Origin of the sequence: Deinococcus soli (ex Cha et al. 2016) (genome assembly GCF_001007995.1) — a bacterium.
Taxonomy (GTDB): domain Bacteria; phylum Deinococcota; class Deinococci; order Deinococcales; family Deinococcaceae; genus Deinococcus; species Deinococcus soli.
Window position 1 is genome coordinate 3126232 of record NZ_CP011389.1, and the last position, 57671, is coordinate 3183902.

The 57671-nt window shown below is 69.5% G+C and carries 51 protein-coding genes (2 of these 51 only partly in view); 24 read left to right on the forward strand and 27 right to left on the reverse strand.

Annotated features, from left to right (window positions below):
- The 9 genes from nrdE to SY84_RS15165 form a co-directional block, all read right to left on the reverse strand.
- On the reverse strand, positions 1-771 hold the start of the coding sequence (nrdE, locus tag SY84_RS15125) for a class 1b ribonucleoside-diphosphate reductase subunit alpha (protein WP_046844696.1). Its footprint begins 1317 nt before the window's first position; only the first 771 of its 2088 coding nucleotides appear in the window; its start codon is at positions 769-771; its stop codon lies beyond the left edge, outside the window.
- Positions 750-1184 (reverse strand): ribonucleotide reductase stimulatory protein, encoded by a 435-nt coding sequence (locus SY84_RS15130; RefSeq protein ID WP_245621355.1) that lies wholly within the window; start codon positions 1182-1184, stop codon positions 750-752. The genes nrdE and SY84_RS15130 overlap by 22 nt, the downstream gene beginning before the upstream one ends.
- A gap of 5 nt (positions 1185-1189) precedes the next feature.
- Complete coding sequence (locus tag SY84_RS15135; protein WP_046844698.1) at positions 1190-1618, reverse strand: acyl-CoA thioesterase; 429 nt, start codon at positions 1616-1618, stop codon at positions 1190-1192.
- 458 nt (positions 1619-2076) lie between these two features.
- Positions 2077-3444 carry a protoporphyrinogen oxidase gene (hemG, locus tag SY84_RS15140; protein ID WP_046844699.1) on the reverse strand — a complete coding sequence of 456 codons (1368 nt, stop codon included), beginning with the start codon at positions 3442-3444 and terminating at the stop codon, positions 2077-2079.
- Positions 3441-4397, reverse strand: a complete 957-nt coding sequence (hemH, locus tag SY84_RS15145) for a ferrochelatase (protein ID WP_046844700.1) — start codon at positions 4395-4397, stop codon at positions 3441-3443. The genes hemG and hemH overlap by 4 nt, the downstream gene beginning before the upstream one ends.
- An 82-nt stretch (positions 4398-4479) precedes the next feature.
- Positions 4480-5556 carry a uroporphyrinogen decarboxylase gene (gene hemE, locus SY84_RS15150; RefSeq protein ID WP_245621356.1) on the reverse strand — a complete coding sequence of 359 codons (1077 nt, stop codon included), beginning with the start codon at positions 5554-5556 and terminating at the stop codon, positions 4480-4482.
- 228 nt (positions 5557-5784) lie between these two features.
- Positions 5785-6156: a hypothetical protein gene (locus SY84_RS15155; protein WP_157883015.1), complete on the reverse strand. Its 372-nt coding sequence runs from the start codon at positions 6154-6156 to the stop codon at positions 5785-5787.
- Positions 6157-6263: 107 nt separating this feature from the next.
- Positions 6264-6593 carry a cyclic-di-AMP receptor gene (locus SY84_RS15160; RefSeq protein ID WP_046844702.1) on the reverse strand — a complete coding sequence of 110 codons (330 nt, stop codon included), beginning with the start codon at positions 6591-6593 and terminating at the stop codon, positions 6264-6266.
- A gap of 110 nt (positions 6594-6703) precedes the next feature.
- Entirely contained in the window at positions 6704-7216 is a 513-nt protein-coding gene (locus SY84_RS15165) for a transcriptional regulator (RefSeq protein WP_046844703.1), read from the reverse strand.
- Positions 7217-7667: 451 nt separating this feature from the next.
- On the opposite strand from SY84_RS15165, the gene SY84_RS15170 reads away from it, so the two are divergent.
- The 3 genes from SY84_RS15170 (at position 7668) to SY84_RS15180 (ending at position 10612) form a co-directional block, all read left to right on the forward strand.
- On the forward strand, positions 7668-8417 hold the full coding sequence (locus tag SY84_RS15170) for an ATP-binding cassette domain-containing protein (protein ID WP_046844704.1): 750 nt from the start codon (positions 7668-7670) through the stop codon (positions 8415-8417).
- Positions 8407-9690: an ABC transporter permease subunit gene (locus SY84_RS15175; RefSeq protein ID WP_245621357.1), complete on the forward strand. Its 1284-nt coding sequence runs from the start codon at positions 8407-8409 to the stop codon at positions 9688-9690. The genes SY84_RS15170 and SY84_RS15175 overlap by 11 nt, the downstream gene beginning before the upstream one ends.
- Before the next feature lie 70 nt (positions 9691-9760).
- Complete coding sequence (locus tag SY84_RS15180; protein ID WP_046844706.1) at positions 9761-10612, forward strand: metallophosphoesterase family protein; 852 nt, start codon at positions 9761-9763, stop codon at positions 10610-10612.
- Positions 10613-10714: 102 nt separating this feature from the next.
- Here the strand turns inward: SY84_RS15180 and SY84_RS15185 are convergent, their stop codons facing one another.
- Positions 10715-12328, reverse strand: coding sequence for a fasciclin domain-containing protein (locus SY84_RS15185; protein WP_046844707.1), 1614 nt, complete (start codon positions 12326-12328; stop codon positions 10715-10717).
- A gap of 185 nt (positions 12329-12513) precedes the next feature.
- Entirely contained in the window at positions 12514-15903 is a 3390-nt protein-coding gene (locus tag SY84_RS15190) for a DNA translocase FtsK (protein ID WP_046844708.1), read from the reverse strand.
- Positions 15904-15989: 86 nt separating this feature from the next.
- On the opposite strand from SY84_RS15190, the gene SY84_RS15195 reads away from it, so the two are divergent.
- Both SY84_RS15195 and SY84_RS16080 read left to right on the forward strand, forming a co-directional pair.
- Positions 15990-16409 carry a Mov34/MPN/PAD-1 family protein gene (locus SY84_RS15195; RefSeq protein ID WP_046844709.1) on the forward strand — a complete coding sequence of 140 codons (420 nt, stop codon included), beginning with the start codon at positions 15990-15992 and terminating at the stop codon, positions 16407-16409.
- Positions 16406-16879, forward strand: coding sequence for an AAA family ATPase (locus SY84_RS16080; RefSeq protein ID WP_052751201.1), 474 nt, complete (start codon positions 16406-16408; stop codon positions 16877-16879). Before SY84_RS15195 ends, SY84_RS16080 begins: the two co-directional genes overlap by 4 nt.
- Here SY84_RS16080 and SY84_RS15205 read toward each other — a convergent pair whose 3' ends face one another.
- The 3 genes from SY84_RS15205 to pulA form a co-directional block, all read right to left on the reverse strand.
- The gene (locus SY84_RS15205) at positions 16880-17830 is read right to left on the reverse strand and encodes a nucleoside hydrolase (RefSeq protein ID WP_419177406.1); all 951 of its coding nucleotides are present in this window, start codon (positions 17828-17830) and stop codon (positions 16880-16882) included.
- A gap of 68 nt (positions 17831-17898) precedes the next feature.
- Positions 17899-18189 carry a hypothetical protein gene (locus SY84_RS15210; RefSeq protein ID WP_046844711.1) on the reverse strand — a complete coding sequence of 97 codons (291 nt, stop codon included), beginning with the start codon at positions 18187-18189 and terminating at the stop codon, positions 17899-17901.
- 80 nt (positions 18190-18269) lie between these two features.
- On the reverse strand, positions 18270-21974 hold the full coding sequence (gene pulA / locus SY84_RS15215) for a pullulanase-type alpha-1,6-glucosidase (RefSeq protein ID WP_052751202.1): 3705 nt from the start codon (positions 21972-21974) through the stop codon (positions 18270-18272).
- Positions 21975-22192: 218 nt separating this feature from the next.
- On the opposite strand from pulA, the gene SY84_RS15220 reads away from it, so the two are divergent.
- Positions 22193-22399 (forward strand): hypothetical protein, encoded by a 207-nt coding sequence (locus tag SY84_RS15220; protein WP_046844712.1) that lies wholly within the window; start codon positions 22193-22195, stop codon positions 22397-22399.
- A 58-nt stretch (positions 22400-22457) separates the two neighbouring features.
- Here SY84_RS15220 and SY84_RS15225 read toward each other — a convergent pair whose 3' ends face one another.
- From SY84_RS15225 to SY84_RS15235, 3 genes are all read right to left on the reverse strand, one after another.
- Positions 22458-22901, reverse strand: coding sequence for a hypothetical protein (locus SY84_RS15225; RefSeq protein ID WP_046844713.1), 444 nt, complete (start codon positions 22899-22901; stop codon positions 22458-22460).
- A gap of 62 nt (positions 22902-22963) precedes the next feature.
- Positions 22964-23473: a DUF3592 domain-containing protein gene (locus SY84_RS15230; protein WP_046844714.1), complete on the reverse strand. Its 510-nt coding sequence runs from the start codon at positions 23471-23473 to the stop codon at positions 22964-22966.
- A 77-nt stretch (positions 23474-23550) separates the two neighbouring features.
- Positions 23551-24411, reverse strand: a complete 861-nt coding sequence (locus tag SY84_RS15235) for a M55 family metallopeptidase (RefSeq protein WP_046844715.1) — start codon at positions 24409-24411, stop codon at positions 23551-23553.
- Positions 24412-24502: 91 nt separating this feature from the next.
- On the opposite strand from SY84_RS15235, the gene map reads away from it, so the two are divergent.
- Both map and SY84_RS16085 read left to right on the forward strand, forming a co-directional pair.
- The gene (gene map, locus SY84_RS15240) at positions 24503-25264 is read left to right on the forward strand and encodes a type I methionyl aminopeptidase (protein WP_046844716.1); all 762 of its coding nucleotides are present in this window, start codon (positions 24503-24505) and stop codon (positions 25262-25264) included.
- The gene (locus SY84_RS16085) at positions 25261-25923 is read left to right on the forward strand and encodes a pentapeptide repeat-containing protein (RefSeq protein ID WP_052751203.1); all 663 of its coding nucleotides are present in this window, start codon (positions 25261-25263) and stop codon (positions 25921-25923) included. The genes map and SY84_RS16085 overlap by 4 nt, the downstream gene beginning before the upstream one ends.
- 89 nt (positions 25924-26012) lie before the next feature.
- Here SY84_RS16085 and SY84_RS15255 read toward each other — a convergent pair whose 3' ends face one another.
- The 3 genes from SY84_RS15255 to SY84_RS15265 form a co-directional block, all read right to left on the reverse strand.
- A complete protein-coding gene (locus tag SY84_RS15255) occupies positions 26013-27086 on the reverse strand; it encodes an N-acetylmuramoyl-L-alanine amidase (RefSeq protein ID WP_046844717.1) in 1074 nt (357 codons plus the stop codon).
- A gap of 208 nt (positions 27087-27294) precedes the next feature.
- A complete protein-coding gene (locus tag SY84_RS15260) occupies positions 27295-28281 on the reverse strand; it encodes a peptidoglycan-binding domain-containing protein (protein WP_081424625.1) in 987 nt (328 codons plus the stop codon).
- 189 nt (positions 28282-28470) lie between these two features.
- A complete protein-coding gene (locus tag SY84_RS15265; RefSeq protein ID WP_046844718.1) occupies positions 28471-29037 on the reverse strand; it encodes a hypothetical protein in 567 nt (188 codons plus the stop codon).
- 298 nt (positions 29038-29335) lie between these two features.
- On the opposite strand from SY84_RS15265, the gene SY84_RS15270 reads away from it, so the two are divergent.
- The 10 genes from SY84_RS15270 to SY84_RS15315 all read left to right on the forward strand — a co-directional run bounded on the left by SY84_RS15270 (position 29336) and on the right by SY84_RS15315 (position 41289).
- The gene (locus SY84_RS15270) at positions 29336-30466 is read left to right on the forward strand and encodes an ABC transporter ATP-binding protein (protein WP_081424626.1); all 1131 of its coding nucleotides are present in this window, start codon (positions 29336-29338) and stop codon (positions 30464-30466) included.
- A gap of 88 nt (positions 30467-30554) precedes the next feature.
- Positions 30555-31382 (forward strand): ABC transporter permease, encoded by an 828-nt coding sequence (locus tag SY84_RS15275; RefSeq protein ID WP_046844720.1) that lies wholly within the window; start codon positions 30555-30557, stop codon positions 31380-31382.
- Positions 31383-31416: 34 nt separating this feature from the next.
- A complete protein-coding gene (locus tag SY84_RS15280; protein ID WP_245621358.1) occupies positions 31417-32286 on the forward strand; it encodes an ABC transporter permease in 870 nt (289 codons plus the stop codon).
- Positions 32283-33380, forward strand: coding sequence for a polyamine ABC transporter substrate-binding protein (locus tag SY84_RS15285; protein WP_052751204.1), 1098 nt, complete (start codon positions 32283-32285; stop codon positions 33378-33380). The genes SY84_RS15280 and SY84_RS15285 overlap by 4 nt, the downstream gene beginning before the upstream one ends.
- A gap of 356 nt (positions 33381-33736) precedes the next feature.
- Positions 33737-35503 (forward strand): ABC transporter substrate-binding protein, encoded by a 1767-nt coding sequence (locus tag SY84_RS15290; protein WP_046844722.1) that lies wholly within the window; start codon positions 33737-33739, stop codon positions 35501-35503.
- Positions 35504-35591: 88 nt separating this feature from the next.
- Positions 35592-36575 (forward strand): ABC transporter permease, encoded by a 984-nt coding sequence (locus SY84_RS15295; protein ID WP_046844723.1) that lies wholly within the window; start codon positions 35592-35594, stop codon positions 36573-36575.
- A gap of 1 nt (position 36576) precedes the next feature.
- Positions 36577-37713: an ABC transporter permease gene (locus SY84_RS15300; protein ID WP_046844724.1), complete on the forward strand. Its 1137-nt coding sequence runs from the start codon at positions 36577-36579 to the stop codon at positions 37711-37713.
- A gap of 111 nt (positions 37714-37824) precedes the next feature.
- Complete coding sequence (locus SY84_RS15305; protein WP_046844725.1) at positions 37825-38871, forward strand: ABC transporter ATP-binding protein; 1047 nt, start codon at positions 37825-37827, stop codon at positions 38869-38871.
- Positions 38868-39884, forward strand: a complete 1017-nt coding sequence (locus SY84_RS15310; RefSeq protein ID WP_046844726.1) for an ABC transporter ATP-binding protein — start codon at positions 38868-38870, stop codon at positions 39882-39884. Before SY84_RS15305 ends, SY84_RS15310 begins: the two co-directional genes overlap by 4 nt.
- 115 nt (positions 39885-39999) lie before the next feature.
- Positions 40000-41289, forward strand: coding sequence for a DUF4139 domain-containing protein (locus tag SY84_RS15315; RefSeq protein WP_046844727.1), 1290 nt, complete (start codon positions 40000-40002; stop codon positions 41287-41289).
- 371 nt (positions 41290-41660) lie between these two features.
- Here the strand turns inward: SY84_RS15315 and SY84_RS15320 are convergent, their stop codons facing one another.
- Together SY84_RS15320 and metH are read right to left on the reverse strand one after the other, a co-directional pair.
- Positions 41661-42401, reverse strand: a complete 741-nt coding sequence (locus SY84_RS15320; protein WP_046844728.1) for a methylenetetrahydrofolate reductase — start codon at positions 42399-42401, stop codon at positions 41661-41663.
- Positions 42398-46141 (reverse strand): methionine synthase, encoded by a 3744-nt coding sequence (metH, locus tag SY84_RS15325; protein WP_046844729.1) that lies wholly within the window; start codon positions 46139-46141, stop codon positions 42398-42400. The genes SY84_RS15320 and metH overlap by 4 nt, the downstream gene beginning before the upstream one ends.
- 380 nt (positions 46142-46521) lie before the next feature.
- Here metH and SY84_RS15330 point away from each other — a divergent pair, with 380 nt between their 5' ends.
- A complete protein-coding gene (locus tag SY84_RS15330) occupies positions 46522-47292 on the forward strand; it encodes a type 1 glutamine amidotransferase domain-containing protein (RefSeq protein WP_052751205.1) in 771 nt (256 codons plus the stop codon).
- Positions 47289-47591, forward strand: coding sequence for a putative quinol monooxygenase (locus SY84_RS15335; RefSeq protein ID WP_046844731.1), 303 nt, complete (start codon positions 47289-47291; stop codon positions 47589-47591). Before SY84_RS15330 ends, SY84_RS15335 begins: the two co-directional genes overlap by 4 nt.
- Before the next feature lie 56 nt (positions 47592-47647).
- Here the strand turns inward: SY84_RS15335 and SY84_RS15340 are convergent, their stop codons facing one another.
- Positions 47648-50392 carry an ATP-binding protein gene (locus SY84_RS15340; RefSeq protein ID WP_046844732.1) on the reverse strand — a complete coding sequence of 915 codons (2745 nt, stop codon included), beginning with the start codon at positions 50390-50392 and terminating at the stop codon, positions 47648-47650.
- A 76-nt stretch (positions 50393-50468) separates the two neighbouring features.
- Here SY84_RS15340 and SY84_RS16600 point away from each other — a divergent pair, with 76 nt between their 5' ends.
- Positions 50469-50645: a hypothetical protein gene (locus SY84_RS16600; RefSeq protein ID WP_157883018.1), complete on the forward strand. Its 177-nt coding sequence runs from the start codon at positions 50469-50471 to the stop codon at positions 50643-50645.
- Positions 50646-50701: 56 nt separating this feature from the next.
- Here SY84_RS16600 and SY84_RS15350 read toward each other — a convergent pair whose 3' ends face one another.
- The 3 genes from SY84_RS15350 to SY84_RS15360 form a co-directional block, all read right to left on the reverse strand.
- Positions 50702-52201 carry a tripartite tricarboxylate transporter permease gene (locus SY84_RS15350; RefSeq protein ID WP_046844734.1) on the reverse strand — a complete coding sequence of 500 codons (1500 nt, stop codon included), beginning with the start codon at positions 52199-52201 and terminating at the stop codon, positions 50702-50704.
- Positions 52201-52719 (reverse strand): tripartite tricarboxylate transporter TctB family protein, encoded by a 519-nt coding sequence (locus SY84_RS15355; RefSeq protein ID WP_046844735.1) that lies wholly within the window; start codon positions 52717-52719, stop codon positions 52201-52203. Before SY84_RS15355 ends, SY84_RS15350 begins: the two co-directional genes overlap by 1 nt.
- Positions 52720-52820: 101 nt before the next feature.
- Positions 52821-53771, reverse strand: a complete 951-nt coding sequence (locus SY84_RS15360; protein WP_046844736.1) for a Bug family tripartite tricarboxylate transporter substrate binding protein — start codon at positions 53769-53771, stop codon at positions 52821-52823.
- A gap of 187 nt (positions 53772-53958) precedes the next feature.
- Between SY84_RS15360 and SY84_RS15365 the strand changes: the two genes are divergently transcribed.
- The 3 genes from SY84_RS15365 (at position 53959) to SY84_RS15375 (ending at position 57289) form a co-directional block, all read left to right on the forward strand.
- On the forward strand, positions 53959-55548 hold the full coding sequence (locus SY84_RS15365; protein WP_046844737.1) for an ATP-binding protein: 1590 nt from the start codon (positions 53959-53961) through the stop codon (positions 55546-55548).
- A complete protein-coding gene (locus SY84_RS15370) occupies positions 55545-56225 on the forward strand; it encodes a response regulator (protein WP_046844738.1) in 681 nt (226 codons plus the stop codon). The genes SY84_RS15365 and SY84_RS15370 overlap by 4 nt, the downstream gene beginning before the upstream one ends.
- 179 nt (positions 56226-56404) lie before the next feature.
- Positions 56405-57289 carry a hypothetical protein gene (locus SY84_RS15375; RefSeq protein ID WP_046844739.1) on the forward strand — a complete coding sequence of 295 codons (885 nt, stop codon included), beginning with the start codon at positions 56405-56407 and terminating at the stop codon, positions 57287-57289.
- Positions 57290-57292: 3 nt separating this feature from the next.
- On the opposite strand, the gene SY84_RS15380 is transcribed toward SY84_RS15375, so the two are convergent.
- On the reverse strand, positions 57293-57671 hold the 3' portion of the coding sequence (locus SY84_RS15380; RefSeq protein WP_046844740.1) for an inorganic pyrophosphatase. 20 nt of this gene lie beyond the right edge of the window; only the last 379 of its 399 coding nucleotides appear in the window; its start codon lies off the right edge, out of view; its stop codon occupies positions 57293-57295.

Genomic DNA, 57671 nt, shown 5'->3' on the forward strand with positions numbered 1-57671 from the left:
CGCGCTCAGGGTGTCCAGGAAGTCCGGGTGCATGACGCTCAGGTAGATCGCGCCCGCGCCGGGCCGCTGTCCCGCCTGATCCGCGTAGCGCAGCATGTTGTCCAGCATCTTCGCCACGCCCATCACGCCCTTCGTGACGTTCTGAATGCCGCGCAGACTCTCGCCCCGCGCGCGCAGGTTGCTGACCTCCACGCCGATCCCGCCGCCGCCCTTGCTGAGTTCCGCCACGAACGACAGCGTCTTCGTGATCGAATCCAGGTTGTCCGTGCAGTCCTGCAACAGGAAGCAACTGACCAGCCGCCCCGTGTTCGCCTTCCCGGAGTTCATTAGGGTGGGTGTGGCGGGCGTGAACGTCTGCTTCACCAGATGCTCCACGAGTTCCAGCGCTTCCGGCAGCGACTCGCTGCGGGCCAGCGCCGTGACGCTCAGGCGGTCCTCGTAGCGCTCCAGCCACTGCCTGCGGTCAGGCGTCATGGTCGCGTACTCGCTGTAGAACTTGAATGCGCCCATGAATGACCGGAAGCGGAAGTTCAGGCTGTACGCCCGCTCGAACACCGCGCGGACCTCCTGCGGGGTGAAGCGCGCGAACACCGCAGGGTCCCACACGCCCCGTTCGGTCAGCGTGGCGATCTTCTCCTCCAGGCTGGGGAAGGTCACAGTGTTCGGGTTGACCTTCTCGCGGAAGTACACCCGCAGCGCCTCCTGATCATGCGACGTGTCCACCACGCCACCCGCCAGCACCTTGTTGTTCAGTTCAATCCAGGGATCCATTCGTTCGTCCTTTCCGCCACCAGGGGCGACACCCACGCTGCACTCGATTCCTTGCCCTGCCCCGCCAGCCACGCCAGCACCGCCGCGCGGTCGGCCGCCGTCCCGCCCTTGTTCAGCCGGGCCACCAGCGGCACCCCGAACTGCGCGGCGATCCGGTCGCCCGCCCGCCCGAAGTTCTCGCCCCAGTGGTAACTGCCGCTCGCCACCACGCCCCGCAGGCCCGCGCCGTGCTCGCGCAGGAACGCGGCGGTGCTGTCCGGCACCTGCCCCGACCCGAACGTGTACGTCAGCAGCAGGAACCCCTCACCCGGCGCGGGCGGCTCGTCCCGCACCGATCCGACCGGCAGGCCCCCTGCCTCGCGCGCCAGGGTGGTCGCAAACCGCCGCACGTTCCCCGTCAGGGAATCGAACACCAGCCTCACGCCTCTGCCGCCAGTGGGGGTACGGGCGCCGGCTGCCCATCCTCGCCCAGCGCCACGAGCGCGAACGTCCCCGCGCACGCCAGTTCCCGCGTCTCGCTGTACATGTCCTCACGGAACACGTCCACCTGCACCGTCATGCTCGTCCGCCCGGTGCGCACCACACGCGCCACGAGTTCCACCAGCGACCCCTGCGGAATCGGATGACGGAACTCCATGGCGTCCAGGTGCCGCGTCACCACCTTCTTCCGGCAGTGCCGGGTCGCCGCGATGAACGCCGCCGAATCCATCAGGGACAGCGCCTCACCGCCGAACAGCGTGCCGTGATGGTTCGTCAGGCCGGGAAAGACGACGTGCGTCACGCGCGTTTCACGCGGCGGCACGGGCGGAAGGCCGCCCAGCGGGGGACGGGACAGGGGCAGGGTCATGGAACACCTCTGAGGGGCTTCCGGTGAGTCGTCAGACGAACCCGAGCGGAGCGAGAGGAAGACGGGGAGGCCCGGCGGCGACGGAGGTGCAGGTTCGGCGGTGTTCCGAACGTGCGCCGCAGTCAGAGCGGGGCCGGGTCAGGGGCAGCGGGGCAGAGGTTGTCAGGTGATCAAGGGGAAACCGCCTTGTGCCCCTTGCGCGGGGGCCGTGATGTGGGCGTCTCTTCGCTGGGCGAGCGTTCGGACTGAGGACCGTGGCGCGACCGTGCCGGACTGAAGCCCCCTGGTGGGGCGTGACCGGACTTCCCTCTGTTCCCGCGAAGTGCTGCGTGCGCAGCGACTGCCGGAGTCTACATGCGGTACCCGGATGGGTCAAATGCAGGTGCGGTATACATCATCTGGTATGACAGCAGAACGCACCGCCTCCGGAGTGGAAGCGGTGCGTGGTGGGATTCAGTCTACGCGGTGACGGGTGCCAGGACGGCGCGGGCGGCGGTGCGTCCGGCATTCACGCAGTCGGGGACGCCCACACCGGTGTAGCTGGCCCCGGCGATCTGCTGGTGTGCGGGCAGCGCGGCGCGGATGCGCGCGATGTGGTCGAGGTGCCCGACGACGTACGCGGGGTTCTTGCCGCGCCAGTCGCCGAACGCGTGCCACAGCGGGTCGCCCTGCGCGCCGAACAGCCGCTCGGCGGTCTCCTGCGCCATGACGCGGGCCTTGGCGGGTTCGATGTCCTTGAAGAACACGCGCATCAGGACGTGCCCGTCCGGGGCGCGGCCGTGCATCTTCGCGGAGTGCACCGTGATGGCCTTCAGGAGGGTGTCCTCGCTGGCGTCCACCTGCAGGCCGTGCAGGAGCATGTCGCCGGGGAACTGCTCGGCGCGGTACGCGAGCACCACGGCGACGCTGCTGTTCGCCTTGAGCTGCCCGATCAGGCTGGCGGCCTCCGGGTAGTCCCGCTGATACATGGCGCCCGCGTACCACGCGGGGGTGGTGTTGATGACGGCCCGGCCGCGCAGGTCCTCGCCGCCCGCGAGGGTCACGCCGTGCTCGTGCACGCGCAGGACAGGGGTATTCAGGCGGATCTCGCCGCCGGTCAGGCGTTCCTGCAGCGCGCGGATCAGGGTACTCGTGCCCTCCTGGAAGGACATGAAGACGGGGCCGGCGGCGCGGGGCGTGGCGCGGCTGCCCCGGATGACGCTGCCGTACTCCTGTTCCATCTTCAGGAACTGCGGGAACGCGGCTTTCATGCTGAGTTCCAGCGGGTTCGCCACGTAGATCCCGGCGGCGAGCGGCACGATGAAGTTCAGGCTTTCCGGCCCGAACCGCCGCGTGAGGAACGACGCGAGCGACTCGTCCTCGTCGGTGGGCGGTTTGGGTGGCACGTTCTGCTCGTCCAGGTAGCGGCGCAGGCCCTCGGGGGAGAGGACGCCACTCTGCAGGAACGAGTCGTCGTCCAGCGGCACGAACATCTTCATGTTCGGCGGGAACGGCAGGAGCTGGCCGCCGCGCAGGAAGTAGATCTTCTTCGTGTCCTCGCGCGGGTGGATGACCTGAGCTTCCAGGCCGACCTCGCGCGCCAGCTGCGCCGCGTACGGTTTGCCGAGGATGAACGCATCGGCGGCCCGCTCGACGAGGAAGCCGTCCTCGGTGCGTTCGGAATGCAGTTTCCCGCCCAGGTAGTCCCCGGCTTCGAGCAGCACGAACGGCACGCCGCGCGTCTGGAGTTCCCAGGCGGCGCTCAGGCCGGTGATGCCGCCCCCCACGATGATCACGGGCAGGTCACCGGCCGTGGCTGCACCGTCCGTCGCTGCGGCGTCGGTCATGACAGCGCGGCCACCTTGCGTTCCAGCACGCTGGCCAGCGTCCCGATGAACAGCGGGTCCGTGTTCAGGGCCGGGGGGCGCACCAGGGTCATGCCCAGCTCGGCGGCCGTCTCCTGCGCGGCGATGTCGATGTCGAACAGGATCTCCACGTGGTCGGACACGAAGCCCACCGGCACGCTCACGACCTTCTTGATGCCCCTGCCCGACAGGTCGCGCAGGTGCTCGTCGAGTTGCGGCCCCAGCCACGGCTCGGGGCTGCGCCCGGCCGACTGGTAACTCCAGGACCACTGGTCGTCGCGCAGACCGGCGGCGGCGGCGATCAGGCGCGCGGACTCGTGCAGCTGGTCGGCGTACGGGTCACCCTCGCGCAGGATCCGGACCGGCAGGCTGTGCGCGCTGAGGATCACGTGCACGTCGTCCCGCTCACCCTCCGGGAACGCCTCGATGCCCTCGCGCACGCGGTTGGCCAGGGCCGTCACGTACCCGCTTTCCGTGTGATACTCGTTCACGAACTCGAAGTCGATGTGGCCATGATTCATGCTCAGGCCCGCCTTGATCTTCTTCTGGTACTTCGCGACGCTCATGCTCGAGTAGTGCGGGGCCAGCACGATCGCCACCGCCTGCGTGATGCCGTCGTCCAGCATCTCGCGCACGGCGTCCTCGATCCACGGGTTCCAGTGGCGCATGCCGATGTACGCCTTCAGGGGCCGCTGCACGCGCGCCTGGAGTTCCTGCATGGTCGCCTCAACCTGCGCGCGGGTGAATTCCGGCAGGGGGCTCTTCCCGCCGATCTGTCGGTAGTTGTTCGTGATCTCGTCCAGCACGGCCTGCGTCGTCACGCGCCCGGCGCGGATGTCCGCGAGGTACCCGGGCATGTCCTCCAGGCTCTCGGGGCCGCCGTAGGCCATGAACAGCACGCCCAGCGGCGCTTCAGTGTGGGTGGAATCGGTCATGTCGCTCCTCTCAGGTCACAGGGGGAATAGGTTCGTGGGGCGGTGAGGCTTCCGGGTCTGTCGCGTCTCGATCGGCCCGGGATTACTTCGCGGTCTGTTCGTGCACGTAATCCACGAGGCGGCGCACCATGTCCACGGGCGTCTCGGGCAGCAGGCCGTGCCCCACGTTGAAGATGTGCCCGGGGCGGCCGTCCACCTCGGCCAGGATGCGGTCGGTCTGGTGCTTCAGTTCGCGCCAGGGGCCCTGCAGCAGCAGCGGGTCGAGGTTCCCCTGCACGCCCTGACCGGGCTGAATGAGCTTCCAGGCGTCGTTCAGAGGGGTGCGCCAGTCGATGCCCATGACGTCGCTGCCCAGTGAGGACATCTGGGGCAGGAGGTGGTGGGTGCTCGTGCCGAAGTAGATGACGGGCACGCCCAGTTTCTTGGTGCGTTCAATCAGGCGGCCCGTGGCGGGCTTCACGAACGTCACGTAGTCGTAGATGCTGAGTGCGCCCACCCACGAGTCGAAGATCTGCACGGCCTGGGCGCCGGCCTTGACCTGCTCGGCCAGGTAGTCCGCGAGGATCGTCTCGAACTTGTCCATCAGGCGGTGCCAAGCGGCGGGTTCGCCGTACATGAAGCGCTTGGTGCGCTCGTAGTTGCGGCTGCCCTTGCCTTCAATGGCGTAGCTGGCCAGCGTGAATGGCGCGCCCACGAAGCCGATCAAGGGCACGCCGCGCGGGTCGAGTTCCTGGCGCACCAGCCGGATTGACTCGGCGGTGTAGGGCATGACTTCCGCAGCGGCGGGGACGCCCAGGCGGTCCACGTCGGCGGGCGTCTCGATGCGGTTGTTGATCTGCGGGCCCACGCCGCCCACGAAGTCCAGGTCCAGGCCCATCAGGGGCAGGGGCGTCAGGATGTCGTTGAAGAGGATCGCGGCGTCCACGGGCATGGCCTTGATGGGTTGCAGGGTGATCTCGGCGGCCAGTTCCGGCGTGCGGATGCACTCCAGCATGCTGCGCCCGGCGCGCAGCGCGCGGTACTCGGGCATGTAGCGCCCGGCCTGCCGCATGAACCACACTGGGGTGTGGGGGGCGGCCTCGCCGCGCATGGTTTTCAGGAACGCGGAGTCGCGGTTGGTGGCGTCGGGCGTCAGGACGGGGGCACTGGGTCGGGTCACGGTGGAGGGGCTCCTTGCAGGTAGAGGGTGCGCCGTAGGGGCGCAGGACGGGAGGGGCAGAAAGCCGCACCGGAACGGGGTCGGGTGGGGCAGCGCCCGGTACTCTAGCGGAGAGCCTTCCAGTCAATCATCCCGGACCAACCGGTCGGTCAGCGCGTGCCGCAGGGCGTGGCGGTCACATTCTCCCGGGTGACGCCCGCCCAGACCGTACCGTACCCGTCACGCCAGTCAGCCGCGCACCCTGGCGTGGCGTCGTCGCACCGCACCCCAGACACTGCCGATCAGCGCGGTCAGCGCTATCCCGGCCAGCGCTCCGGGCAGTAGCGTCAGCGTCCCCACACCCATGGCCGACCAGCCTCCCAGTAGCACCACCATCACCAGCGCCGCGACGCCATGCCGGGCCGCCCCCCTGCGAGCCGACCCGCCGAACAGCCCACCGAGGAGCGCGGCAGGCAGCAGGGTCAGCAGGCCCAGGCGCATGAAGTCAGGCCCGGTGGCCTCCAGGTTCCGCCACAGGGCCTGTGGGCTGAACCACGCCTCGCTCAGCCGGAACGCCTCCCCGGCCCGCAGGACCAGCAGCGTCGCCAGGAAGACCAGCACGCTGCCCGCCGTGTACAGGGTCCCCCGCCAGACCCCAGTCAGCAGGAATGACACGGGGCCGGAGGGGCCGTGCTCGCCCAGCCTCCGGCCCGCGCGTCCTGACCCGCTCAGACCTTCACGAATTCCTGCACGCCCATGACGAACATCACCGCGCCGCCCACGGGCACCTCGACCGGGTCGTTCACGAGACCCTCGTTCTGCTCGCCCATCGGGACGCTGGGCGCCACGAGGCGGGTGCGGGTGCGGCAGGTGCGCTGCACGTGCCGCTTGAGTTCGTCGAGGCGTTCGTCGGACACGCCGATCATCAGAGTGGTGTTGCCCTCGCGCAGGAAGCCACCGGTGCTGGCGAGCTTCGTGACCTCGAAGGCGTTCTGGGACAGCACGCGGATCAGCGCGGTCGCGTCCGCATCCTGAATCACAGCCAGCACGAGTTTCATGCCCGGCAGGATACCAGACCCTCGGTGAAGGTTCCGTCAGGCTGATCAGGTAGCGCCGGGTGTAGACGCGAAAAACCCCCGCCGGAGCGGGGGCGTGCGTGCGCTGGGGATCAGGCGACGGCTTTCTTGCGGCCGGTGGCCTTCTCGGGCGCGGCGGCGCCGTCCTGCCCGAGCGCCTGGGTCTCCTTCAGGCGGAAGATCACGAGGCTGCCCACGAAGGTGCAGGTGATCATGCCGTGCGCATTCAGGAGGCTCAGGGCGGACATGACGTCCTCGCGGGTCATGCGCAGCTGATCGCTCATGTACAGGGCGCTGTCGGCGCGGCCCTCAAGGTAATCGCGGACTTTCTTCGCGTCGCCCGTCAGGGGGGTGGCGGGCACATCGGCCAGACCGGGGTCGGCCAGGCCGTACACGGCGCGGGTACCGGTGCCGGGCAGGCGGCGCACGCGGCCCTGGTCGAGCAGGCTGGCCAGCGCGGCGCGCAGGTGGCTCAGGGCCAGGCTGGTCGTCTTGGCCAGTTCGGTTTCGACCCATTCGGGCTTGCTTTCCAGGGCCTTGAGGACCAACTTCTCGTTGGCGCGGCGGGTTTCCTGCAGGTCTTCGAGGGTGGGGGGATTGAACATGTGGCCTCCGGTGCGCCGCTGGCCCCTGTCTGGGCGGGAGCGGTGCGGAACTGTGGCGGTTCGGGGGCAGTCCCAGTCCCGGCAAAGGGAGGTGGGTCCGGTGGACGCGATGCAGTCAGGGTTAAGTGTGGGTGACTGGTCCGTGACACTTGGTTGACGTCTGGCTTGTACGCAGTGCAACTTTGCGGCCGGAACTGGCCTCTAGCGCAACTTTCCTATTGTTACAGATTTTCTCTCATCTTGCATGAGCAATCGGGGGATTGCTTTTCATGGACGTCCTGTGTCCCTGAACGCGAAATACCGTGAGTGACGGCGATTCTCCCGCATTTCACATCCGTCTCATGCACTGACCTTGATCGATTCAGCGCGGCCAGCGGGAGCGAATGGGAACCTGACCGGAACCTGACCCGTACTCCCCGCTGTGCCCCCGGACAGGGGGATCAGGAGGCCCATGCTCGACATTCAGAACGTCACCAAGTCCTACCGCGCCTACCAGGCGCTGCGCGGCGTCACCCTGCACGCCCACAGCGGCGAGGTCTTCGGGCTGCTCGGTCCCAACGGCGCCGGGAAGACCACCTTGCTGCGCATCCTCGCCACACTGCTCGAACCGACCTCCGGCACGGCCGTGGTCGGCGGGCACGACATCCACCACGATCCGGAAGGGGTGAGGCGCGCGGTCGGCGTCGTGAACGGCGGCATGGGTCTCCCCGCCCGCCTCACGGGCCGCGAGGTGCTGCGGTCCTTCGCCACACTGTATGGAATGACCCGCGCGCAGGCCGACGCTCGCATCGCGGACCTCAACGACCGACTCGAACTGGGCCGCACACTGGACGTCCGCGCCGGGGAGTACTCGACCGGCATGAAGCAGAAGGTCGTGATCGCCCGCGCCGTCATCCACGACCCGCCCGTGCTGATCCTGGATGAGGCCGCCAGTGGCCTGGACATCTTCGCGCGGCGCACCCTGCTGGATTTCGTGCACGCCACCCGCGCGCCGGGTCGCCTGACCGTGTACTCCACGCACGTCATGAGCGAGGTCGAGGAGGTCTGCGACCGCGTCGCCATCCTGCACGAGGGGAACCTCCTGAACGTCGGCACGATTCCTGACGTGCTGGCCCGCACCGGTGCGAGCAGCCTGGAACGCGCCTTCTTTGCCCTCGTGCGGCCAGACGCCGTGCGTCCGGAGGCCAGCCATGCCCGCTGAGCGAGCCCCCCGGCGCGGCGGCCTGCGGCCCGGCATGGTCTGGCAGATCGCCGCGCGCGACCTCCTGACCACCCTGCGCGACCGCCGCACCCTGAGCGCCACGATCCTGATGCCACTGATCCTGATTCCGCTGTTCACGCTGGGCCTGCCGCTGCTGATGGGGAACCTGATCGGCGGGCAGCAGCAGGCGCGGCAGCAGCTGGGCGTGGTCGGCACCCTGCCCGATGGCCTGCGCCGCGCACTGACCACCGACGAGACGCTCCCCGACGGCACCGTCACCCGCGCCGGGGTGGACCTCGTGCCCGTCACGGACCCGCTGAAGGCCGTACGGGACGGCACCGTCGAGGCCGCCATCCAGCCCGGCGGTCCCCTGCCCGCCCGCGCCGGGGACGGCACCGGCACCCTGAAGCTGTACGCGAAACTCAGCAACCTCCGCGCCCGCAGCGGCGCGTTCGGCAAGGTTCAGGACGTCGTGGACGGCTACAACCGCCAGCTGGCCACCGCCCGCCTGGGCACGCTGGGCCTCGGCGCGGACACCCTCGAACCCGTCCGCATCCAGCCTGTGGACGCCAGCAGCGCCCAGGAGCAACGCAGCGGGCAGCTGGCCTTCCTGATCCCCATGCTGATGATGCAGTTCATCCTCGCGGGCGCCCTGGCCACCGCGCTGGACGCCACCGCAGGCGAGAAGGAACGCGGCACCCTGGAAAGTCTGCTCGTCGCCCCCGTGCGCCGCGCCGAGGTCGTCACCGGGAAACTCCTGGCCACCGCCACCACCGCCCTGACCAGCGCCGCATTCAGCGTCATCGGCTTCCTTTTGAGTGGCCTGATCATGCGCGCCTATCAGAGTGCCAACCCGGGCAACGTCGCCACGTTCACGCAGGCGATGGGCGGTCAGCTGACCCTGAGTGCGGTCGGCGTCCTGACGCTGCTGGGTGTCGCCGCAACCACCGCGTTGCTGATCAGCAGCCTGCTCATCCTGGTCGGCATCTACGCCCGTAGCTTCAAGGAAGCGCAGACGTACGTCGCGCCCATCAACCTGCTGGTCGTGCTGCCCGCCGTCACCCTGCAGTTCGCGGACTTCCTGAACACCAGCGCCGCGCTGTACGCCACGCCGCTGATCGGCGGGATGCTCGCCATCCTGGATACCGTCAAGGGCAGCGGCGAACCCGCCCACGCCGCGCTGGCCATCGCCGGGAACCTCGCCGGAACCGCGCTGTTCAGCCTGCTCGCCCTGCGGTCCTTCGGCCGCGAGGAAGTCATCTTCCGCAACTGACCCGGACGCCGCACGCAAGTGGGCCGCGCCTTCCAGTGGCGCGGCCCACCCTGCCCTAGAATGCCGCCCGATGAGGATTGCTGTCCTGGCCGACATTCACGGGAACGCCGACGCGCTGGACGCCGTGCTGCGCGACGCCCACGACCAGGGCGCCGGGCGCCTGATCGTGAACGGCGACGTGGTCAACCGCGGCCCGGACTCCGTGCAGGTCATGCAGACGCTGCTGGACCGGGACGTGACCTTCACGCTGGGCAACCACGACGATCTGCTGCGCCTGTGGCACGCCCGCAGCGACGTCCTGCCTGCCGACTGGTACGCCGACCCGTTCTGGGGCGCGACCGCCTGGAGTGCCCAGGAACTGGACCGCGCGGGCCTGCTGCACGTCCCCGCCGACTGGCCCATGACCCTGGACCTGCACGAGAGCGGCCTACCCCCGGTGCAGATCGCGCACGGCACCCGCGACCACTACCGCGAGAGCCTCAGCGACCGCACCGACCCGGCCCGGCTGGACCAGCTCGCGGCTGCCCCTGGCGGCGGGCGCTACGGCCTGCTGATCGGCTCGCACATCCACCGGCCCGTGCAGCACGAACACGCCGGCACGCTGGTCCTGAACACCGGCGCGGTCGGCTCGCCCGCCACCGGCGACCCGCGCGCGCAGTACCTGCTCCTCGACGCGCAGCCCGGCGGGTGGCAGGTCACCCTGCGCGCCGTTCCGTACGACCGCAGCGGCGTGCTGCGCCGCTTCCAGACCAGCGGCCTGCTGAACACCGGCCTGAGCGCCCGCATCTTCCGCGACGAGATCATCACCGCCCGCAGCCTCTACACCCCGTACTGGAGCTGGACGGAACACCAGGGCATTGCCCGCACCGACGCGAGCTGGACCGACTTCCTGCGGCGTCACCCGGACCTGCAACCCGCCTGACCCGCCCGGGATAGCCTCCCTGCGGTACAAGCCCAGGGAGACGCGACGCCAGCGCAGCAAAACCCCCCTCCAGAAGGGAAGGGGGCGTTCGGTCGGGATGACTTACTTCAGGGTGGGGGGGAGGAGGACGGAGTCGATCGGGTAGATCACGCTGTTCCCAGCGTCCGCGCGGCTGCTGACCATGCCGCCCATGATGCCGTCCGCGCCGCGCACGCCGACCTTGTAGCCGGTGCCCTCGACCATCAGGTCGATGCTGCTGCCTTCCATGGAGCGCAGCTGCGTGACGTTCAGGCCCTCGTCGATGACGCGGCCGGTGACCACGTGGAACAGCAGCACCTGCTTGAGCTTGTCCATGTCGGCCATCAGGGTGTCCAGGGTTGCCTGGGGCACCTTGGCGAACGCGTCGTTGGTGGGCGCGAAGATGGTCACGTCACCCGCGACCAGCGCGTCGACCAGACCCGCCCTCTGCACCAGGCTCAGCAGCGTGCTGAACTGCGGCTGGGACAGCACCTCGGTGATGTTCGCGCCGGACTGCGCGGCGGGCAGCGTCACGGTGACGGTCGGGGTGGTCACGGTCGTCTCGACGGTTGCGGTGGGCAGCACCAGATCGGGCGGCAGCAGCACCTGGTTGATGGCGTAGATGAAGCCGTTGCTGGCTTCCAGGCCCGCGCCGTCCACCATGGCCTCGTTCACCATCTGGGTGGTGCCGTCGAGCTTGAAGTTCAGGCTGGCGCCCTGCACGCTGCGCAGCTGCGTGGCGGCGGCGACCTGATCGGCTGTGACCTTGCCGGGCACCACGTGGTACGTCAGGACGGCCTTGAGGGTCTCGGGGTCGCTGGCAATCAGGGCCAGGGTGTCGGCGTCCACAGCGGCGAACGCCTCGTTGGTGGGCGCGAAGACCGTGAACTCGTTGCTGATCAGCACGTCGTTCAGTTCGGCGTCGCTGAGCAGGTCACGCAGGGTGCTGAAGCGCTCGTCGGTGGTGATCAGGTCGTATACGGTGTTGCTGCTGACGGCCGTGTCGGTGGTCGCGGTGGTGGTGTCGGTCGTCGTGGTCGTCGTGGTGGTGGTCGTGGTCGTGCCGCTCATGCCGACGGGCATCGCGGGAATGGCCATGATGTCGGTCGCGGCGGGCGCCGTGCTGGCAGGCGCGGGCGCCGGGGCGGGCGTCGTGACCGTCACGGTGGCGGGGGCCGGGGCGGGCGCGGCGGCCATGGCGGGCATCAGGACCGTGTCGACCACGTGCACGATGCCGTTACAGGCCATCACGTCGGCCTTGGTGACGGTGGCGTTGTCGATCATGACCTTGCCGCCCATCACGTTGATCAGCACGCTGCCGCCCTGCGCAGTCTTCGCGGAGGACAGCCCCATGACCTGCTTGGCGGTCACCTTGCCGGGCACCACGTGGTACAGCAGGATCGAGCGCAGCAGCGCCGGGTCGTTCAGCGCGGCGGCCAGCGCGTCGCTGGGCAGTTTGGCGAACGCGGCGTTCGTCGGGGCGAACACCGTGTACTGCCCACTCATGAGCGTCTGCGACAGACCGGCGGCCTCGACGGCGGTTGCCAGGGTGCTGAAGTTCGGGTCGGTCGTGACGATCTGCGCGATGCTCTTGCAGGCCGCGGCGGGGCGGGGGGTGGCGGGCGCGCCGGCCCCACCGGCCAGGGCGGGAGTGACGAGCATCAGGCTCAGGGTGAGCAGACCAGTGTGCTTCTTCATGAGATCACCTCGGGAAATGGATATTGAACTGCGGGTTACCGTCAAACAATCTTCACCACGAAGCCACGAAAAGCAACTTTTGGAAGCAATCTTGCAGGTCAACTAAATAAAAATGGCCCCGACATTGGGGCCACTCTCATTCACAGTTCAGAACCTTGAGATTCCGTTGATCAACAGGCCGGGGTTCACTTCCCGAAATACTCCGGCAGATCCGCCTCAGTGACCAGCACCTCACGCGGCTTGCTGCCCTGATGCTTGCTCACGATACCCATCGCCTCTAGCATGTCCATCAGCTTCCCGGCGCGCGCATGCCCGACCGACAGACGCCGTTGCAGGCGCGACACGCTGCCCTGACCCTCCTCGATGGCGATCTGCGCCGCCTGCCGCAGCAGCGGATCACTGAAGTCCATGTTCGACTTGTCACCGCTGGGCCCGCTGGCCTCCACGCCCCCCTCGAAGTCCGTGCCGTACGCCTCCACGAACGCGTCCTCGAACACCTGACGGCGCAGCTCGTCGGCGATGCGGGCGGACTCCACCTCGCTGATGTACGGCCCCTGCAGGCGGATCGGTTTCACGAGGCCCGGCTGGTAGAACAGCATGTCGCCCATGCCGGTCAGGCGCTCGGCGCCCAGCGCGTCCAGGATCGTGCGGCTGTCGTGGCTGCTGCTCACCGCGAACGCGATGCGCGCCGGGACGTTCACCTTGATCAGGCTGGTGAGGATGTCCACGCTGGGCCGCTGCGTCGCCAGCACCAGGTGCATCCCGGTCGCGCGGGCCATCTGCGCCAGGCGCATGATCGCCGACTCGACCTCCTTGGGGCTGGTGATCATCAGGTCGGCCAGCTCGTCGATGATGATCACCAAATGCGGCAGTTCCGGTTCGCCCACCTGGCGCATCTTCGCGTTGAACTGCTCGAGGTTCTTCGCGCCCACCTGCGACATCATCTTGTAGCGCCGCTCCATGTGCGCCACGGCGCCCAGCAGCACGCCCGCCGCGTCCACCGGGTTCGTCACGACCGCCCGCACCAGATGCGGAATCCCGTCGTACGGCGTGAGCTCCACCATCTTCGGGTCGATCATCAGGAAGCGCAGCTCGGTCGGCAGGTACTTGAACAGCAGGCTGGTGATCAGCGTGTTCACGCACACCGACTTCCCGCTGCCAGTACTGCCCGCCACGAGCAGGTGCGGCATCTTCGCGAGGTCCCCGACCATCATCTCGCCGTCGATGCTCTTGCCGAGGATGATCGGCAGTTTCGCCCGCGAGCCCTTGAAACTCGGCGCGGCCGCCGCCTGATGGAACGTGATCGGCTCACGCTCGGCGTTGGGCACCTCCAGGCCGATCACGCTCTTGCCCGGCACCGGCGCCTCGATACGCACGCCCCCCACCGCCAGCGCCCGCGCCAGATCGTTCGACAGGCCCGCGATGCGGCTGATCTTCTCACCCGGCGCCGGTTCGATCTCGTAGCGGGTGACGGTCGGGCCGCGCGCGTAGTCCACCACACGCGCCTGCAGGTTGAAGTGCCGCAGCGTCTCGTCGATCAGCCCGGCCCGCTGCCGCGCCGAGATGTCCAGCGCCTCGGTGTTCAGCGCCGCCCCGGGAATCGGGTCCAGCAGCGCCTCGTCCGGGCGGGCCAGCGGCAGCGCGCCCTGCACCGGGCGTGGAGTCGCCTCACCCGTGAACAGTGGCATCGGTGCCGAGGGAGTCTGCGGGGGGGGCGGCGTGCGGCGTTCCGGCTGCGGGCTGTCCCAGGGGGCCGCCGCGGCCGCCCGGACGGGGGTGGCGGCTGCCGGGACGGCCGGGGTCGTGGGCGCCGGGCCGAACGGCAGGTCGTCGTCATCCCAGCCGCTGAAGGGATCCATGCCGTCCGGCGCGTCCTCCAGGCCCGGCACGACCGGATCGGGCCGTACCTCCGGCGTGTAGGCGGGCGCGGCGCGCTGCGGCGTGGGCGGCAGGGTCACCGCCGGGGTGGGCGCAATCGGGGTATGCATGGGCGCCACCGGAGTGGACGCAACCGTCGCCGGGGGGAGCGGCGTCGCGTCCCAGTCCAGCGCCGCCGCCGGGGCAGCCAGCGGGGCCGAAATCGGGGCAGGGGAGAGGTCGGGGGCCGTCCCCATATACGCCGGGGCCGGGGCAACCGCCACTGCGGCCGACCGAGCGGGGGGCGTCCAGAGGGGCGACGTCGCCACGGCCGGGGCGGCAGCGGTCAGCGGCGCGCCGAAATCGAAATCCAGGGTGGGCAGCGCGGGCGCGGCCTCCGGGACGGGCTGCGCGGCCAGCGCCTCGGCGCGGCGGCGGGCGTCGTCCTGCGCGCGGGCCAGCTGTGAGCGCCACCCGGACGGATCGGCCATCACCGCGTCTGGGTCGGCACCCAGCGCCTCCGCGAGCGATTCGGCCAGCTCGGTCGGCGCGCGGTCGAACGCGGCGGCCAGTTCCGGCCAGCCGACGTACGCCGCCGCGCGGGCTCGCCACGCCGTGAACTCCTCGGCGAGTTCCGCCCACTCGCAGGCGCGGCCTGTGTGCGCGGGCAGTTCGCGCGTCAGCATGCCCGCGTCCGGTTTCCCCAGCGCCTTCTCGGCGGCCTTGCGGTCGCGTTCCAGCCGCCCGGCCCGCTGCGCCAGCCGCTGAACCTCCAGCACGAGCGCCCGGCGCAGCCGCTCCAGCGCCGCGCTCGCCATGGTGCTCGGCAGCTCGGCGCTCAGGTCGTGCCGCCCGGCGCGCAGCTCGTTCGCCACCGCCTCGACCTGCGCGCCCGCCTCGGGGGCCTCGGCGCCCACGGCGGCCCGCAGGTCCCGCGCGGCGTTCCCCACGAAGGTCCGCGCCACCTCGCGCCACGCGACCAGCTCCCGGTCCAGGTTCTTCAGGCCCGCCTCGTCCAGCGAGCGCACGTCCCGGCCCGCCGCGCGCAGCTCGTCGTGCAGACCGGACAGTTCCGGCGCCTGCGGGTAGAGGCGGCGCAGGCCCTCGACCTCGCGTTGCAGGTTCGCCAGCCCCTGCCGCGCCCCGACCCGCGCGCGCGCGGCGTCGCGGCCCTCCTGGCGCGATTCAATCACGCCCTGCACCTGCGCCGCGCCGCCCCCCAGCAGCACGCTCAGCGACCGGAAGAACCCCTTGAGGAGCGACAGCGGGGACAGGCGCAGCATCACCTCCACGCCCAGCGTCAGCGTGAGCAGCGGCAGCAGCGCCGCCGCGTAACTCAGCGTGCTCACCAGCGGGTGCATCGCCAGTCCCGCCAGCTGCCCCGCCTGCCCCGGCTGCGCCACCTCGTGCAGGGCCAGCAGGGACAGCACGACCACCACGCCGCCCAGCACGCGCCGCGTCAGGTTCGTCACGTCGCGGTTCAGGAACACCAGTGTCCCGTACGCCACCGGCACCACCGGCAGCAGCGTCGCCGCCCAGCCCAGCCAGCCCACCAGCAGCGCCCGCGCCTGCCCCATGAACGACTCCGACCCGGGCTGCGCCGGCTCCATGAACACCGTCACGCCCAGGAAGATCCCAAGCGCGAACAGCACCAGGCCCAGGGCCTCTCCGTCGAACCGGCTGACCGGAGCTGCACCCCTCGAACGCGCCTTCGCCATGCCGCGCAGTGTACTCCAAAATCAGGCGCAATTCCGCACCAGCACGGCATTTCGACCCCTATGCCCCCGGCGTGGGTCATGCCAGAATGCCCGGCGTGCCCCTGCATCTTCCCGCCGCGCTGCACGCGGCCCTCTGGCAGCACGCCCGCACCCACCCCCGCCACGAGGTCGTGGGTGCCCTGGGCGGCGTCCAGCACGGCGAAACCTGGTGCGTGCACACCCTGTACCCCCTGCCGAACATCGCGCCGGACCCCACCCGCGAGTACCTCGCCGACCCAACGTACCTGCTGCGCGCCCTGAAAGCCATGCGCGCCGAGGACCTGGACCTCGTGGGCCTGTACCACAGCCACCCGCGCGGTCCGGACCGGCCCAGCCGCACCGACACCCGGCTGGCCGCGTACGACGTGCCGTACCTGATCGCCGACCTGCAGGGCGGCACGCTGCGCGCCTACCTGCTTCCCGAGGCACACGAGGTCGCGCTGCACGTCACGGACGGACCGGAGTGAGGGCCATTCACGCCCTGCACGGCTTCATCGGCAGCGGCAAGACCACACTGGCGCGCAGGCTGGAAACGCAGTTGGGCGCGCTGCGCTTCACGCCCGACGAGTGGATGACCACCCTGTACGGTGCCGACCCGCCCGCCGACGAGTACCCGATCCTGCTGGACCGCGTGCGGTCCCTCATGCACGCGCAGTGGACGCGGGCCGTCACGCTGGGCGTCCCGGTCATCCTCGACGAGGGCCTGTGGACCCGCGTCAGCCGCGACGAACTGCGCGCGCAGGCCGCCGCCCTGGGCGTGCCGCTGACCCTGCATGTCCTGCCCTTCGACCCGGCCACCGCGCGGGAACGGATCGCGGCGCGCAACGAAGAGGCGGGCGCGCATTTCGTCGCGCCCACCACCTTCGAGCTGTTCCTGCCGCGCTTCGAACCACTGACGCCCGACGAGGAACCCCTCCAGCACGTCATCCGGTCCTGATCAGGGCAGGCGGCCCACCCGCTCCAGCAGCAGGTCGAAGAATTCCGCGTCCCGCACGCCCACCGCCACCCGCACGTTCGGGACCTGCCCGGTCACGCCGTACAGGTCGCAGACGGTGCGGCCCACGTTCAGGCCCTCGGTGATCTCCACGCTGACGGGCATGGCCTGCCAGTCCAGCAGGTCCGGGCGGATCGCGGCGGCCACCGCCAGCGGGTCGTGGAGCGCCCCGCCGTCCAGGCCGTAGCGGCGGCGGTACACGTCCGCGTAGAAGGTGAGCAGCTCGGCGCAGGCCTCTCCCGCGCGGGTGCCCAGGGCGCGCAGCGCCGCGATGCGGTCCGGCCCCGCGACCGCCTGCATGGTCACGTTCAGGCCCACCATGCGCAGCGGCACCCCACTGGTGAACATCACGTGCGCGGCGTGCGGGTCGGCCAGCGCGTTGAACTCGGCGGCGGGCGTGCGGTTGCCCTGCGCGGTGCTGCCACCCATCCACACGACCTCTCGGATCAGCGGTGCGATGTCCGGCGCCAGCCGCAGCGCCAGCGCCACGTTCGTCAGCGGGCCGGTGGGAATCAGGGTCACCTCGCCCGGCATGGCGCGCACCGTGCGGACGATGAAGTCCACGGCGTGCTCGGCCTCAGGGGCTCGGGCCGGGTCCGGCAGGCCCTCGGCGGGCAGTCCCGAGTCCCCGTGCACGGCTGCCGCCGTCAGCGCCGGGCGCACGAGCGGGCGGTCCGCGCCCACGTACACGCCCACCCCATCCGCTGCCGCGCCCGCCAGGGCCAGCGTCACCCCGGCGTTGCGGGTCGTGCGGTCCAGCGAGACGTTGCCGTGCACGGTCGTCACGCCCAGCACCCGCAGGTCCTCCGGACTGCCCAGCGCGAGCAGCCACGCCACCGCGTCGTCCAGGCCAGGGTCACCATCGAGAATCACGGGCAGCGGGAACTGGGTCACGCGCGGCAGCATACCGCCAAAGGAAACGGGCGGCGCCCACCGTGGCAGCCGCCCGCCAGAGGAGTGGCTCAGGCCTGCGCGGTGCCGGGCTGCTGAACTTCCTCACCGCGGATGGTGGCGATGGTCGCCTCCACGAGTTCCGCGAAGCCGCCCTTGTGCATCGCGGCGAGCAGTTCGATGGTCTTCGCGGCGTTCCCCTCGAACGCGAAGCCGGTGTTGTCCAGCTGGCAGCCGTTCATGGCGGTGCCGTCCGTTCCCTTGTACACGAGGAGGCATTCGACGAACGTGCAGTTCTGGAACTGGGTGCCGTCCAGTTCGATGCGTTTCTTGGTGAAGGTCTGGTTCTCGATGGTCTGCATGAGTGGACGTCCAGTGTACGCGAGGGGATGAACGGGTGGGGGCCGCCCGGTCGCCCGGCGGCCCCCTGTCCGGTGCGGGTTTACTTCCCGACGAACACGGCGGTCGTCAGGGCGGGCACCGTCACGCTGTTGCCAGCGGCGCGGCTGCCCTTGACGGTCGCGTCGGTGCCCGCCGCCAGCGCGGGGTGCAGGCTGAGGTTCAGGCCCGCGAGGGCCGCGTCATTGAGGGTCACGCTCTGGCCGGTGGCGTTGAACACGACGACCACGTTGCGGTAGGGGTTGGTGGGGCTCACGGCGCCGCTGAGTTTCATGGCGATCACGCCCGCCTGCTGCTGCGGTCCCACGTTCAGGAACGTCAGGCCCTGCTGCACCTGCGCCCCGGTCTCCATGCGGAACAGCGTGCTGGAGTACCGGACGCGCAGCATCTCCTGGTAGTGGTCGAAGGCGCGCTTCACGTCAGTCGAGCTGACCTTCAGGGCGGCGTTCCCCAGCAGGCCGCGGTACAGGTCCCAGTTCGCGGCGTTCTTCTCGGCGGGCGGCAGGCCCTTCCCGAAGCCGTTGCTCTTGCCGGTGTAGTCCAGCGTGTTGAACCAGTCGCCGCTGTTGTAGCTGTCGGTGTCGAAGCTCTTGGAGCGCAGCATCTCGTCCCCGGCGTAACTGAACGGCAGGCCCTGCCCGAGCAGCACGACGCTGTTCGCGACGTTCTGCATGCGGGTCCGCTGGGCCGGGGTGGCGCTGGCGGGGGCTTTCAGGAGGATCGCGTCGAACAGCGTCTGGTTGTCGTGCGCGCTGACGTACGTGATCGCCTCGCGGGGGCTGGCGGCGTACCCGGCGGGCGCGCCGTTATAGCCGATCTCGGAGCCCTTCACGGTCTTACCGGTCGCGTCCGTGAAGCGGTAGTCGCGCAGGTTGCCGGTCAGGCCGATCCGCACCTGATCCGCCAGACGCAGCGCCTTGGCCCTGTCCGCGTTCACGGGCTGGCCGTTGGGCAGCACGAACAGCCCGGTGGCGAAGCCCTGCTCCTGCAGGCCGCCGAAGGGGCTGCCGCCGCGCACTGCGTCACGCAGGCGGTCGTTGAAGGTCCCGATGCCCTGCCCGAACAGGTTCAGTTGCGTGGCGTTCGTGCCGCGCCTGTTGCCCTGCACCTCGCCGAAGTCCCAGCCCTCGCCGTAGAGGTAGATGCTCTTGCCGTCCACCCCGTCCTTCTGCACGGTCAGGGCGTCCAGCGCCTTGCGGGCCGCCTGCATGTCCGTGACCATGTGGTGGCCCATCAGGTCGAAGCGGAAGCCGTCCACCTTGTAGGCCCTGGCCATCAGGACCAGCGTGTCCACCATCAGCTTGCGCATCATGACGTGCTCGGTGGCGGTGTTCGAGCAGCAGGTGCTGTTCTCCACGCCGCCGTTCACGTTCAGGCGGTGATAGTAGCCGGGCACGATCCGGTCCAGCACGCTGCGGTCCGCCTGCCCGCTGGCGGCGGTGTGGTTGAACACCACGTCCTGCACGACGCGCAGACCCATGCCGTTCAGCGCGGCGACCATGCGGCGGTACTCCAGGGTCCGCTGGTCGGGGTTCACGGCGTAACTCCCCTCGGGCACCATGTAGTGATACGGGTCGTAGCCCCAGTTGTAGGCGTCCTGATCCTTCACGGCGCCGATGGCCTTCTGCTGCTCGTCGCTGTTCGGCGCGAACTTGCCCAGGTCACCGGGAGACTTCCACGCGGCCCTGTCCTCGCTGATCGTGGCGATGTCGAAGGTGGGCAGCAGGTGCACGGCCTTCAGACCCGCGTCGGCCAGGGCCTTCAGGTGCTTGACGCCGTCACTGCCGGGCAGCGTGAAGGCGAGGTATGTGCCGCGCTGCGCCGCCGGGACGGTGCTGTCGGCGGCGCTGAAGTCGCGCAGGTGCAGCTCGTAGAAGCTCAGGTCGCCCGCCGACCGCAGCGCCGGTTTCTTCAGGGCGTCCCAGGCCTGGGGTTTGGTGGCCGGGTCGTTCAGGTCCAGCAGGACCGAGCGGGTGCTGTTCCGCGTCAGCGCCACCGAGTACGGGTCGGTCACGAGGTTCGTCTCGACCTTCCCGGTGCTGGGCGCGTACACCTTCACCTCGTACCGGTAGGCGGCGCCGCGCCAGTTCTGTGCGCCATTCGCGGTCCAGACGCCCTTCGCGTCACGGGTCATGGGCAGGACTGTTTCCTGGCCGCCGGGCACGGTCAGGCGTAATTTGACGTCCTGCGCGGTCGGGGCCCACAGGCGCAGCGTCGGGATGTTGCCCTGCCACTGCGCGCCCAGCGCGCCGTCGTACGCGTACAGGTCGTCCAGCGCCCAGGCGGTCTGCACGCCGGTCGCGTCCAGCACCGTGCCGTCCGGCATGACGCTGCTCACCGCCACCTGCCCCTGCAACGCGGCCCCGACGCGGGCGGCGTCCTCGGCACGCACGCGCAGCAGCGCGTAGCCGCTCAGGTACGGCGCCTTCGCCTTCAGGGCGGCGCTCAGGCCCCCCTCGACCTCCTCCAGCGTCAGGGTGTCGCCGCCGTCCACACCCGCCCCTGTCAGCTTCAGGCCGCCGGCGCGCGCGGCGTGCAGGGTCAGCAGCGCGCCCGGTTGCACGAACTCCGGCTTCACGGCGATCAGGTCGCGCGACAGCATGACCGCCTGCTGGCGCGTCAGGTCGCCCACCGTGCGCAGGCTCGTGTCGGGGCGGGTGGTATTCACCGTCGCGCTGCCGCTCACGATCCACGCCTGATTGCCCATCTCACTCGTCAGCACCTGATCCGCACCCGGATCCTTGTTGTCGCCGTTATGCACAATGAACCCCAGTTTCTTCCAGTCCGTCTTCATGGGCACGTCCCAGTACACGCCGAACGAATTCGTGCCCGTGGGCGTCAGGGGCTTATCCCAGGCGACCTGGGCGGTCGTGTCCTCCCAGGCGTGCAGGCCCCAGCCGTCGTACTTGCCGTCCGGGCGGTAGTAGTTGATACGGGCCACGCCCGCCGGAACAGGCGGGTCGCTGAGCACGGCAGGCGCGCCGTACGCGAACTCGGCCTTCCCGCTCGTGACGGTCACCTCGTTGCCCTTGCTCAGGTCGGCGAACATGTCGGCGCCCGGGTCCTTCTCGTCGCCCTTGTGCACGAGGAAGCCGATCTTCGCCGCGCCGTCTTTCAGCGGGACGTCCCAGTACGCGCCGCCCGCGTCCACCCCCGTGGGCGTCAGGGGTTTACTCCACTCGACCTGGGCGGTGGTGTCCTCCCAGGCGTGCAGGCCCCAGCCGTCGTACTTGCCGTCCGGGCGCACGTAGCGCACGCGCAGGACGTTCTTCGGGATGGGTTGCGCGCTGCTGCTGGCCGCCGGTGTCGCGGCAGGCGCGGTGGCTGCGGGCGCAGCGGCCTGCGCGACGGGCGCCTGGCTGGCGTCCACCGTGAACGGCCCGGCCTTCGTGTACGCGACGTTCAGGCTGCCGGACTTCAGGAACAGTTCGCGGCCGCGGCTCAGGTCGAACCACAGGTCCCTGTCGGCGTCCTTGGTGTCGCCCTTGTGCACGATGAAGCCCAGCTTCTGCGCGCCCGGTTTCAGGGGAATGTCGAAGTAGGTGCCGAAGTCGTCCTTCCCGCTCTGGGCGAGGGGCTTGTCCCAGGCGACCTGGACGGTGGTGTCTTCCCACACGTGCAGGCCCCAGCCCGCGTAGGCGCCGTCCGCGCGCTGGTAGTGCACCCGCGCGGTGTCGGCAGGCAGGGTTGTCTGCGCCGCTGCCGAAGCAGACAGCGCGACCGTCAGGAGGGTCGCCAGTCTTTTCATTGGTGTGGAAATTGTAGCGCTTCCAAACCGGGATGGGGGAGAGGCCGAGGTCATGACCTCCGGTCCGAACAGGCTGAAAATGTCGGGCACGACGCTCATTTTCTGACCAAGGGCCGACACGGCACACGCCGCTCCTTCTGGAAGCATTCCACGGCGCATCAAGCCCCCTTGACCCACCCCACACGCAGCCCGACCCCCACGCCCCTACGCTGTGCCCCATGACCGGCACCGGACACACCAGCGACGAAACCCGCGACGAACCCCAGCACGACCACAGCGACGCCGAGAGCCTGCGCCACATCCCCGCCGACTACGACGACCGTGGCGTGGTGCAGGACAGCCCCGGCAACCCCGACATCGGCGTGGAGCACGGCGAACCCAACCGTCAGAAGGACCCGGAGCGAGACGACACCAGCGGCGACTGAGGACGGTCAGGAGCAGGGGCACCCGAGTTTAAGGGCGCCCCTGCTCCCCTGCCGAACGTCAGAAGCGCAGTTCCAGTCCCAGGCCGGCCCCGACAGTCCCGGCACTCGTGCCGCGCACGAAGGCGCGCCAGCCCGCCGGGCCGAACACCGGCCCGCGCAGTCCCGCCTCGCCGTAGAGCGCGTACACGTTGCCCCCGCCGTTTGAGGGCAGCAGGGCCTGCCCGCCCAGCGTGGCGAACGCGTCCACCTTCGACAGGGGAATGTTCAGGTCCCGCAGCGTCAGGCCCAGCGCCACCCGGTTCGCCGAGGTGTCCGTGACGCGCCAGGGCCGCTCGGCGCTGCCCTCGAGGCCCACCGTGCCGACGAAGGGGACGGGCAGCAGCGCCGCGCCCGCGTGCACGCCGAAGCCGCCCGTCGTGGCGTCCGCCCCGGCCCACGCCACGGCGGCAGAGGCAGGCGCGGTGAGGGTCAGGGCGGCCAGCAGGGGAAGGAACCGGGTCATGCGCGCAGCGTACCAGCCGGGCCGGTGAGAACGTGACGGAGCGTTCAGTGTGGGCTGACCGCTCACTTCGGCAGCCACGTCTGCCCGCCCCACCGTTCACCGCCGCGCCCAGCCCACAGGACCGCGCCGCCCAGCACCAGCGAGGCCGGGCCCAGCAGCCACAGCGGCCAGGACAGGCCCAGGCCCACCTGCAGCACGCTGCGGGACGGCTGCCGGGGATCGTAACGCACGGGGACCGATTGCCCCACCGGGTACTGCGCCAGCACCCGCCGCGCGCTCCTCAGGGAGGTGGGGTTCAATTGGAAGAAGTTAAGTCGCTCGCCGCTGTACATCTGCCCACTGGCGCGGTAGGTGTAGTTCACCTCGGGCCGCCAGCCGCGCCGGTCTGCGAAACGGCCCGCTGGCACGGCCTGCGCCCGCGTGACCGTGCCGGTCGCCACCGGCCAGCGCGCCGCCCGCAGGGATTGTCCCGACTGCCATACACCGGAGCCCAAGAGCAGCGCCCCGACGAGCAGCAGGAGCAGGGGCACGGCCGGGTAGCCGGGGCGGGGACGGCGCGGGGGACGGGACATGTCCCGCAGTGTCGCTGCCCCTCCTGCGGGCCCGGTCCGGGTTGGGTCGGGACGCCTTCATGAACGCGCTGCGGGCGTCAGCCGTCCAGCCTGACCTCGGCCACCTTGGCGAGCATGCGGAACGTCTGGAACAGGTGGTACGCGTCCGGGCTGTGCCAGCCGACCGTGACGGCGTCCACGCGGGTCACGCCGGGCACGCGCTCGCCGGCGTCCGCGCGGGCCTGATGGTTGAAACTCACCTGCGCGTGCGCGGGCCAGCGGGTCACGTAGGGGGTGGCGTCGCCCGCCGCCTCCACCGCCCGGCGCGCCCCGTCCCGGATGCGGCGCTGCGCCTCACGTGGGTGCAGGTGCGCCGCCGCGAAGGCACTCAGACCCTCCTTCACGGGCACTGTGACCACCCCGGACCCCAGTTCCGCCGTGATCTCGCCCATGGCCACATCGTCGCCGCTGGCGAACAGCACCGGCACGCCGTAATGCCCGGCCAGCAGGGCGTTCAGGCCGTACTCGCCGGTGCTGACCCCGTTCACGACCACGTCCCGCACGAAGCCGTTCCAGGTGTGCGCCAGCGGCCCGCGCACGCTTCCGGCGCGTGCGTGGTACCCCACGAACAGCAGGCCCACCACGCCGGGCTCCTGCACGCCCTGCACCATGCTCAGCGGCTTGTCGTTGCCGCTCGTGAAGCGCACCCCGTCGGGCAGCAGTTCCGGGATCAGGTTGCGCATGGTGTCGTGACTGTCGTTCACGAGCACGTCGGTCGCCCCGGCGTCCAGTGCGCCCTGCGCGGCGGCGGCCGCCTCCAGCGTCATGCGTTCACGGGCGCGTTCGTACTCCGCGCCGCTCACCAGACCGCCGAATTCCGGGGGGCTGACCTGCACCCAGCTCGAGACTCCGGTCACGCCCTCCATGTCCACACTGATCACCACTCGCCGCTCGGTCATGGCTGGCAGCCTACCAGCGGGCTGGGGAGAGGGTGCGGAGCGTGACCTGCGGCGGCCCCGACGCGGCGCGGGCGTGTTAGCCTCATTCGTTATGAGCCGCGTGCCCCTGAAATCCGCCCGTGAAATCGAGATCATGCGCCGCGCGGGCGCGCTCGTCGCCGATACCTTCCGTGTCCTCGCGCCGTTCGTGAAACCCGGCGTGACCCTCAAGGAACTCGACCGCTTGGCCGAGGAGCACATCCGCAAGGCCGGGGCGATTCCCGCGTACGTCGGGTACGGCCCGAAGAACAACCCCTTCCCCGGCACGATCTGCGCCAGCGTGAACGAGGTCATCTGCCACGGCATCCCCGACGCCCGCGAACTGAAGGACGGCGACATCATCGGCGTGGACATCGGCGTGCTGCTCGACGGGTACTACGGTGACGCCTGCACCACGTTCGCGGTCGGGCAGGTCAGCGCGGAGGTGCAGGGCCTCGTGGACACCACCCGCGAGTCCCTGAAGGACGCGCTGGACCTCGTGAAACCCGGCGCGCGGCTGGGGGACATCGGCCACGCCATCCAGAGCCTCGCCGAGGGCCGTGGGTACGGCGTGGTGCGCGAGTACACCGGGCACGGCATCGGCAAGCGCCTGCACGAGGAACCTACGGTCCTGCACTACGGGGCGCGCTATACGGGGCTGAAACTCCAGCCGGGCATGGTGTTCACGATTGAACCCATGGTCAACCTGGGCCGCCCCGAGACGCGCCTCCTGGCCGACGGCTGGACGGTCGTCACCGCCGACGGCAGCCCCAGCGCGCAGTTCGAGCACACCGTGGTCGTCACCGCGAAGGGCCACGAGATCCTGACGGTGTGAACAAGCCCGCCGCGCCGACACCCCCCAAATTTCCGCGCAGTGGCGTCCGCGCGCCCAGCCCTGATCAGATCGAAGACGAGGCGACCCTGCGCGGCGCGCTGTTCGGGGGGGGCGACTGGCCCGCCCTGGCCGCGCTGCACAGCGTCACCTTCGCCGGGTGCGTGTTCCGGCGCGTGAACCTCACCGGCAGCGCCTGGGAGCGGGTGCGGCTGCTGGACGTCCGCTTCGAGGACTGCGACCTCAGCGGCGCCCGCTGGACGGACGTCAGCCTGGAACGGGTCGAGGTTACGGGTTCGCGCCTGCTGGGCCTCCAGGCCGCCGGGGTGCGCCTGCGGCACGTCCGCCTGACCCGCGTCCACGCGCCCCTGAGCGTCTGGCAGCGCGCCGACGCCCTGCACCTCCACCTGAGTGGCTGCGACCTCAGCGAGGCCAGCTTCATGGAAGCGAAGTTGCCCGGCGCGGTCCTGCGCGACTGCCGCCTGCACCGCACCGACCTGCGCGGCGCGCAGCTGGACGGCGCGGACCTGCGCGGCAGCGCCCTGGGTGGCCTGCGCGCCGGGGCCGCCGACCTCCAGGGCGTCACGGTGGAGGCCGCGCAGGTGCTCGACCTCGCTCACCTGCTGGGCGTGCAGGTTGAAGAACTGCCCGGCGAGGCGTAGGCCGCCGGGCAGTCACAGCGTCCAACCGCTGTTGTCGGCGGGGACTCGCGCTGCTCAGTCCCCCTGAACACCGTTGTCACGCCTGCCTCTCAGCTTTCCAGCGCCAGCCAGGTGTTCGGCCCGACGATGCCGTCTGCCGTCAGGTTTCTGCTGGCCTGGAAGGATTTCACGGCGCTCTCGGTGGCGGGCCCGAACGCGCCGTCCACCGTGACCGCATACCCGCGCGCTGCGAGCTGCCCCTGCGCCGCCTGCACGGCCGGGCCGCTGTCGCCGCGCCGGACCGTGCGGATCAGGCGTTCCCAGGTGGCCGACCCGATCAGGCCGTCCGGCGTGAGGCCCGCCCCCGACTGAAAGGCGCTGACGGCGCTGGCCGTGCCGCTGCCGTAGCTGCCGTCCGCCGTCAGGGTCTGCCCGGCGGCGATCAGCAGGCGCTGCGCGCTGCGGACCCGTTCGCCGGTCATGCCGGTCTTCGTGGTGGGCCAGATGCGCACCTGCACGCCCAGCCGCGCCGCCACGTCCGCGCGCAGCTGCGGCAGTTTCGCGTACAGCACGTCGCCGGGGCAGTCGGTGTTGTTGAAGTCCCGGTGTCCGTACAGTTCCGTGGCGGGAATGCCGTACTGCTGGCACAGCCACGCGCACAGGCCCACCAGCGCGCCGTACTGCCCGGCGGGCGGCGCCACCGTCATGTACGTGCCCTCGTTCTCGATGCCGACCGCCACGTCGTTCTGCCCGTCGCAGTGGGCGCCCTGCACGTGCTGCGTGCCACCCTGCGCGGCCTCCAGGCTGCGGTGGCGGCCCTCCAGGACGTACCCGCCCCGGCTGACCGTGAACTGCTGCCCGGTGTCGATCCACCCGCGCGAGAAGTGACTCTGCTGGATGGTGCGCGCCAGGCTGAACGCCTGCGCCTGCGACAGGTCGGTGGTGTTCGCACTCGCGGTGTGGTGCACCAGGATGCGGGTGGGTCGCGCCGCGAGCAGTAGGGTGGGCGATTTTGCCGGTTGCGCCAGCCACGCCGCGCAGCCCGAGACGCCCGGCGCCGCCACCGCCAGCGCGTTCAGTCGTTCAGGCACCCGCGTCAGGGGCACGCCGCAGCCCGCCAGGACGGCACTGGCGCTCGCCAGCAGCCCCAGCCGCAGGACATCGCGCCGATGCAAGGTATTCATCGTTTCCTCCGGGGTGCGAAGGTGGCGTACGGGGAGCGCCGCCGGAACCGGGCGGACGCCGTGCGGAGCGCGGGGCCGGGCGCGCCGGAAGCTACGCTACCCATCAGGGACCGGGTGGTGCCCCCTGAAGCAGCTGCGGATGTGGGGCGTGGAGTGGGCGGGGCGGCTGGGAGTGTGGCCTGACCGGGGGTGAACCGTGTCGTCACGGTCAGTTCCAGGCGCAGTGCACGTGGTTGCTGTGCCCGCCGGGGGGATCGTAGTACGCATTGAACGTCTGACTGGGATCGCTGCCAGCCGCGAGGCAGGCGTTGCGCGCCGCCGTGTGAGCGCTGTTGGGGCTGCTGAGACTTACGCCGTTCCAGATGCCGATATCGAACGCCAGGCCCGCGTAGTGGTCCGAGTACGTGGAGTGCACCCCGCCCGCGATGGACGTGATGTAGAAGCTGTTGCTCCGGGACATGTCGTACATGCCCTGCAACATGCTCTTTTTCAGGTACACGGTCAGGCCGCAGTTGGCGTTGCTGGCGCAGCCGCGCGTGGCGGCCCGCCCGGCGGCGGTGTCCAGCATGTTCTGCCGGGGGTTGCCGCTGACGGTGCTGCTGCTGGTGCCCAGTGTGACGCGGCTGGTGTTCAGGATGCTCTGCGCGAGACTGGCCGCGGTGCTCGACCCACCGGTGCTGGCGCCGGTCACCAGGGCGTGCCAGGTGTTCAGACCCACCACGCCATCTGTGCTCAGGCCGCGTCTGGTCTGGAAGTCCCGCACGGCCGTGTTCGTGCCGGACCCGAACACGCCGTCCACGGTGACGCCCGTGTACCCGTACCCGCTGCGCAGCTGATCCTGCACGGCGCGCACCGCATTGTTGTTGTCACCCTGGCGGACGGTCACGATCAGTTTCTCCCAGGTGTTGCCGCCCACGATGCCGTCCACCGCCAGGCCGTTTGAGCTCTGGAAGGACCGTACGGCGCTGTCCGTCCCGGCGCCGAACGCGCCGTCCACGCTCAGGGTGTAACCGCGGTGGCGCAGCAGGTACTGCAGGGTGACCACGTCGCGGCCACTGTCGCCCTGCCGCAGCGCCTGCCACGTCAGGACGGACTGCGCGCCCAGCGTGGGCGTGGGCGACAGCGAGGCCGGGGTGCTCGGCGCGGCGCAGCCTGCCAGGAGGACCGTCAGGAGGAGGGGGAGACGAAAGCGCATGGATGAACCTCCGGAACACGCGTGGGGAAAGGGCCCCGGATGCCAGGGAGGGCACCCGCAGGAATTGAATTGACGCGTGACCCCGACTGTAGCGCTTCCACCCTGCGTGCTGGTGGCAAGGTGGTGCGCACCAGTCGGCTGAAACGAAAAGCCCCCGGCGCAGGCTCGGGGGCAGGGGCGACAGTCAGTTCAGCGCGACCTGCTGAGCAGCTCCGTGTGCGGCGCGCCGAAGCGGTCGCGCAGGAAGTGCCCCTGCGTGAGCAGCCGGTCGGCGGCGGCGTGGTCGTGCCGCAGCAGGTCGTCCAGACCCTCGTTCAGGCGCTGAAGCTGCTCTCGCAGCAGGCCTTCGGGGTCGCGGCCCTGGGCGCGCAGTTGCTCGCGTCCGGCGGGGGTCAGGTGCAGGTAGGCGCGCAGGGTCTCCGGGAGGTACTCCAGCCGGATCTGCGAGAGCAGCGTCCGCGAACGTTCCTCGGCGGGTGGGGGCGTGTCCTCCAGGCGGCACAGCAGCGCCAGCGCGAACAGCCGGTGCGGTTCCGGCAGGCGAAGGGCGAGCGTGGGTGCGTCGTCCCCGGCGCCGACATGGGGGAGAGGTGCGGGCAGGGCCGGGTGCTCCTGCGTGACGCGGGTGGGAAGCAGGCCACGGCGCAGCGCCTCGCGTTCGAGTTCGTGACGGTGGATCATCTGGCGGCGCAGCAGCGGGAAACCGAACACGCTGCCGAAGAACAGGGCGGGTACGACGATCGCTTCAAGGTCCACGGATCCACCTCCAGGGGGCTGATGATACGGACTCCGGTTGAAAGGTTTGCAGAATCTGCCAACCCGAGCGGACTCGGAGAGCTGCGCGGCAGAGCGAGCAGGAGAGAAACGGGTTCCGGGCGTGGAGTCGGCAACCCGGTGTCCTTCCGGGGTGAGAACGAAACAGACGGAATCCGTTTGGGCCCGACTGTACCCGCCGCGCATGAGTGGCTCGTCCCCCGAAAGGCGGACCTGCTGGGCATGGCCCCTACAATCGGGGGATGACTGAGATGAGGACCGGGGTGACGCCATCAGCGGCGTGACCTTCAAGGGAAAACGCCCGCGTGACCTCGCGGACGACGCGGCCGTCAGCGTGCGCGGCGTGCGCAAGAGCTTCCGCTCGCCGGGCGGCGCGGAGACGCGCGTGCTGGACGACATCGACCTCGATATCCGCCGCGGCGAGTTCTTCAGCCTGCTGGGCCCGTCGGGTTGCGGGAAGACCACGCTCCTGCGCATCCTGGCGGGCTTCGAGCAGCCAGACGCGGGCGCGGTGCTGATCGGCGGGCAGGACATGACCGGCGTGCCGCCCCACCGGCGGGACGTGAACACGGTGTTCCAGAGCTACGCGCTGTTCCCGCACATGACCGTGCAGGACAACGTGGCCTTCGGTCTTCGGATGAAGCGCGTGCCCGCCGCGCAGGTTCGCGAGCGGGTCATGACGGCCCTGGAGCGCGTGCGCATCGCGGACTTCGCCGCGCGCCGCCCGGATCAGCTGTCCGGCGGGCAGCGGCAGCGGGTGGCGCTGGCCCGCGCCATCGTGAACGAACCGCAGGTGCTGCTGCTGGACGAACCGCTCTCCGCGCTGGACCTGAAACTGCGCAAGGAGTTGCAGGTGGAACTCGCCAACCTTCAGGAGAGCTTAGGCATGACCTTCGTGTTCGTCACGCACGACCAGGAGGAGGCGCTGGTCATGAGTGACCGTATCGCCGTCATGAACCGGGGCCGCGTAGAACAGCTGGGCCGCGCCGAGGAACTCTACGAGCGCCCGAGGACGGCGTTCGTGGCGAACTTCCTGGGCAGCAGCAACCTCATCCCCGGCACCGTCCTGACTGTGGACGGCCACGAGGCGACCGTGCAGACCGAGCACGGCCCGCTGCGCACCACGTACGGTGAGGGCCTGCGCCCCGGCCAGAGCGTCACGCTGTCCGTTCGCCCCGAGAAACTCCGCATGGAACGCGACGACGAGACCGAAGGCAACGAGATCCGCGCCCGCGTGGACGACATCGTGTACACCGGCGCCGAGAACCAGTACCTCCTCCAGGCGGGCGGGCAGCAACTGGTCGCGTTCCAGCTGAACGCCGACATCGGCGCGGACGAGGACTTCGACTACGACGAACAGGTCGCCCTGTACCTGCCACCCGATAACCTCGTCGTGCTGGAAGAAGCATGAGGGGCGTTGACAGTCGACAGTTGATGGTCGATGGAACATCTCTCCATCAACCATCAACCTTCAACCATCACCGCACCGGAGGTGCCCCGTGCTGACGGTCCGGCGATTTTTCGCCACGCTGGGGCCGGGCGTACTGTGGCTGGCGGTGTTCCTGATCGTGCCCGCGCTGGTGATGCTGGGGTACTCGTTCCTGACGCGCACGGATCTGGCGCAGGTGGGCGCCCCGTGGACACTGGAGTCCTGGCAGCGGGTATTCGGGTACGACGCGCTGTTCCAGGAGTGGACCGGGGACAACGTGCGGGTGCTGTGGCGCAGCGTGTGGGTCGCCACGCTCAGCACGGCGCTGTGCGTGCTGATGGGGTACCCGCTGGCGTTCTACATCGCCCGGCAGGACGCACGGCGCAAGAACCTGCTCCTGCTGCTGCTGATCATTCCATTCTGGACGAACTTCCTGATCCGCGTGTACGCCTGGATCCTGATCCTGCGGCCCTTCGATCTGGTGCCCAGCCTGACCGCCACGCTGCTCGGCATGGTGTACGCGTTCGTGCCGTTCTTTGTGCTGCCCGTGTACTCCAGCGTCGAGAAGATCGACTGGCGCCTGCTGGAAGCTGCCGAGGACCTCGGCGCGCCGCCCGTGCGGGCCTTCCTGAGCGCCGTGTTCCCGCAGACCCTGCCGGGGCTGGTGGCGGGCATCCTCCTGACGTTCATTCCCGCGCTGGGCACCTTCGTCGTCAGCGACATCCTGGGCGGCGCGAAAACGGCCCTGGTGGGGAACCTCATCCAGAACCAGTTCGGTCAGGCGGGTGACTGGCCGTACGGCAGCGCCCTGAGTTTCCTCCTGATGGGCGCCGTCCTCCTGGGCCTGTGGGCCTACGCTCGCGTGGCCGGGCAGAAGGGCCTGGAGGAACTCGTATGAGTGCGCTGGGCGCACTGTTGATGGTTGAGAGTCGATGGGTGACGGAGGTTCCATCAACCATCAACATCCGACCATCGACGGCCCGGAGGGCCTCATGATCCGGCGGACGCATCCGGCGCTGAGTGCGTGGGCGTGGCTGGTGTACGCGTTCCTGTACCTGCCGATCGTGGTCCTGGTGGTGTTCTCATTCAACGATTCGCGGTTCGGGGCGACGTGGGCGGGCTTCACGACGAAGTGGTACGGGGTGCTGTTCGCCCGCGCGGACGTGCGCGAGGCGCTGGCGCACACGCTGGAAATCGCCCTGCTCAGCACGCTGGTGAGCACGCTGCTGGGGACGCTGGTGGGCCTGGGCCTGTGGCGGTACACGCTGCGCTTCCGCACGGCGCTGACGGGGCTGCTCGTCCTGCCCATCGTGGTGCCGGACGTGGTGATGGGCGTCAGTCTGCTGATGTTCTACTCGTTCGTCCGGCAGGGCCTGGAACGGGCCGGGTGGACGTTCGACAACGGTTTCTGGACGGTGCTGCTCGCGCACGTGACCTTCCAGATCAGTTACGTGGCGCTGACGGTCCGCTCGCGGCTGGCCGGGTACGGCCCGGAACTGGAGGAGGCCGCCCGCGACCTGGGCGCCAGCGGCTGGGAGTCGTTCCGGCGGGTGGTGCTGCCGCTGGCGATGCCGGGCGTGCTCGCGGGGGCGCTGCTGGCGTTCACGCTGTCCCTGGATGATTTCGTGGTCACGTACTTCACGAGCGGGTCGGGCTTCAGCACGCTGCCCGTGCTGATCTACACGAACGTGAAGCGCGGCGTGATGCCGGACATCAACGCACTGAGTGCGCTGCTGGTCCTCGTGACGGTCGTGGCGATCGTCGCGGCGAACGCGCTGCTGCGCCCCCGGAGGGACGCGTGAAGCGGGCCGCGCTGCTGGCCGGTGTGGGGCTGCTCCTCTTGACCGGCTGTTACCGCGTGCAGAAACCCGCTCAGGCCCAGCCGGGCGCGGCGGTTCCGGTGACGCGCGGGGACGGGAAGACGCTGCGGGTATTCATCTGGTCGGAGTACATCGACCCCGATCTGGTGAAGGCCTTCGAGAAACAGAACGGCGTGCGGGTCGTGCTGGACACCTTCGAGAGCAACGAGGCCATGCTCGCCAAGCTCCAGGGGGGCGGGGCGCAGTACGACCTCGCGGTGCCCAGCAACTACGTCGTGCAGACCATGGTGCGCGCCGGACTGCTCCAGCCTCTGGATAAATCCCGGTTGCCGAACCTGAAGAACATCGCGCCCGGCTTCCTGAACGCCGACTATGACCCGGGCAACGTCTATTCCGTGCCGTACCAGTACGCCGCGACCGGCCTGGCGTACAACCGGCAGCGGTACGTGCCGCAGGACACCTGGGCGGAGATCTTCGGCCCGATTGATCGCCACTCGTTCGTGCTGCTCGACGACCCGCGCGAGGTGATCGGCGCGGCCCTGAAGTACCTGGGCTTCAGCGCGAACACCACCCGCGTCGAGGAGCTGCGCGCCGCGCGCGACCTGCTGCGCCGCGTGGTGGCGAAGAAGGGCTTCCAGGGCTTCGACGGTGGCCCCGGCACCCGCAACAAGCTGCTGGCCAGGACCGTGGACCTGGGTCAGATCTACGTGGGTGACCTGCTGATCGCTACCGAGGAGGACGAGAACGTGCAGGTGCTGCTGCCCCGACAGGGCACCACCATCAGCATGGATACCCTGGTCGTCCTCAAGCGCAGCCCCAACCCCGCGCTGGCCCACCGCTTCATCGACTTCATCCTGGACGCGCAGAACGGCGCCCAGCTCAGCAACTACACCTATTACGCCACGCCGAACGCTGCCGCCCGCCCGTACCTGGACGACTTTCTGAAGGACATCCCCGCGCTGAACCCGCCTGCCGCGTGGCTCACCGACGGCCGCCTGGACTTCATCGGCGAGCTGCCAGGGGGGCGCCCGCAGCGGCTGTACGACCGCATCTGGACGGAACTCAAGAGCCGCTGAGCATCTGTAGAAGGGGAGTGGGAGCTTCTTCCTCCCCTGCATGCACTGTGGACCACCTGTTCAGCCCGTCCCTTTAGAGCGGCATACGAACCCGTGGACGCCCTATTCATGCGAATGAGCTGCCGGTCACTTTGATCGGGTGTGCTGTCAAATGAAACCAGCAGCTTTCATGGACTGATCAGATGCAAGATAGTGAATGAATATGCAATTCGGCGCACGGAATGGGAAATTCAGTCCTTGACCGCGGCACGATAGGCCAATATATTTAGCTCGCTGGAAAACGAAATCAGGAACCAAGAACCCGGCTGCGCGCCGGACCTTGTCGTATTTCCTTTCACGCACCCTGGAGGACCCCCATGAAAAAAGCCCTGACTCTTGCCCTGGCCCTGACGGTCGGCACCGCTGCCGCCCAGAGCGCCTTCGTCTGGCCCGCCGCCTGGACTGCCGAGCAGAACACCGCGAACAAACGCGGCGGTGAACTGCGCCTGTCCGCCATCAGCGACTTCAAGACGATGAACCCCTTCACCAGCAGCGAAGCGGACAGCATCCCCGACCGCATGGAGACCGGCGCCGGCCTGTTCACGCAGGACCCCCGCAACGACGAGTTCATCCCCTACATGGCCGCCGCCCCAGCCGTGGTCAGCAACAACAACAAGCGCTTCGTGGTCAAGATCCGCCAGGGCATGAAGTTCAGCGACGGCCAGGCCATCACCGCCGATGACTGGGTCACCACCTGGAAGATCCACACCGACGACAAGGTCGGCAGCAACAGCCGCGACACCTTCTTCCTGGTGGGCAAGCCCATCACGGTCAAGAAGCTCGACACCTACACCCTGCAGTTCGACTTCCCCCAGCCCAGCGCCAGCGCCCTGAGCATCATGAGCTACGCACCCTGGCCTGACCACGTGTTCGGTAAGGCCTACCGTGAGGGCGGTGCCGACGCCGTCAAGAAGATGTGGGGTCTCGCCACGCCCGCCAGCCAGATCGTCAGCCCCGGCATGTGGGTCGTCGACTCCTACCGCGCCGGTGAGCGCACCGTGTTCAAGAAGAACCCCAACTGGGGCGACTGGAACAAGGACAGCCGCGGTCAGGAACTGCCCTACCTGAACACCATGTCCGTGCGCATCGTCGCCGACGCCAACGCGTCCCTCGCCGCCTTCCTGGCCGGTCAGATCGACACCGTCGGCATGCGCAACGCCGACGACCTGGCCCAGACCAAGAAGGCCATCGACAACGGCAGCCTGAAGGCCTTCCTGAAGGCCAACGTCAGCCCCCAGGCCACCAGCCAGTGGATCACCTTCAACTGGAACAAGGCTAGCGACCCCGCCAAGCAGAAACTCTTCCGTGACGTGCGCTTCCGCCGCGCCATGAGCCACATCGCCAACCGCCAGGCCATGGTGCAGCTCGCCCTGGGCGGCCTGGGCAGCGAGACATACTTCAGCACCTACCCCATCTTCAAACAGCAGATTGACGCGGGCCTCGCTGCCGGCGCCCCTCAGTACAAGTACGACCTCGCGCAGGCCAGCAAGCTGCTCGCGCAGATCGGCTACACCAAGAAGAACGCCCAGGGCTACCTGGTCGACAAGAGCGGCAAGGTGCTGGAATTCAACCTGAGCACCAACGCGGGCAACACCGTCCGCGAGCAGCTGGGCCGCATCTTCGCCGACGAGGCCAAGAAGGTCGGCGTGAAGGTCAACTTCACCCCCATCGACTTCAACACCCTGGTCGGCCAGCTGACCTCCAAGGGCGAGAACCGTCCCTTCGACGCCATCCTGCTCGGCCTCTCCGGCGGCAGCAACATCTGGAGCTTCGGCAGCAACGTTGTGCCCTGCGGCACCAACCTGCACTCCTACAACAACCCCACCGACGGCAAGTGCGCCACCAGCCAGGAACAGCTGATGACCAAGCTGTACTACCAAGGCGACGCGGAACTGAACGACGCCAAGCGCCGCGCCATCGGCGGCCAGCTGATGAAGGCTGAAGGTGAACTGCAGCCTGTCATCTACCTGGTCGGCGGGAACTACCATGTGGCCTTCAACGAGCGTCTGGGCGGCGAATTCGCAGCCAACATGATGGACGCCTACTACGGCCACCGCCTCCAGGCGCTGACCTTCATCAAGTAAGCGACCAGAGCAGCACGCTGCTCCCACGGGGGGTGGTCCGCCCGCGCGGACTGCCCCCCACACCCATGACGCCCCCCGGAGAGCCCGCATGATCCCATTCCTCCTGCGCCGACTGGTGCAGTCCATCCCCACCCTGTTTCTGGCCAGTATCCTGATCTTCTTCGTGATCCAACTGGCCCCCGGCGACTTCCTGACGCCCGCCAAGCTCAACCCGAACATCAGCCCTGAACAACTGGCAGCGTTGCAGAGCAATTTCGGCCTGGACCGGCACCCCATCGAGCAGTACTTCCTGTGGATGAAGAACATGCTCTTCAACTTCGACCTGGGCCTGTCGTTCTCCTACCAGCAGCCCGTGCTGGACGTCATCAAACCCCGCATTGCCAACTCGATGTACCTGGTGCTGCTCTCCACCCTGCTGTTCTACGCCATCGCCATTCCCATCGGCGTGTTCGGCGCCGTGCGGCAGAACTCGCTGGGCGACAAGACCATCAACGTCATCCTGTACTTCCTGCTGGGCTTCCCCAGCTTCTTCCTGGCGCTGATCGTCATCTACTTCATCCTGCAGATCCGTTCGGCGACCGGCCTGGACATCCCCATCAACGGCATGACCAGCAACGGCTTTGACAGCATGACGCCCATCCAGAAATTCCTGGATATCGCCAAGCACCTCCTGATTCCAGCGATCATCCTGGCTGTCAGCGACGCCGCCGGACTGACCCGCGTGATCCGGGGTCAGATGCTGGAAGTGATGCGCTCGGACTACATCCGCACCGCGCGCGCCAAGGGCGTCAGCGAACGCACCGCGATCTGGAAGCATACCTTCCGCAACGCCATCCTGCCCATCGTGGCTGGCATCGGCGGCCTGCTGCCCGGCGCGGTCGCCGGCGCCGGGTTCATTGAGGTCGTGTTCGCCTATCCCGGCATCACCCCGATGATCCTCGACGCCCTGAATGCCCAGGACCTGTATCTCATCGCGGGCTTCACCGTGATCACCACCGTCCTGCTCGTGATCGGCAACGCCCTGAGCGACATTCTCCTCGCGGTCGTTGACCCGCGCATCAAGGTCGGCTGACATGACCACCACCGCACCCGCCACCACCCAGAAAAAGGACAAACCGCTCGGTCAGTCCCAGTTCTCCGTCGCCTGGCAGCAGTTCCGGAAAAACCGGCTCGCTCAGGCCGGCGGCCTGATGCTGATCCTGCTGTATGTCATGGCGATCTTCGCGCCGTTCATCGCGCCTGACGCCCTGTCGTCCTACTCGACCAGCAACATCACCCGCTTCCACCCCCCCACCCCCATCCAGTTCCGTGACCCCGACACTGGCGCCTTCACGCGGCCCTACGTGTTCAAGTACACCCAGCAGCTGAACATGGACACCTTCGTGAACGAGTTCAAGCCCAGCGCGGAACGCTGCCCGCTGTACTTCGGGGTGCGCGGCGCCAGCTACAAGATCCTGGGTCTGTTCCCCGGCAACCTTCACCTGTTCGGCACGAACAAGGAAGAGTGCAGTGTGTACCTGTTCGGCGGCGAGGACCTGGGCCGCGACCTGTTCACCCGCACCCTGTACGCCTCGCAGATCAGCCTGACCATCGGCTTCGGTGCGGTGCTGATCACGACCCTGATCGGCCTGATGATGGGCGCCATGGCCGCCTACTTCGGCGGGGTCGTCGACACGATCATCATGCGCCTCGTCGAGGTGCTCGCCGCGATCCCCTACCTGTTCCTGCTGCTGCTGCTGCGCAGCGTGTTCCCCCGCGACATCAACCCGATCCTCGCGCTGTACGTGATCCTCGGCATCCTGGCCTTCATCGGCTGGGGCGGCCTGGCGCGCGTCACGCGCGGACAGCTGCTCAGCGTGCGCGAACAGGACTTCGTGTCCGCTGCCAAGAGCCTCGGCGCCAGCGACAACCGCATCATGTGGCGCCACATGCTGCCCACCCTGACGACCTACGTGATCGTCACGACCAGCCTCGCCATCCCCAGCTTCATCCTGCTGGAAAGCGGCCTGAGCTTCCTGGGCATCGGTGCCGTGGAACCCTACGCGTCGTGGGGCAGCCTGCTCAAGGCCGCGCAGGACGGCGGTCTGAGCAGTCTGAACACCCGCCCCTGGGTGCTCATCCCCGGCTTCTTCATCGTGTTCACCGTCATGTGCTTCCAGCTGCTCGGCGACGGGCTGCGCGACGCCTTCGACCCGCGTAAGCGCGCCTGAACCGCTGTCACGCGCGGCGCGGCCAGCGAAATGGGCCGCGCCGCGCGTGACAAAACGCCCTAGAATCCCCAACGGTTGTATGATGCACAACGTGTTGAAAACGGAGGAACAATGACCCACCAGGGTGAAGTCCTGTTGGCCGTGAACGGCCTGAAAACTTACTTCAGTACCGACGACGGTGTCGTGAAGAGCGTCGACGGCGTGACCTTCCACATCAAGAAGGGCGAGACCCTCGCCGTCGTGGGCGAATCCGGCTCCGGCAAGAGCGTCACCAGCCTGTCGGTCATGCGCCTGATCCCCACCCCTCCCGGCAAGATCGTGGAAGGGGAGATCCTCTTCACCGGCAAGGACGGCGTTCAGAAGAACATCGTCACGCTGAGCGAAGCGGACATGCGCAAGATCCGCGGCAATGACATCTCCATGATCTTCCAGGAGCCCATGACCAGCCTGAACCCCGTCTATACCGTCGGGGACCAGATCGCTGAAGCGGTCATGCTGCACCAAGGCAAGAATAAGAAAGACGCCATGGGCGTCGCCACCGACATGCTGCGCTTCGTGGGCATCCCCGCCCCCGAAAAGCGCGTCAATGAGTACCCGCACCAGATGTCCGGCGGGATGCGTCAGCGCGTCATGATCGCCATGGCCCTGAGCTGCAAGCCCGCCCTGCTGATCGCCGACGAGCCCACCACGGCGCTCGACGTAACCATTCAGGCGCAGATTCTCGACCTGATGCGCAACCTGCAAAAAGAGGTCGGGATGAGCATCCTGTTCATCACGCACAACCTCGGGGTCGTGGCCGAGATGGCCGACCGGGTCGTCGTGATGTACGGCGGCCGTGTGGTCGAGGAAGGCGACGTCGTGGACATCTTCCAGGCGCCCCGCCACCCCTACACCATGGGCCTGCTGAACAGCATTCCCCGCCCCGGCGAGTACGAGCACGTTCCCGGCCAGCCCAAGGGCCGCCTGGAAGCCATTCCCGGCAACGTGCCCAACCCCCTGAGCCTGCCCCCCGGCTGCGCCTTCGAGCCGCGCTGCAAGTTCGCCGTTCCCGACTGCTCCAAGGCGGTGCCCGCGCTGGAAGACACCGGGCACGGCCACATGGCCCGCTGCATCCGCTGGCGCGAATTCGCGCAGGCGCAGCGCGAGGTGACCGCATGACCGCCGTCAGCAACCAGACCCGCCGCACCATGCCCGCCACGGGCGACACCCTGCTGGACGTCCAGAACCTCGAAAAATTCTTCCCGATCCGCGGCGGCCTGCTGTCCCGCGTCGTCGGCAACGTCAAGGCCGTCAACGACGTGTCCTTCAAGGTCGGGCGCGGCGAAGTGGTCGGTCTCGTGGGCGAATCCGGCTCCGGTAAGACCACCGCCGGGCGCGCCATCCTGCGCCTGATCGAACCCACCGGCGGCCAGGTGCTCTTCAACGGCACCGACATCACCAAGCTGTCCAAAGGGCAGATGCGTGACTACCGCCGCGAGATGCAGATCATCTTCCAGGATCCCTTCGCGAGCCTGAACCCCCGCATGACCGTATCCGACATCATCGGGGAGGCCATGCAGATCCACAACCTGCACCCCGGCAAGCAGCGCGTCGACCGCATCGCCGAACTCCTCCAGAAGGTCGGCCTGCGCCCCGAGCACATGCGCCGCTACCCGCACGAGTTCAGCGGCGGTCAGCGCCAGCGCATCGGGATTGCCCGCGCCCTGGCCGTGGACCCCGCGTTCATCGTCGCCGACGAGCCCGTCTCGGCGCTGGACGTGTCCATCCAGGCGCAGGTCGTGAACCTGCTGCAGGACCTGCAGGAAGAACTGGGCCTGACCGTGCTGTTCATCGCGCACGACCTCGCGGTCGTCGAGTACATCTGCGACCGCATCATCGTGATGTACCTGGGCCGCGTGATGGAAATCGCGCCCAGCCGCCAGCTGAACCGTAACCCCAAGCACCCCTACACCGAGGCGCTCCTCTCGGCCGCGCCCGTGCCCGACCCCACGGTCAAGCGCCAGCGCATCATCCTGGAAGGCGACATTCCCAGCCCGATCAACCCGCCCAGCGGCTGCGTGTTCCGCACCCGCTGCCGTTACGCGATCGCCGACTGCGCGAACATCGTTCCCGAACTGCGCGAAGTCAGCCCCGGTCACTTCAAGGCCTGCATCCGCGACGACATCCTGTAAGCCGTCCGGTCTGCACGAACAGCCCGCCGTCCCCATCCCGGGGCGGCGGGTTTTCTGTTGCGTTCCTGACGCACGCTCTCACATCTCATATTGAGCGGCGGGTCACCATCCAGGCATGAAAAACAGCCTGTCAGTCGCCCTCGCGACCGCCGCCACCCTCGCCCTCGGAACCGCCAGCGCCGCCGACCTGCGCATCTACCCCAGCTTCAGTGAGGTGCGTGAACCCGTCACTGCCGACACGAACACCCTCCGCCTGAACCTGCCCCTCGACACCTGGCAGAACATCCTGACCGGCAGCCTCGACCTTGAAGGCCTGACCTTCACGCAGGCCATCCAGAAACAGGAAGCCAACTGGCTCAGCAGCCTCGAAGGCCAGACCATCTACCTGCGCCGCGACGGCAAAACCGAACCCGTCACCCTGATCCGCGCCCGCGACCTGCTCGTCAAGGACGCCCAGGGCCGCTACTTCACCGCCCGCTACGAGGACCTCCAGTTCGACGCCGCGCCCCCGGCCAACCCCCAGGCCCCCACCCAGAGCGTCACCTACACCCTCGCCCAGCCCGGCAAGGGCACCCTCAGTTACCTCACCCGCGCCGTCACCTGGACGCCCCGCTACACCCTGAAGGCCGGTAGCGGCGGCGCGCAGCTGAGCGCCCTGGCCGACATCCGCAACACCACCGAACAGGCCTACGACGTCCGCACCACCGAACTCTACGCCGGAGACGTCACCGTGCAGGGCCAGCAGGAAGCCGCCTACATGATGCGCGGCGCCGCCATGGACGTCGCCATGCCCGCCGCCGCCCCCGCCCCCAAGATCGAAAGCCAGGGCGAACTGCGCGGCCTCTACCGCTACGCCCTCACCACCCCCTTCCAACTTCCCGCGAACAGCGTCACCACCCTCCCCTTCATCACCCCCAAACTCAGCACCTTCGAACGCTACGCCGGCCTCCAGACCTACTTCGACACCGGCACCCGCGACGGCAACCTGAACCGCTCCTACCGCCTTAAGGCCGACCAGCGCCTCCCCGCCGGACCCATCACCGTCCGCGAAGACGGCCGCATCGTCGGCCAGACCAGCATCCCCGACACCCGCCAGGGCGGCACCGTCGACTTCAGCCTGGGCGAGGACCCCGACCTGAACTACACCCGGACCGTCCAGCAGACCGCCCAGACCAAGAACGCCCAGGGCAACGTCACCAAGACCACCTACAAGGTCACGTACGCCTTCGAGAGCAGCAAGGACCGCGCCATCCGCGCCGAAATCACCGAACGCATCGGCGGGCGCGTCATCATCATCGACACCATGGCCCCCGTCAAAAATCAGGGCACCGCGACCCTGAAAGTCGACGTGCCCGCGAAGGGGAAAGTCAGCAAGAGCTTCACCGTTGTGATCGACAACAGCTGAAGCCTTAGCGGAGCCTGGACCTTCGGGGTGTTCCTCGGGGGTCCTTTTCGTTTTCAGCCCCACCCCCAGCCCCCTCCGCAAGCGGCTCATACGAGTACCCCAGAAGGGCAGGGGGGGCCGCGTTGCACTGAGCAAGAGTTTCTACTTATACGACGGGGTTGTATCGGGCGTCGTCGGGTCCGGCCTCGACGCCATCCTGCCACCCCCCGCAACGCCTGCGCGCTTCGCGCATGACGGCCGGTGGCAGTCGGCGGTGAGGTGAGTGGTGGGACGCTCGGGGCTACTGATCGACCTTGTTTTTCTCTTGCTCCTCCCCCTTCAGGGGGGAGGCCGGGTGGGGGTGGTTCACAGCCCGCAGCCCAGACCCTTGCTCAGAGAATGCCGCCCAGGTACTCCAGCACGTTCACCTTCACGGGCATGAAATACGCGTGCTGCTCCCGCTCGCGGGCGAAGGTCAGGAGGTCACGGGCGAACGCGCGGTTGCAGTCCAGGGTGGGTGTGAACGTGCGGGGGAACACCGCGTGGTTGCGGGCCCGCCAGTAGTTGAAGCTGGCCTCCGTGAGGATGCTCGTCGCGCCCCACCACACGTCCGTGCCGTCCGGCAGGAGGTCGGCCCAGGTGTCCAGCAGGCGCAGGTCGAAGAACGGCTGCGTGAAGAACCCGGCCGCGCCTGCGTCCAGCTTGCGCTCCAGATAGTCCCGCTCGCGGACGAACGACTGCCGGTACGGATCCAGCCCGGCGTACACGCGCAGGTGCGGCGCGTCGCGGTTCAGGCGGCGGATCAGGTCCACGGCGTCCTGGTCGTACACCCTCGCGCTCATGTCGATCGGCGCGTCCCCGGTCACCACGAGGACCTCGCGGATCCCGTGCTCCTCCAGCAGCGGCAGGAACGGCAGCGGCTCGCGCGGGTTGAAATCCACGGCGCGCAGGTGCGGAATCGCCGCGAAGCCCGGCCGGGCAAACCCACACCCCACCCAGGACCTCAGCGAGTACCGCGTCAGGTCCGGCACGTTCACGGTATCTACCCCGCCCAGTGCGCCCGCGACCTCCGCGATCTCCGCACGCAGACCAGAACGGGACCGGGGCACCAGCTCGACAGAGACGCGCGTCACTGGCCGCCTCCGGCGGCGGTCGATGGTTGAAGGTTGACGGTTGAGAGTTGTTGTCTTTCAACCATCAACTGTCCACCATCAACACCCGCAGGGTCATACGCGAGGATCGGCCCCAGCCAGCGTTCGGTTTCCTCGACGCTCTGGCTCTTGCGGCGGGCGTAGTCCTCGATCTGGTCGCGGCCGATGCGGCCCACGGCGAGGTAACGCGCTTCCGGGTGCGCGAAGTACAGCCCCGACACGGTGGCGGCAGGAGTCATGGCGCACGATTCGGTCAGGCGCAGGCCGACTTCCTCGGCGTTCAGCAGGGTGAACAGCGTGCGTTTCTCGGTGTGGTCGGGCTGCGCGGGATAGCCAGGTGCGGGACGGATGCCCTGGTAGCGCTCGCGGATCAGGTCGTCGTTGCCCAGCGCTTCCTCGGGCGCGTAGCCCCAGTGCCGCACGCGGACGTCCCGGTGGAGTTTCTCGGCGAAGGCCTCGGCCAGCCGGTCCGCGATCGCCTTGACCAGAATGGCGTTGTAATCGTCGTGCTGCGCCTCGAACTTCGCCGCGAGTTCCTCTGCGCCGTGAATCGCCACCGCGAACGCCCCGATATGATCCCCGTCCGGCAGGATGAAGTCCGCCAGCGCCGCGTTCGGCGTGGTCTGTTCGCGCTGCTGGCGCAGGGTGTGGAGGCGGGTTGATGGTTGATGGTTGATAGATGACGGGATCTGGTCGTTTCCATCAACCATCAACGTTTCACTATCAACCACAATGTCGTCTCCGTCGCGCTGCGCGGGCCACAGGCCGATCACGCCGCGCGCGGTCAGGAGCTTCTCGTCGATGGCGCGCTGGAGGAGGGTCTGCGCGTCGGCGAAGAGTTTGCGGGCTTCCTCGCCGCGCAGGGGGTCGGTGAGGATGTTCGGGTAGATGCCCTTCATCTCCCAGGCGATGAAGAACGGCGTCCAGTCGATGAAGTCCAGCAGCTCCGCGATGGGCTGCTCGATGACCTGACGGCCCGGTTCGCGAGGGGCGGGCGCGGGGGTGGGGGAGACCTGCGGCGCGCGGGCGCGGGCCTCCTCGATGGGAATCAGGCGCACCTGCCGCCCGCCGTGCCGTTCGCGCAGCGCGTCGTACTCCTCGCGCACGCGGTCCTGCACGCCCGCCGGGTCGGCGAGGAGGTCGGCGGTGGTCGTCACGGCGCGGCTGGCGTCCAGCACGTGCACCACAGGGCCGGGGTAGGCGGGGTCGATCTTCACGGCGGTGTGCGCGCGGCTGGTGGTCGCCCCGCCGATCAGGAGGGGCAGGTTCAGGCCGCGGCGGGTCATCTCGCGGGCCACGGTGACCATCTCGTCCAGGCTGGGGGTGATCAGGCCGCTCAGGCCGATGACGTCCGCGCCGATCCGCTCGGCCTCGTCGAGGATCTTCTCGGTGGGCACCATCACGCCCAGGTCGGTGACCTGATAGCCGTTGCACGCCAGCACCACCCCGACGATGTTCTTGCCGATGTCGTGCACGTCGCCCTTCACGGTCGCCAGCAGCACGCGGCCCTTGCCACCGGCTTCCTGCTTCTCGGCTTCCATGTACGGCGTGAGGTACGCCACGGCGCGTTTCATCACGCGGGCGGACTTCACGACCTGCGGCAGGAACATCTTCCCGGCGCCGAACAGGTCCCCGACGACGTTCATGCCGTCCATCAGCGGCCCCTCGATGACCTTCAGCGGCGAGCCGAGCTCCTGATACGCCTCCTCGGCATCGGCGTCCACGAAGTCCGCGATGCCCTGCACGAGCGCGTGCTTCAGCCGCTCCTGCACCGGCAGGTCCCGCCAGGGGCTGCCCGCGCCGACCTCGCGCTTCACGCCCTTGTAGCGGTCGGCGAGTTCCAGGAGGCGTTCCGTGGCGTCGGGGCGGCGGGCCAGGATCACGTCCTCCACCGCGTCGCGCAACTCGGGTTCGATGTCCTCGTACACGGCGAGCATCCCGGCGTTCACGATGCCCATGTCCAGCCCCGCGCGGATGGCGTGGTACAGGAACACGGCGTGCATCGCCTCGCGCACGTGGTTGTTCCCCCGGAACGAGAACGACACGTTGCTGATCCCGCCCGACACCAGCGCGCCCGGCAGGTTCGTCTTGATCCAGCGGGTCGCCTCGATGAAGTCGATGGCGTAGCGGTCGTGCTCCTCGATGCCGGTCGCGACGGTCAGGACGTTCGGGTCGAAGATGATGTCCTGCGCCGGGAAACCTACCTGCTCGGTCAGCAGGCGGTAGGCGCGGGAGGTGATCTCCTTGCGCCGCTCCAGGTTGTCCGCCTGCCCCTGCTCGTCGAAGGCCATGACGACTGCCGCCGCCCCATAGCGGCGCAGCAGACGGGCGCGTTCCAGGAACTTCTCCTCGCCGTCCTTGAGGGAAATGGAGTTCACGACCGCCTTGCCCTGCACGCGCTTGAGGCCCGCCTCCAGGATCTCCCACTTGCTGGAATCCAGCATCAGCGGCACGCGGCTGATGTCCGGTTCCCCGGCCAGGAGGTTGAGGAACTTCACCATGGCGGCCTCGCCGTCGAGCATGCCCTCGTCGAAGTTCACGTCCACGATCTGCGCGCCGTTCTCGACCTGCTGCCGCGCGATCTTCAGGCCCGCGTCGAAATCCCCGGCCAGGATCGCCTTCGCGAACTTGGGACTGCCGGTCACGTTGGTGCGCTCGCCGACGTTCACGAAGTTCAGTTCCGGCGTGACGTTCAGCGGTTCCAGGCCACTCAGGCGCAGCACGGCGGGCTGCTCGGGGGCCACGCGCGGCGTGATCTCGCGCACCGCGTCGGCAATTGCCCGGATGTGCTCAGGAGTCGTGCCGCAACAGCCGCCCACGATGTTCACGAGGCCCTCTCGCGCGAAATCGGCCAGCACGCTCGCCGTGTGCTCGGGCGTCTCGTCGTACTCCCCGAAGGCGTTCGGCAGACCCGCGTTCGGGTGCACGGACACCAGCGCGTCCGTGTTCGCCGCGATCTCACGCAGGTGCGGGCGCAGCAGGTCCGCGCCCAGCGCGCAGTTCAGGCCCAGGCTGAACAGGTTCGCGTGCGAGGTGCTGATCGCGAACGCTTCCGGCGTCTGCCCGCTCAGAGTGCGCCCGGACGCGTCCGTGATCGTGCCGGACAGCATGATCGGCAGCGTCTTGCCGGTGCGGGCGAAGGCCTCCTCGCAGGCGAACAGCGCCGCCTTGGCGTTCAGGGTGTCGAACACCGTCTCCAGCAGCAGCAGGTCGGTGCCGCCCTCGATCAGACCCTCGGCGGCCTCGGTGTACGCGGCCACCAGATCGTCGTAGGTGACGTTGCGGAATTCCGGGCGTTCGACGTCCGGCGAGAGGGTCGCTGTGCGGTTCGTCGGGCCGATGCTCCCCGCCACCCAGCGTGGCCTGCCGTCGCGGGCCGTGAACTCGTCGGCCACCTCGCGCGCCAGCCGCGCACCCTGCACGTTCATCTCGCGTGCCATGCTTTCCGTGCCGTAGTCCGCCTGACTGATCGTCGTGGAGTTGAAGGTGTTCGTGCTGGCGATATCGGCGCCCGCCGCGAAGTACGCGCGGTGCACGGCGCGGATCACGTCCGGCTTCGTCAGTTGCAGCAGGTCGAAGTTCCCCCGGTACATCCGCAGGGGGTCGGCCCCGTCCCACCGGAAGTCGGCCTCGGTCAGGCCCGCCTGCTGAAGCTGCGTGCCCCACGCTCCGTCCAGAATCAAGATGCGTCTGCGCGCCTCGGCGCGGATATCGGTACTCATGGTCTACCCCTGTACAGCAGAAAGCCGCCCCTGGGCGGCCTCGAAAGTCCTTGCGCGAGTGCTGCGCCGCTTCTGGGCCATCGTCCCCGCTCGCGCCATCGTCAGCGCACCCACGCGGGTCTTCTCTGAAAGCACCGAGTGCCGCAATGAGGGCCGGTTGCCACGCCATCACAGGGCAGAAAATTCCCTCCGGCGGTTCTGGATGACCACGCCCGGCAGGCGCGGTTGTGCAGAGAATAGCGCGCTGCGTGTGCCTCACCCGGCGGGGTGCATGGACAGGCTCGCCGGGTTCAGGGCGCCTTCACCCAACCTGAATGCTTTAGAAAGCAAAGTAAGGGGTTCGACAGTCCACCCGCCCGTCGGCGCTTAAGGTGTCGCCCATGACCAAGAACATCCTCGTCGTGATGTCCAGCGAAGACCAGCTCCCCCTGAAAGGCGGCCAGACGCACGCCACCGGCTTCTACCTCAACGAATTCGGCGTGCCCGCCCACCGCCTCACCCAGGAGGGCTACACGCTGACCATCGCCACGCCCAGGGGGAACCGCCCCCCCATGGACCACGGCAGCGACACCAAGGACTTCTTCAAGGACGAGGCCGAACACCAGCAGATCAAGGCCTTCGTCGAGCAGACCCTGAGCGGAACTGTCCACAAGCTGAGCGACGCCGCCGCGAACCTCGACCAGTTCGACGCGGTGTTCCTGCCCGGCGGGCACGCCCCCATGATCGAACTCATGCGCGACGCCGACCTGGGCAAGGTCCTGCGCCACTTCCACGGGAAGGGCCAGCCCACCGCGCTGATCTGCCACGCACCCGTCGCCCTCCTCGCCGCGCAGCAGGACGCCGCCGCGTACCAGCAGGCCCTCCAGAACGGCGAGACGCCCGCCGCGCAGGACTTCATCTACGACGGCTACAAGGCCACCGTGTTCAGCACCCCCGAGGAACAGGACGCCGAGAAGACCTTCGAGGCCCCCATGCAGTACTACCCCGCCGACGCCCTGCGCGCCGCGGGCATGGACGTGCAGAACGGCGGGAAGTACACCAGCCACGTCGTGCGTGACCGTGAACTCATCACCGGGCAGAACCCCATGAGCGACGAGGAATTCGTCACCGCCCTCCTCGGCGCGCTGAAGGGCGACACGGTGAACGCATGAGCGTCATCGCCGTCCACGCCATCATCACGCCCAAACCCGAGCACGTCGACACCGTCCAGGCCGAGATGCTGAACATGGTCCGCGCCAGCCGTCAGGAGGAAGGCAACCTCCGCTACGACCTGCTGCGCGAGGAGAAGGACGGCGCGGTGCGGTTTCACGTGCAGGAACGCTACCGCGATCAGGCCGCCGCGCAGGCCCACCGCGACAGCGAGCACTACAAGGCGTACCGCGCCAAGGCCGGAGACTGGTTCGCCAGCGCCCCAGAAGTGACGGTGCTTCAGGAAATCGACGTCGCCTGACCCGCCGAACCGGAGGCCGCCACTGGGATCTTTCCTGGTGGCGGCCTCGTGCTTGCTCAGCCCAGCGCGGTGACCGGCCTAGCCGCCAGCGCCGCCAGCAGCGGACGCAGCACGTCCCAGCCCTCCTCGCCCCCCGGGGTCAGGAGGGTCTGCGCCTCGGCCGCCAGGGCGGACGCGACCTCCCGCTCGCCCTGATCGAAGGCCAGCGCTGCCTGCTCCGCGACGATCAGCCCCCGGATAGAGCCCGCGTTCAGGGTGCGGGCACTGTCGCCCGCCTCGCGCAGCGACTGTGCGGCCTCGCAGAACTGCCCCAGGCGGCGCAGGCACGCCCCCACCTTCCACAGGCTCAGCACCCGCCCGCGCGACAGGGTGCCCGCCGGCAGCACCTCCACGGACTGCCGGTAGGCCCGCTCGGCCTGCGCGAACTCACCGGTCCGGTACGCACCGTATCCCAGCCAGTACAGGACGTTCGACGCCCGCACCGGCAGCCGCTCCCGCGTCAGCGCCAGGGACTCTTGGAGCAGCAGCGCCGACGCGGGCCAGTCCTCCAGGCAGGCCAGGGCCGCGCCGCCCTCCAGCAGCAACGCCGAGCGGACGTCGTCATCCAGCGCCCCACCGAAACGCTCCAGGGCCGCCCGCACCTCCGCGACCGCCAGGGCGTACTCGTCCCGTTCCGTGTGCCACTTTGCGCGGCGCGCGGCGAGATCCGCCCAGCACCCCGCGTCGTCCAGTCCGGCCGCGAGCTGCGCCAGTGCGGTCAGTTCCGCCTCGCGGCCCGGTTCGTCATCCAGGTGGCGGCAGAGTTCACTGCGGGCCACCCGCACCGCGAACGCCTCGCGCGGCGGCGCGCCGCACGCCAGCGCCCGCCCGTACAGCGCGAAGGCGTCCGCGTGCGCGAATAGGCCCTCGGCCTCCCGTGCCGCCTGCACCCACAGCGGCCACGCCCGCCCCGGCTCTCCACCCCGCTCGAAGTGCCGCGCCACCGTCCCCGCCGGGGTCCCGGCCGGGGCCAGCGCCGCCAGTCCCGCATGCAGGTGCGCCCGGCGCGCGCCGCTCAGGCCGTCCAGCATTGCCCGGCGGTGCAGGTCATGCCCGAACCGGAACCCTGCCCCGTCCGGGGTGACCAGCCGCGCCTCCTGCGCCCGCTCCAGCTCGTCCAGCGCGTCCCCGACCGGCACGCCCACACACCCGGCCACCAGCGCGGGCGGGAACGCCTCGCCCCACAGCGCCCCGGCCTGAAGGAGCTGCCGTGTCACGCGGCCCAATCGCTCCACGCGCCCCCGGATCGCCTGCGTCACCGACGGCGGGACCGGCACCTCGGCGTAATCCACCGTGAACGCATCGAACGGCGTGTGCCAGCGCCCACCCCGCTCGGACAGCACGCCCCGCTCGCGCAGGTCCCGCAGGGTCTCCATCAGGAACAGCGGATGCCCGGCCGTCGCCTCGAACAGCCGCGCGGTGAACAGCGGCGCCTCGCGGCCCGCCAGCTGCGTGATCAGCTCCGCCACCCCCTCCAGCGGCAGTTCCTGAAGGGTCAGACGCGGCGGATTCACCCGCGCCAGGACCTCCAGCACGTCCGCCCGCCCCGCCAGGTCCTCCGGGCGGGCCGAGAGCCACAGGTGCCGCGCGCCCCGGTGCAGCGCCAGGAACGCCGCCTCCAGCGAGCCAGCGTCCAGCCAATGCAGGTCCTCGGCGATCAAGGGGCGGCTCCCCGCCAGGGCCAGCAGCGCCTGCGCCAGCACGTCCAGCGTCGCGCCCCGGTCCGGCAGGCCCGACCCGCCCGGCGCCCCCAGTGCCGCCACGAGCGCCGGCCGCAGCGGCTCCGGGCACCACGCCAGCGACGGCTGTGCCCGCAGGGCGTCCAGCAGCGCCCCGAACGGCAGCGGCGTGAGCTCCGGCGCGCCGCGCAGCACCAGTGCGTCGCCTCCCGCCCCGCGCAGCAGCCGCGATTTCCCGATGCCCGCCTCGCCCAGTACCAGGATCGTCCGCGCCGCACGCAGCGCCGCGACCTCCGCCGAGCGGCCCACCAGCGGCCCCGGCGGCGCCGCGTTCCCGGACAGCCCTGGCGCCACCCCCCGCGTCGGCCCCGGGTCCTGCGCCAGCGTCTGGGCGAGCAGGCGCGTGGCAGGCAGTGGCTGGGCGTGCGCTCCCAGTTCCTCGCGCAGGCGGCGGCACAGCGCCCGGTAGGCGTCCAGCGCCTCCTCCCGCTGCCCCCGCCCCGCCAGGGTCTCCATCTGCGCCCGCACGCTCCGCTCACGCAGCGGGTCCAGCCCCAGCGACCGCGCGTGCGCCGCCAGCACGCCCGGCCACGCCCCCCGCGCCGCCTCGTGCGCCGCCAGCGCGTCAAGCGCCCGCAGCTGCTCGTCCAGCGCCTGCCCCGCCACCCGCTCCTGCCACGTCCCGAACTCCGCCGCGCCCGGCACGCTCAGGTGATCCAGGAACCGCCCACCCACCCGCGCCGCCCCGCCCGGCGCGTCCTCTGCCGCCAGGGCCGCGCGCAGCGCGAGCAGATCCACCTGCACCTCGCCGCGCAGCGCCGCCGCCCCCGGCGTGACCTCCAGCCACTCCGCCAGCCCCGAGCCCCGGAGGCGGTGCAGCTGCACCCGCAGGTTCCGGCGCGCTGCCTCGCCCCCCTGATCCGACCACAGCAGGTCGGCGAGCACCTCGCGCGGCGTCTCGCCCTCCAGCGCCAGGAACATGAGGAGCGCCAGACTCTTGCCCGTCACGTCCAGCAGCCCGGCCGGGCCGGTCACGCGGGGCACGCCCAGCGTCCGCAGGATCAGCACTGACCCGGTGTGCATGAGTGTCCCCAGTGTACGCGCGCAACGCCCGCGCAACACCCCCCACGTCAGACTGCCCCGCAAGGAGACCCCCCGCGTGCCCCCCCCACAGCCCCCCACCGCGTACATCATCCGCATCGAGCCGCCCACCCCCGCCACCCGCCCCACCGTGCACCTGGAGCCCCAGGGCCGCCCGCAGGACACCCGCACCTTCCACGACGTGGATGAATTGCTGCGGCACCTCTGGCTGCTGCTGGAGGGCGGCGTGCGCTGAGCAAAAGCAAGAGGTCGGGCGCGTCATGGCCCGACCTCTTCCTGATCCGATGGTGTTTAGCTGGCCGCACCCTGCCGCGCCGCGCGGGACTTGAGAATCTGCGGCACCACCAGCGCCGCCAGCACGATCAGCAGGATGAAGGCCGACAGCGGCTGGCGCACGAACACGCTGATGTCCCCGCCGCTCTGCTGCATCGCCGTGCGGAACTGGCTTTCCGACACCGGCCCCAGGATCACGCCGATGATCGCGGGCGTGACGGGGAAGTCGAAGCGGCGCATGCCGTAGCCGATCACGCCGAAGATCGCCAGCAGGAACAGGTCGAACACGCTGTTGTTCAGCGAGTACACGCCCACCGTGCTGAACACCAGAATCCCGGCGTACAGGAACGGACGGGGGATCAGCAGCAGTTTCGCCCAGAGGGGAGCCAGCGGCAGGTTCAGGGCCAGCAGCATGACGTTCCCGATGTACAGGCTGGCGATCAGGCCCCACACGAGTTCCGGGCTGGTCACGAACAGCAGGGGTCCGGGTTGCAGCCCGTACTGCTGGAAGGCGGCCAGCAGGATCGCGGCGGTGGCGCTGGTGGGGAGCCCCAGCGTCAGCAGAGGCACGAGCACGCCTGCCGCCGACGCGTTGTTCGCCGCTTCCGGCCCGGCCACACCTTCGATGGCGCCCTTGCCGAACTCCTCGGGATGCTTGCTGAGCTTCTTCTCCAGGGTGTACGACAGGAAGGTGGGGATCTCCGCGCCGCCCGCCGGAATCGCGCCAAACGGGAAGCCAAGCGCCGTGCCGCGCAGCCACGGCTTCCACGAGCGCCGCCAGTCCTCACGGTTCATGCGGGCGTTCCCGTCCAGTTTGATCACGCTGGCCTTGTCCTTGCGCAGGCGGCTGGCGACGAACAGCGTCTCACCCACCGCGAACAGGCCGATCACGACCGTCACGAAATCAATGCCGTCCAGCAGTTCCGGGTAGCCCAGCGTGAAGCGCGCCTGACCACTCTGGAGGTCGGTGCCGATCAGGCCGATCGCCAGCCCCAGGAACAGGCTGATCAGGCCGCGCAGCGGCGAGCCGCCGAACGTGGCGCTGATGGTCACGAACGCCAGCATGATCAGCGCGAACTTCGCGCTGGGCGGAATCTGCACCGCGACCTCCGCGATGGCGGGCGCGGCAAAAGTCAGGAGCGCCGTGCCGATGGTGCCCGCCACGAACGACCCGATCGCGGCGGTGGCCAGCGCGGCGGCAGCGCGGCCCCGGCGGGCCATCTTGTTGCCCTCCAGGGCGGTGATGATGCTGCTCGATTCGCCCGGGGTGTTCAGCAGGATGCTGGTGGTGCTGCCGCCGAACATCCCGCCGTAGTAGATCCCGGCGAACATGATGAACGCACTGACGGGCGGCAGCTGCGCCGTGACGGGCAGCAGCAATGCCACGGTCAGCGCCGGGCCGATGCCGGGCAGCACGCCCACCAGGGTGCCCAGCGTCACGCCGATCAGGGCCCACAGCAGGTTCAGCGGGGTGAGGGCAGTTTCGAAGCCCGCCAGCAGGGACGTGACGGCCTCCATTACAGCACCCCTTTCAGGATGCCCGGCGGGAGGCTCAGGCCCAGGCCGCGCGTGAACGCCACGTACGTGACGAGCGCGACGATCAGGGCGACGCCCGCCAGCAGAGGCAGGCGGCGCTCACCGAACGCGAAGCCCACGCTGAAATACATGACGGCTGTGCCCACCACGAAGCCCAGCGGCACCAGGATCATCGAACCCAGCAGGAAGCCGCCCAGGATGATGCCCGGCTGGCGCAGGTCCGGCTGGGCGTCCGGGTCGCTGTCCTCCTCGGCGGCGGGTTCGGCGCGGTAGCCGCGCAGGGTCGCCACGAGCAGCAGTGCGCCCAGCGCCAGCGTGCCGACCGACACGATCATGGGGAACACGCGCGGGCCCACGTAGGCGTTGATGCCGAAGGGAATCTTCAGCGTGCCGGTCAGCAGCAGGGCCCCGACGATCAGGACGCCCAGCGCGACCAGCAGGTCCGGGACGCTCAGACCGCGGCGCTCGGGGGGAATGGGGGTGGGGACGGGATCAGACATGCACGGAACCTCGCAGGGCAGGGGAGGGTGGGGGGGACGCAACGTGGGGCCGGGCGGCGCGAAGGAAACTCGCCACCGCCCGGCACGACCAGCCGCAGGCTTTACTTGACGAGCCCGATATCCTTGAGGATCTCGCGGGTGCGGGTCGCTTCCAGCTTCAGGAACACGTCGAACTTGCTGCCGCTCATGTACAGGTCCGTCCAGTTGCGGGTCTTGAGGGTGTCCTTCCACTCCTTGCTGGCGTGCAGTTTGTCCATGGCGGCCACCAGCGCGCCCTTCTCGCTGCTGCTCAGGCCGGGGGCGGCGACGATGCCGCGCCAGTTGGCGAGTTCCACGTTGAAGCCCTGGGACTTCATGGTGGCGACCGGAATGCCCGGCTGGGCCTTGGGCGCGCTGATGCCCAGCGCGCGGAGTTTACCGGCCTTGATCTGCGCCTCGAACTCGCCGTACCCGGCGACGGCGGCCGTCACCTGGTTGCCCAGCACCGCCGCGAGCGTCTCGCCGCCGCCGCTGAAGGGCACGTAGTTCATCTTGCGGGGGTCCACGCCCGCCGCCTTGGCGAACAGGCCGACGAGCATGTGGTCGGTGCCGCCGGCGCTGCCGCCCGCGAAGGGCAGGCTGGGGTTGGCCTTCCAGGCGGCCGCGAGGTCACCCAGGGTCTTGTAGGGGCTGTTGGCAGGCACCACGATGACCTCGTACTCGCCGGTCAGGCGGGCGATCGGGGTGACGCGGCTGAGGTCCACCTTGGAGGAGTTCGTCTGGATCGCGCCGACCATCACGAGCCCCATGGTCATCAGCAGGTTGCTGTCGCCCTTGCTGTTGTACAGCTGCGCCAGGCCGATGGTGCCGCCCGCGCCGGGCACGTTGAAGACCTGCACGGGCTTGGCGATGCCCTGGTTCTGGAGGCCACTCTGGATGGCGCGGCTGGTCTGGTCCCAGCCGCCGCCAGGGCTGGCGGGGGCCATGATGCGCAGGTTGCTGAGGTTCTGGGCGGTGGCGGGCGCGGCGAACGTCAGCAGGGCGGACGCGGCCAGGATGGCAGTCTTCTTCATGGGGTTCCTCCGGTGAGGGGGTGGGTTGTGGTGTCACCCGTACCCTACGCCGACCCGGCCCCGGTCACAAGAGTTTTTTTGCGTGCTGGCCGCAAAATCTATGTACGCAATGCACGCCCGTGAACGCAATGCACGCAACCCCTGGGTGTGGGGCGCCGCTCCCTCCTACAATCGGGGGCGAACACCCATGACCCGACGCCGCCCCAACCTCCAGGGCCGACTGGTGCGCCTGCACCTGTTCGTGCTGTGCGGCATGACCGCCCTGCTCGTGGTCGTGCAGACCGCGCAGCTGTACGGCGAGGCCCGCGAGCGCCTGGGCGAGCGCGCCCTGACCGCCAGCCGCATCGTGGCGAAACTGCCCGTGGTCGTGCAGGGTACCGAGCGCGGCGCGCAGAATGCCGCGCTGAACGCCCAGGTGAACGTGCTGCGTGAAGAGGCGGACGCCGACTTCATCGTGGTGGGCAACGCGCGCGGCATCCGGCTGGCGCATCCCGTGCCGGAGCGGCTGGGCAAACCCATGGAGGGCGGCGACAACGCCCAGCCGCTCGCCGGACAGGAGGTCGTGTCGGTCGCGCGCGGCAGCCTGGGCCTGAGCGTGCGCGGCAAGGTACCGGTCTGGGCGGGCGGCGTGCCCGGCAGCCGCGTGGTGGGCGTGGTCAGCACCGGGTACCTCATGCCGCAGGTGTGGCATCTGGTGGGGAGCGCGCTGATCAGCCTGCTGCCGTGGTTCGTGCTGGCGCTGGGCCTGGGCACGGTGGGCGCGGTGTGGGCCGCCCGGCGCCTGCGGGCCGAGATCCTGAACCTGGAACCCGAGCAGATCGCGGCGCTGGCCCGCCAGCAGCGCGCCGTGCTGGCCGCGCTGCGCGAGGGCGTGCTGGCCGTGGACGGCGGCGGCCTCGTGACGCTCAGCAGCGACCGCGCCGTGACCCTGCTGGGCGGCCAGAGTGCCCCGGCGCCCCTGGCGACCCTCTGGCCCGAACTGGCCCTCCTGACCGCCGGGGGAGCGGCGCGCACCCAGAACCTGGAACTGGCCCTGCGGGGCGAGCCGGTCCTCGTGAACCTCGAACCGCTGGAGGGCGGCGGGTTCGTGGCAGGCTTCCGCGACCGCGCCGAGGCCCTGGCCCTGGCGGAGGAACTCACGCACGCGCGCGGCTTCGTGGACGTCCTGCGCGCCCAGACGCACGAGTACCAGAACCGCCTGCACGTCCTGTCCGGCCTGCTCCAGCTCGGGCGGGGCGAGGAGGCCCTGCGCGTCCTGAACGCCGAGATTCACGCCGACGCGCAGTTCCGGCAGCTGCTGCGCGACGTGCAGGTGCCCCGGCTGGTCGCGCTGCTCGTCGGGAAGCGCGAACGCGCCCAGGAACTCGGCATCGACTTCCAGATCACCGAGGGCAGCCACCTGGGCCCCCACTGGGAACGCCACGCCGACACCCTGGTCAGCGCGGTGGGGAACCTCACCGAGAACGCCTTCGAGGCGCTCGCCGGGCAGCCCGGGCTGGTCACCGTCACGCTGGGCGAGGACCCGGACGGCATGCAGGTCGAGGTGGAGGACAGCGGCCCCGGCGTGCCAGCGGCGCTGCACGACACCCTCTTCGACCGGGGCGCGAGCAGCAAGGGCGAGGGCCGCGGCTACGGTCTGCACGGCGTCTACTCGCGCGTGCAGGGCCTGGGCGGCAGCCTGCGCCACACCCGGCGCGGCCCGCTGACCGTCTTCCAGCTGAGCCTCCCGCAGCCCCTTCCGCACCGCCCCGCCGAACCGGCCGAGGTGACCGCATGAACGCCCGAATCCGCGTGCTGCTCGTCGAGGACGACCTGCGCGTCGCCCGCGTCAACCGCGACCTGCTCGAACGCGACCCCGACGTGCACGTCGTCGGCAGCGCCGCCACCTGCGCGCAGGGCGACGCGCTCGCCCAGGCGCTGAAACCCGACCTGATCCTGCTGGACGTGCACCTGCCCGACGGCAGCGGCCTGGGCCTGCTGCGGCACTGGCGCGCGCACGGCCTGACCACCGACGTGGCCCTGATCACCGCCGCCGACGATGAGGCCAGTGTCCGGCTGGCACTCGCGCACGGCGCGTTCGACTACCTGATCAAGCCGTTTACCGGCGCGCGGCTTCAGGAACTGCTCGCCCGGCACCGTACACGCCGCCTCCCGGGGCCCAGCGCGGCCCGCCTGGACCAGGGCCGCCTCGACCGCCTGCTGGGCCACGGCGCCGCCCCACCTGCCGCCCTGCCGCGAGGCATCGACCCGAACACCCTGGAACGTGTGGTGCTGGCCCTGGGTGCCGCGCAGCACGCCGTGACCGCCGAGGAGATCGGCGAGCAGGTCGGCCTGAGTCGCGTGACCGCGTGGCGGTACCTCGAACACCTCGTGCGCAGCGAGCAGGCCACGCTGGAACACCAGTACGGAAACGCCGGGCGGCCCGTGAAGCTCTACCGCGCCCGCACCCCCTGAGACCGCCCCCGGTGGACCGGCGGGCACAAACCGTTCCAACCAGGTGCAGGCGGCAGGAGAGGTGCCCCGCACGGGGTGACCGAATCGACCGGATTCCGACGGACAGGCATCCCCTTCCCGTGACACCGTGACCCGATCCCGAATCGGCCGCGCTGGGCGCCGACTACACTGGTGACCCGATGCGTTCCGCGCTGCCCACCCTGCTCCTCCTGACCGCCTGCGCGCCCACCCTGACGGTCAACGCCGCCGACACCCCACCCATGAACCTGGGCGGCGCCGCGCCGGACGTCGTGATTCTCAGCGTCGCGGGCCGCTGCGGCGTACCGTGCGCCGCGCCGCGCGACAACTGGGCGTACCTCGGATCACGCGGCACCGTGGACCGCGTCGCCCGCGAATTCCAGGCGGCGGGGCTGCGCGTGCAGGCCGCGAACTACGCCAGCAGCCCCACCGAGCGGTTCGTGTCCGCCCTAACCCGCACCGAGCAGCGCGGGTACGCGGCACTGCTGACCGATCTGGACGCCCTGCGCGCCGCGTGGCCGGGCCCGGACGCCCCGAGGATCGTGCTGCTGGGGCACTCGCAGGGCGTCGTGTGGCTGCACCAGCTGACCCGCGACCGGCCCGACGTGCCCTTCGCGGCGCAGATCGACCTGGACGGCATCTGCCTGGGCTGGAAAACCGACTTCGGGCCGCTCGTTCACGCGACGGACCCGTTCTCTCCTCTGAGCGCCTGTGAGCCCATGACCGTTGCCGGGCGGCGCGTGAACGCCAAGGACGTCGTTTGGCCCAATGTGGCGCGCGGCATCGAGGTCCAGAGTAAGCGCCTGCCCAGGCGCGGGGCCGCCACCGGCTTCGCCGTGAACTACCTGTTCGAAGTCGAAGGCAACGTCCGCCTGGACGGCACCACGCGCGCCCTGACCCGCTTCATCTCCCCCCGCGAGGACCACAGCGCCGTCACGTACCCTGCCAGCGACGCGATGACCTGGGTGGCTGGGCAGCTGCGCGCCCTGACGCTCGAGTGGGCGGCGCAGGCCGCCCGGGGTCCGGCCGGAACGGCGTCCCCCTGACCGTCACCCGGGCTGCGCGGCGGCCAGTTCGTCCAGCCACGCCTGCGCGGCGTGGGCGTCCTGCACGGTCGCGCCCCGCTCGGGCGGGAACCACGCCAGCAGCCCCTGAAGGGCCGCGCCCTGCACCGGCCCCACGCTGAAGATCACCTTGTGATCCCCGTCGTGCAGGTGCAGCAGGGCCGCCGGGGCCCCCTCGCGCACCGTGCCGACCGCCAGCGGCTCGCCCAGCCACACGGCGTCCACCTCGGCGTCATCGGCCGGGTTCAGGGTGCCCGGCAGGCAACCGTAATTCACCGGTGCGGGCCGGGCCTCCACCCGCAGCGGCTCCAGGCGGCCGTCGCGCCACACGAAGCGCTCGCGCTGCCCCGCCGTCCACTCCACG

Coding starts and splice junctions, on each gene's coding strand:
- SY84_RS15365 (WP_046844737.1), top strand. CDS start 53,959: ATGACCCGACGCCGCCCCAACCTCCAGGGCCGACTGGTGCGCCTGCAC.
- SY84_RS15170 (WP_046844704.1), top strand. CDS start 7,668: ATGCTCGACATTCAGAACGTCACCAAGTCCTACCGCGCCTACCAGGCG.
- SY84_RS15330 (WP_052751205.1), top strand. CDS start 46,522: ATGACCAAGAACATCCTCGTCGTGATGTCCAGCGAAGACCAGCTCCCC.
- hemH (WP_046844700.1), bottom strand. CDS start 4,397: ATGACCGATTCCACCCACACTGAAGCGCCGCTGGGCGTGCTGTTCATG.
- SY84_RS15195 (WP_046844709.1), top strand. CDS start 15,990: ATGCCCGGCGTGCCCCTGCATCTTCCCGCCGCGCTGCACGCGGCCCTC.
- SY84_RS15375 (WP_046844739.1), top strand. CDS start 56,405: ATGCGTTCCGCGCTGCCCACCCTGCTCCTCCTGACCGCCTGCGCGCCC.
- map (WP_046844716.1), top strand. CDS start 24,503: ATGAGCCGCGTGCCCCTGAAATCCGCCCGTGAAATCGAGATCATGCGC.
- SY84_RS15280 (WP_245621358.1), top strand. CDS start 31,417: ATGGGTGACGGAGGTTCCATCAACCATCAACATCCGACCATCGACGGC.
- SY84_RS15350 (WP_046844734.1), bottom strand. CDS start 52,201: ATGGAGGCCGTCACGTCCCTGCTGGCGGGCTTCGAAACTGCCCTCACC.
- SY84_RS15300 (WP_046844724.1), top strand. CDS start 36,577: ATGACCACCACCGCACCCGCCACCACCCAGAAAAAGGACAAACCGCTC.
- SY84_RS15135 (WP_046844698.1), bottom strand. CDS start 1,618: ATGACCCTGCCCCTGTCCCGTCCCCCGCTGGGCGGCCTTCCGCCCGTG.
- pulA (WP_052751202.1), bottom strand. CDS start 21,974: ATGAAAAGACTGGCGACCCTCCTGACGGTCGCGCTGTCTGCTTCGGCA.
- SY84_RS15165 (WP_046844703.1), bottom strand. CDS start 7,216: ATGTTCAATCCCCCCACCCTCGAAGACCTGCAGGAAACCCGCCGCGCC.
- SY84_RS15160 (WP_046844702.1), bottom strand. CDS start 6,593: ATGAAACTCGTGCTGGCTGTGATTCAGGATGCGGACGCGACCGCGCTG.
- SY84_RS15310 (WP_046844726.1), top strand. CDS start 38,868: ATGACCGCCGTCAGCAACCAGACCCGCCGCACCATGCCCGCCACGGGC.
- SY84_RS15255 (WP_046844717.1), bottom strand. CDS start 27,086: ATGAATACCTTGCATCGGCGCGATGTCCTGCGGCTGGGGCTGCTGGCG.
- SY84_RS15335 (WP_046844731.1), top strand. CDS start 47,289: ATGAGCGTCATCGCCGTCCACGCCATCATCACGCCCAAACCCGAGCAC.
- hemG (WP_046844699.1), bottom strand. CDS start 3,444: ATGACCGACGCCGCAGCGACGGACGGTGCAGCCACGGCCGGTGACCTG.
- SY84_RS15340 (WP_046844732.1), bottom strand. CDS start 50,392: ATGCACACCGGGTCAGTGCTGATCCTGCGGACGCTGGGCGTGCCCCGC.
- metH (WP_046844729.1), bottom strand. CDS start 46,141: ATGAGTACCGATATCCGCGCCGAGGCGCGCAGACGCATCTTGATTCTG.
- SY84_RS15355 (WP_046844735.1), bottom strand. CDS start 52,719: ATGTCTGATCCCGTCCCCACCCCCATTCCCCCCGAGCGCCGCGGTCTG.
- SY84_RS15260 (WP_081424625.1), bottom strand. CDS start 28,281: ATGCGCTTTCGTCTCCCCCTCCTCCTGACGGTCCTCCTGGCAGGCTGC.
- SY84_RS15315 (WP_046844727.1), top strand. CDS start 40,000: ATGAAAAACAGCCTGTCAGTCGCCCTCGCGACCGCCGCCACCCTCGCC.
- SY84_RS15210 (WP_046844711.1), bottom strand. CDS start 18,189: ATGCAGACCATCGAGAACCAGACCTTCACCAAGAAACGCATCGAACTG.
- SY84_RS15295 (WP_046844723.1), top strand. CDS start 35,592: ATGATCCCATTCCTCCTGCGCCGACTGGTGCAGTCCATCCCCACCCTG.
- SY84_RS15185 (WP_046844707.1), bottom strand. CDS start 12,328: ATGAAGAAGCACACTGGTCTGCTCACCCTGAGCCTGATGCTCGTCACT.
- SY84_RS15370 (WP_046844738.1), top strand. CDS start 55,545: ATGAACGCCCGAATCCGCGTGCTGCTCGTCGAGGACGACCTGCGCGTC.
- SY84_RS15305 (WP_046844725.1), top strand. CDS start 37,825: ATGACCCACCAGGGTGAAGTCCTGTTGGCCGTGAACGGCCTGAAAACT.
- SY84_RS15290 (WP_046844722.1), top strand. CDS start 33,737: ATGAAAAAAGCCCTGACTCTTGCCCTGGCCCTGACGGTCGGCACCGCT.
- SY84_RS15230 (WP_046844714.1), bottom strand. CDS start 23,473: ATGTCCCGTCCCCCGCGCCGTCCCCGCCCCGGCTACCCGGCCGTGCCC.
- SY84_RS15225 (WP_046844713.1), bottom strand. CDS start 22,901: ATGACCCGGTTCCTTCCCCTGCTGGCCGCCCTGACCCTCACCGCGCCT.
- SY84_RS15190 (WP_046844708.1), bottom strand. CDS start 15,903: ATGGCGAAGGCGCGTTCGAGGGGTGCAGCTCCGGTCAGCCGGTTCGAC.
- SY84_RS15180 (WP_046844706.1), top strand. CDS start 9,761: ATGAGGATTGCTGTCCTGGCCGACATTCACGGGAACGCCGACGCGCTG.
- SY84_RS15175 (WP_245621357.1), top strand. CDS start 8,407: ATGCCCGCTGAGCGAGCCCCCCGGCGCGGCGGCCTGCGGCCCGGCATG.
- SY84_RS15360 (WP_046844736.1), bottom strand. CDS start 53,771: ATGAAGAAGACTGCCATCCTGGCCGCGTCCGCCCTGCTGACGTTCGCC.
- SY84_RS15220 (WP_046844712.1), top strand. CDS start 22,193: ATGACCGGCACCGGACACACCAGCGACGAAACCCGCGACGAACCCCAG.
- SY84_RS15235 (WP_046844715.1), bottom strand. CDS start 24,411: ATGACCGAGCGGCGAGTGGTGATCAGTGTGGACATGGAGGGCGTGACC.